Annotated in this window: 43 protein-coding genes and 1 pseudogene (1 of these 44 cut by a window edge); 17 read left to right on the forward strand and 27 right to left on the reverse strand. The window is 62.0% G+C overall.

Annotation, left to right across the window (positions count from 1 at the left end):
• Positions 1 to 1355: the 3' portion of an NAD(P)H-hydrate dehydratase gene (locus FHT70_RS17135; protein WP_183703292.1), read on the forward strand. 118 nt of this gene lie to the left of the window's left edge; only the last 1355 of its 1473 coding nucleotides appear in the window; its start codon lies off the left edge, out of view; it ends in the stop codon at positions 1353 to 1355.
• Between the two features lie 21 nt (positions 1356 to 1376).
• On the opposite strand, the gene FHT70_RS17140 is transcribed toward FHT70_RS17135, so the two are convergent.
• The 3 genes from FHT70_RS17140 to uvrA are packed head-to-tail and all read right to left on the reverse strand — an operon-like array spanning position 1377 to position 5587.
• The gene (locus FHT70_RS17140) at positions 1377 to 2183 is read right to left on the reverse strand and encodes a DUF72 domain-containing protein (protein ID WP_183703294.1); all 807 of its coding nucleotides are present in this window, start codon (positions 2181 to 2183) and stop codon (positions 1377 to 1379) included.
• Between the two features lie 24 nt (positions 2184 to 2207).
• Positions 2208 to 2669 (reverse strand): GNAT family N-acetyltransferase, encoded by a 462-nt coding sequence (locus FHT70_RS17145; protein ID WP_183703297.1) that lies wholly within the window; start codon positions 2667 to 2669, stop codon positions 2208 to 2210.
• Positions 2666 to 5587 (reverse strand): excinuclease ABC subunit UvrA, encoded by a 2922-nt coding sequence (gene uvrA, locus FHT70_RS17150; RefSeq protein ID WP_183703299.1) that lies wholly within the window; start codon positions 5585 to 5587, stop codon positions 2666 to 2668. Before uvrA ends, FHT70_RS17145 begins: the two co-directional genes overlap by 4 nt.
• Positions 5588 to 5869: 282 nt before the next feature.
• On the opposite strand from uvrA, the gene FHT70_RS17155 reads away from it, so the two are divergent.
• Positions 5870 to 6379, forward strand: a complete 510-nt coding sequence (locus tag FHT70_RS17155; protein ID WP_183703302.1) for a single-stranded DNA-binding protein — start codon at positions 5870 to 5872, stop codon at positions 6377 to 6379.
• A 125-nt stretch (positions 6380 to 6504) separates the two neighbouring features.
• Here the strand turns inward: FHT70_RS17155 and FHT70_RS17160 are convergent, their stop codons facing one another.
• The gene (locus FHT70_RS17160; protein ID WP_183703305.1) at positions 6505 to 7152 is read right to left on the reverse strand and encodes a MarC family protein; all 648 of its coding nucleotides are present in this window, start codon (positions 7150 to 7152) and stop codon (positions 6505 to 6507) included.
• A 237-nt stretch (positions 7153 to 7389) separates the two neighbouring features.
• Between FHT70_RS17160 and gyrA the strand changes: the two genes are divergently transcribed.
• Positions 7390 to 10197 carry a DNA gyrase subunit A gene (gyrA, locus tag FHT70_RS17165; protein ID WP_183703308.1) on the forward strand — a complete coding sequence of 936 codons (2808 nt, stop codon included), beginning with the start codon at positions 7390 to 7392 and terminating at the stop codon, positions 10195 to 10197.
• A 182-nt stretch (positions 10198 to 10379) separates the two neighbouring features.
• On the opposite strand, the gene FHT70_RS30600 is transcribed toward gyrA, so the two are convergent.
• From FHT70_RS30600 to FHT70_RS17175, 3 genes and pseudogenes are all read right to left on the reverse strand, one after another.
• Positions 10380 to 10514, reverse strand: coding sequence for a hypothetical protein (locus FHT70_RS30600; protein WP_010056528.1), 135 nt, complete (start codon positions 10512 to 10514; stop codon positions 10380 to 10382).
• Positions 10515 to 10550: 36 nt separating this feature from the next.
• Positions 10551 to 10706, reverse strand: a complete 156-nt coding sequence (locus FHT70_RS17170; RefSeq protein ID WP_003539654.1) for a hypothetical protein — start codon at positions 10704 to 10706, stop codon at positions 10551 to 10553.
• A gap of 143 nt (positions 10707 to 10849) precedes the next feature.
• Positions 10850 to 11150: pseudogene (locus FHT70_RS17175) on the reverse strand (hypothetical protein).
• 90 nt (positions 11151 to 11240) lie between these two features.
• Here FHT70_RS17175 and coaD point away from each other — a divergent pair.
• The 5 genes from coaD (at position 11241) to tgt (ending at position 15176) form a co-directional block, all read left to right on the forward strand.
• Complete coding sequence (coaD, locus tag FHT70_RS17180; RefSeq protein ID WP_097601109.1) at positions 11241 to 11735, forward strand: pantetheine-phosphate adenylyltransferase; 495 nt, start codon at positions 11241 to 11243, stop codon at positions 11733 to 11735.
• A gap of 43 nt (positions 11736 to 11778) precedes the next feature.
• A complete protein-coding gene (locus FHT70_RS17185) occupies positions 11779 to 12351 on the forward strand; it encodes a peptidylprolyl isomerase (RefSeq protein WP_183703310.1) in 573 nt (190 codons plus the stop codon).
• 29 nt (positions 12352 to 12380) lie between these two features.
• Positions 12381 to 12890, forward strand: a complete 510-nt coding sequence (locus FHT70_RS17190) for a peptidylprolyl isomerase (protein WP_085778170.1) — start codon at positions 12381 to 12383, stop codon at positions 12888 to 12890.
• Between the two features lie 72 nt (positions 12891 to 12962).
• Positions 12963 to 14045: a tRNA preQ1(34) S-adenosylmethionine ribosyltransferase-isomerase QueA gene (gene queA, locus FHT70_RS17195; protein ID WP_183703313.1), complete on the forward strand. Its 1083-nt coding sequence runs from the start codon at positions 12963 to 12965 to the stop codon at positions 14043 to 14045.
• Positions 14046 to 15176 (forward strand): tRNA guanosine(34) transglycosylase Tgt, encoded by a 1131-nt coding sequence (tgt, locus tag FHT70_RS17200; RefSeq protein WP_097601106.1) that lies wholly within the window; start codon positions 14046 to 14048, stop codon positions 15174 to 15176.
• Positions 15177 to 15195: 19 nt separating this feature from the next.
• Here the strand turns inward: tgt and FHT70_RS17205 are convergent, their stop codons facing one another.
• The 5 genes from FHT70_RS17205 to FHT70_RS17225 form a co-directional block, all read right to left on the reverse strand.
• Positions 15196 to 15624 carry a DUF4864 domain-containing protein gene (locus tag FHT70_RS17205; RefSeq protein ID WP_085778173.1) on the reverse strand — a complete coding sequence of 143 codons (429 nt, stop codon included), beginning with the start codon at positions 15622 to 15624 and terminating at the stop codon, positions 15196 to 15198.
• Between the two features lie 82 nt (positions 15625 to 15706).
• A complete protein-coding gene (fabF, locus tag FHT70_RS17210; protein ID WP_183703316.1) occupies positions 15707 to 16972 on the reverse strand; it encodes a beta-ketoacyl-ACP synthase II in 1266 nt (421 codons plus the stop codon).
• Between the two features lie 13 nt (positions 16973 to 16985).
• Positions 16986 to 17492, reverse strand: a complete 507-nt coding sequence (locus FHT70_RS17215) for a helix-turn-helix domain-containing protein (RefSeq protein WP_183703319.1) — start codon at positions 17490 to 17492, stop codon at positions 16986 to 16988.
• 41 nt (positions 17493 to 17533) lie between these two features.
• Entirely contained in the window at positions 17534 to 17827 is a 294-nt protein-coding gene (locus FHT70_RS17220; RefSeq protein WP_183703322.1) for a hypothetical protein, read from the reverse strand.
• An 82-nt stretch (positions 17828 to 17909) separates the two neighbouring features.
• Positions 17910 to 18098 (reverse strand): hypothetical protein, encoded by a 189-nt coding sequence (locus FHT70_RS17225; protein WP_183703324.1) that lies wholly within the window; start codon positions 18096 to 18098, stop codon positions 17910 to 17912.
• Between the two features lie 211 nt (positions 18099 to 18309).
• Here FHT70_RS17225 and FHT70_RS17230 point away from each other — a divergent pair, with 211 nt between their 5' ends.
• From FHT70_RS17230 to FHT70_RS17255, 6 genes are all read left to right on the forward strand, one after another.
• Positions 18310 to 18705 (forward strand): hypothetical protein, encoded by a 396-nt coding sequence (locus FHT70_RS17230; RefSeq protein ID WP_097601101.1) that lies wholly within the window; start codon positions 18310 to 18312, stop codon positions 18703 to 18705.
• Positions 18706 to 18893: 188 nt separating this feature from the next.
• Positions 18894 to 19724, forward strand: a complete 831-nt coding sequence (locus FHT70_RS17235; RefSeq protein ID WP_183703327.1) for a metallophosphoesterase — start codon at positions 18894 to 18896, stop codon at positions 19722 to 19724.
• Entirely contained in the window at positions 19721 to 20902 is a 1182-nt protein-coding gene (locus FHT70_RS17240) for an ABC transporter ATP-binding protein (protein WP_183703329.1), read from the forward strand. Before FHT70_RS17235 ends, FHT70_RS17240 begins: the two co-directional genes overlap by 4 nt.
• Positions 20895 to 21818 carry a sugar ABC transporter permease gene (locus FHT70_RS17245; RefSeq protein ID WP_183703332.1) on the forward strand — a complete coding sequence of 308 codons (924 nt, stop codon included), beginning with the start codon at positions 20895 to 20897 and terminating at the stop codon, positions 21816 to 21818. Before FHT70_RS17240 ends, FHT70_RS17245 begins: the two co-directional genes overlap by 8 nt.
• On the forward strand, positions 21815 to 22648 hold the full coding sequence (locus FHT70_RS17250; RefSeq protein ID WP_183703335.1) for a carbohydrate ABC transporter permease: 834 nt from the start codon (positions 21815 to 21817) through the stop codon (positions 22646 to 22648). The genes FHT70_RS17245 and FHT70_RS17250 overlap by 4 nt, the downstream gene beginning before the upstream one ends.
• A gap of 26 nt (positions 22649 to 22674) precedes the next feature.
• On the forward strand, positions 22675 to 23940 hold the full coding sequence (locus FHT70_RS17255; protein WP_183703338.1) for an ABC transporter substrate-binding protein: 1266 nt from the start codon (positions 22675 to 22677) through the stop codon (positions 23938 to 23940).
• A 74-nt stretch (positions 23941 to 24014) separates the two neighbouring features.
• Here the strand turns inward: FHT70_RS17255 and FHT70_RS17260 are convergent, their stop codons facing one another.
• From FHT70_RS17260 to FHT70_RS17275, 4 genes are all read right to left on the reverse strand, one after another.
• A complete protein-coding gene (locus FHT70_RS17260; RefSeq protein WP_183703341.1) occupies positions 24015 to 24983 on the reverse strand; it encodes a substrate-binding domain-containing protein in 969 nt (322 codons plus the stop codon).
• A 99-nt stretch (positions 24984 to 25082) separates the two neighbouring features.
• A complete protein-coding gene (locus FHT70_RS17265) occupies positions 25083 to 25763 on the reverse strand; it encodes a GNAT family N-acetyltransferase (RefSeq protein WP_183703385.1) in 681 nt (226 codons plus the stop codon).
• A complete protein-coding gene (locus FHT70_RS17270) occupies positions 25763 to 26281 on the reverse strand; it encodes a MarR family transcriptional regulator (RefSeq protein ID WP_183703344.1) in 519 nt (172 codons plus the stop codon). Before FHT70_RS17270 ends, FHT70_RS17265 begins: the two co-directional genes overlap by 1 nt.
• A 121-nt stretch (positions 26282 to 26402) precedes the next feature.
• Positions 26403 to 27572, reverse strand: coding sequence for an MFS transporter (locus tag FHT70_RS17275; RefSeq protein ID WP_183703347.1), 1170 nt, complete (start codon positions 27570 to 27572; stop codon positions 26403 to 26405).
• Between the two features lie 144 nt (positions 27573 to 27716).
• On the opposite strand from FHT70_RS17275, the gene FHT70_RS17280 reads away from it, so the two are divergent.
• Complete coding sequence (locus FHT70_RS17280; RefSeq protein ID WP_183703350.1) at positions 27717 to 29222, forward strand: winged helix-turn-helix domain-containing tetratricopeptide repeat protein; 1506 nt, start codon at positions 27717 to 27719, stop codon at positions 29220 to 29222.
• A 141-nt stretch (positions 29223 to 29363) separates the two neighbouring features.
• Positions 29364 to 29732: a hypothetical protein gene (locus FHT70_RS17285; RefSeq protein WP_183703353.1), complete on the forward strand. Its 369-nt coding sequence runs from the start codon at positions 29364 to 29366 to the stop codon at positions 29730 to 29732.
• Positions 29733 to 29763: 31 nt separating this feature from the next.
• Here FHT70_RS17285 and FHT70_RS17290 read toward each other — a convergent pair whose 3' ends face one another.
• The 8 genes from FHT70_RS17290 to FHT70_RS17325 form a co-directional block, all read right to left on the reverse strand.
• Complete coding sequence (locus tag FHT70_RS17290) at positions 29764 to 30225, reverse strand: DUF411 domain-containing protein (RefSeq protein ID WP_183703356.1); 462 nt, start codon at positions 30223 to 30225, stop codon at positions 29764 to 29766.
• 53 nt (positions 30226 to 30278) lie between these two features.
• Positions 30279 to 30566, reverse strand: a complete 288-nt coding sequence (locus tag FHT70_RS17295; RefSeq protein WP_183703359.1) for a copper-binding protein — start codon at positions 30564 to 30566, stop codon at positions 30279 to 30281.
• Between the two features lie 23 nt (positions 30567 to 30589).
• Complete coding sequence (locus FHT70_RS17300) at positions 30590 to 31069, reverse strand: plastocyanin/azurin family copper-binding protein (protein WP_183703362.1); 480 nt, start codon at positions 31067 to 31069, stop codon at positions 30590 to 30592.
• Between the two features lie 35 nt (positions 31070 to 31104).
• Positions 31105 to 32451, reverse strand: a complete 1347-nt coding sequence (locus tag FHT70_RS17305; protein WP_183703365.1) for a copper oxidase — start codon at positions 32449 to 32451, stop codon at positions 31105 to 31107.
• A gap of 14 nt (positions 32452 to 32465) precedes the next feature.
• Entirely contained in the window at positions 32466 to 33929 is a 1464-nt protein-coding gene (locus tag FHT70_RS17310) for a TolC family protein (RefSeq protein ID WP_183703367.1), read from the reverse strand.
• Positions 33926 to 34153, reverse strand: coding sequence for a hypothetical protein (locus FHT70_RS17315; protein ID WP_183703370.1), 228 nt, complete (start codon positions 34151 to 34153; stop codon positions 33926 to 33928). Before FHT70_RS17315 ends, FHT70_RS17310 begins: the two co-directional genes overlap by 4 nt.
• Positions 34154 to 34243: 90 nt before the next feature.
• On the reverse strand, positions 34244 to 34639 hold the full coding sequence (locus tag FHT70_RS17320; RefSeq protein WP_085780068.1) for a hypothetical protein: 396 nt from the start codon (positions 34637 to 34639) through the stop codon (positions 34244 to 34246).
• Between the two features lie 115 nt (positions 34640 to 34754).
• On the reverse strand, positions 34755 to 35258 hold the full coding sequence (locus tag FHT70_RS17325; RefSeq protein WP_183703374.1) for a cytochrome b/b6 domain-containing protein: 504 nt from the start codon (positions 35256 to 35258) through the stop codon (positions 34755 to 34757).
• Positions 35259 to 35417: 159 nt separating this feature from the next.
• Here FHT70_RS17325 and FHT70_RS17330 point away from each other — a divergent pair, with 159 nt between their 5' ends.
• The gene (locus FHT70_RS17330; protein WP_097601086.1) at positions 35418 to 35972 is read left to right on the forward strand and encodes a cytochrome c; all 555 of its coding nucleotides are present in this window, start codon (positions 35418 to 35420) and stop codon (positions 35970 to 35972) included.
• A 12-nt stretch (positions 35973 to 35984) separates the two neighbouring features.
• Here FHT70_RS17330 and FHT70_RS17335 read toward each other — a convergent pair whose 3' ends face one another.
• The 3 genes from FHT70_RS17335 to FHT70_RS17345 form a co-directional block, all read right to left on the reverse strand.
• Positions 35985 to 36665 (reverse strand): peroxiredoxin-like family protein, encoded by a 681-nt coding sequence (locus tag FHT70_RS17335; protein WP_085778194.1) that lies wholly within the window; start codon positions 36663 to 36665, stop codon positions 35985 to 35987.
• A 74-nt stretch (positions 36666 to 36739) separates the two neighbouring features.
• Complete coding sequence (locus tag FHT70_RS17340) at positions 36740 to 39985, reverse strand: adenylate/guanylate cyclase domain-containing protein (RefSeq protein ID WP_183703387.1); 3246 nt, start codon at positions 39983 to 39985, stop codon at positions 36740 to 36742.
• A 124-nt stretch (positions 39986 to 40109) separates the two neighbouring features.
• A complete protein-coding gene (locus tag FHT70_RS17345; protein ID WP_183703377.1) occupies positions 40110 to 42368 on the reverse strand; it encodes a bifunctional diguanylate cyclase/phosphodiesterase in 2259 nt (752 codons plus the stop codon).
• Positions 42369 to 42695: the final 327 nt, after the last annotated feature.

Genomic DNA, 42695 nt, shown 5'->3' on the forward strand with positions numbered 1-42695 from the left:
CCGCGGCTGCCGCGCTCAGGCTTCATCCTGGGGCGATGCGTTTCGTCGTGATCTGCGGCCCCGGTAACAACGGGGGCGACGCCTATGTCGCGGCAAGGCATCTGCTGGAGAGCGGAGCGACCGTGGCGCTTTTTCATCTCGGCGATCCCGCAAAGCTGAAAGGCGATGCCGCCCGCGCTCGTGCCGGCTGCCCATTGCAGGGACAGGAGCTCGGCCTCTACCGGCCGGAAGCCGGCGACGTCGTCATCGACGGTCTGTTCGGAGCAGGGCTCGGGCGCGCGGTGCCGGCCGATGTGGCCGCCTTGACCGAGCGTGTCGCCGAGGCCGGTATTGCAGTGCTCGCCATCGATTTGCCCTCCGGCGTCGATGGCCGCACCGGCAAGGTGCTGGGTGCTGCCTTCCAGGCTCGCAACACCATTACCTTCATGACCCGCAAGCCCGGCCATCTCCTGATGCCGGGCCGGGAGCTTTGCGGCGAGTTGGAGGTCTTCGGCATCGGCATTCCCGCCCGGATCATCCGGGCTGAGGCGGGCGGCGCCATCGCCGAGAACACACCTGACGCTTGGAAGGCCGTGCTGCCGGCCGAGCGGCTGGAAACCCATAAATACAAGCGCGGTCATCTCGTCGTTTTTTCAGGCGAGGCCGACAAGAGCGGGGCTGCCCGTATGTCGGCGGTCTCCGGCCTGAAGGCCGGCGCCGGCTTGGTAACGATCGCCGCACCCGGCGCAGCGATGGCCGCCAATGCCGCGCATCTCACGGCGGTCATGTTGCATGCAGTCGATGACGAGGCAGACCTTGCGGAGTGGCTGTCCGACAAGCGGCTGCAGACCTTCGTCCTCGGTCCTGGCTTCGGCATCGGGGCAAGGGCACGCGATTTCGTCGCTGCGCTTGCCGATCGCCGGCTCGTGCTCGACGCCGACGGCATCTCGTCGTTCAAGGACGATCCGCAACAGCTTTTCGCCCTGTTTCGCGGCGAGCCGCGTCTGGTGCTGACGCCGCACGAAGGCGAATTTTCGCGGCTCTTTCCCGATATCGGCGAGGACGACGCACTGGGGAAGGTGGACAAGGCGGTTGCCGCTGCCCGCCGCGCCAATGCCGCGATCGTCTATAAGGGCGCCGACACCGTCATCGCCTCGCCGGACGGGCGCGCGCTCATCAACACCAATGCGCCTGTCTGGCTTGCCACCGCAGGTTCCGGCGATGTCCTTGCCGGCATCATCGGCGGACTGCTCGCCCAGGGCCTGCCGACTTTCGAGGCTGCGGCCGCCGGCGTGTGGCTGCATGGAGAGGCTGGCCAGCGCGCCGGCAAGGGGCTGACGGCGGAAGAGCTCGCGGCCGAGGTGTTGCCACTTTAGCCCGGACTAAGTCTCAACCGCCTATTTCGCCAGCAACTGCTGCAGGGCGATCGCCCCGTGCGGCGCATTGACCTTGCCCTCGTGGATTATGAAGGCGAAGACGTCGCGGGGCGCGGCCTTGACCTGGCGGTTCCCGTCGATCAGCGGCAGATCGTCCGGGACCTTGCCCTCGGCCCAGGTCTCGAGCCGCTTAGCCCAGGCCTTCAAATCCTTATCGGGATAGCAGGTCGGGATATCATCCGATCCCTTCTGCAGCCTGGCATAGACGAAATCAGCCGTCACATCGGCGATCATCGGATAGTCGAAATGTTCGGCACAAACCGGCGCCACGCCATATCTAGCAAGCAGAGCAACGAATTCCGGCACCTTGAAGGAATCGTGCCGCACCTCGACGACGTGACGGAGCGCCAACCCATCCTGCTTTGCCGGCAGCAGCTTCAGGAAGGCCTCGAAATCTTCCGGATCGAACTTTTTCGTCGGGGCGAATTGCCAGAGCAGCGGCCCGAGATGATCGCCGAGCTCGCTGATTCCAGAGGTGAGGAAGCGCTCCATCGATTCACCGGCTTCCGCAAGCACCCGCCGATTGGTGACGAAACGCGTCGCCTTGAGCGAAAAGATGAATCCCTCGGGCACATCGGCTGCCCATTTGGCAAAAACCGCCGGCTTCTGCGTGCTGTAATAGGTGCCGTTGACCTCGATGACCTTCAACTGGCGGCTGGCATAATGCAGCTCGTCCTTCTGTTTCAGGTCGGCGGGAAAGAAATGCCCGCGCCAGGGCTCGAAGGTCCAGCCGCCGATGCCGGTGCGGATAGTGCCGGATTTCGTCATGTCGTCCTCCCGGTTCGCAGCCGTTCAGGCTGCATCCATCTTTTTCGCCATATCGACGAGCGTCCATCCTGGCCGATAACGGCTCGGCCGCCGACCCGTTTCCTGAAATCCGAAGGCGCGATAAAGCGCGATATTTCGCTCCATCCGCGCATTGGTGTAGAGGCGTATCTCCGGAATGTCCCATTCCCGCGCCTTGCCCTCCAGCCAGCGCAACATCGAGAGCCCATGTCCGGCGCCCTGAAAGGTCGGCGAGACCGCGATGCTGAACAGCATGAGGTAATCGGAATGCTGCTCTGCGACCACGAGGCCGGCCGTTTCGCCGCCGATCTCGCGCAGCCAGACCTCGCCGCGGTCGATCCGCGGCGCGTAATCCTCCGTCACCGGGATCGGTGGAGCGCCGAAGAGTTCGGTATAGGGACGATAGGCGGCTGCCGTCAGCGTCGCGATCGTTTCCAGATCATCAGGCGACGCCAGCCTCATCGTCATTCCGCCGCAACCGCCTTCTTCGCAGGTCGCCGCTCCAGCAATTCTTTCAGGAAATGGCCGGTATAGGAGCGCTGTTCCCTGACAATTGCCTCGGGCGTGCCGACAGCCACGATTTCACCGCCGCCATCACCGCCCTCGGGGCCGAAATCGAGCACCCAGTCGGCCGTCTTGATGACTTCGAGATTGTGCTCGATCACCACCACCGAATTGCCCTGGTTGACGAGCTCGTGCAGCATTTCGAGCAGCTTGGCGACGTCATGGAAATGCAGGCCCGTCGTCGGTTCATCGAGAATATAGAGCGTGCGTCCGGTCGAACGTTTCGACAGCTCCTTGGCGAGCTTGACGCGCTGTGCTTCGCCGCCCGAGAGCGTATTGGCCTGCTGGCCGACCTTGATGTAACCGAGGCCGACATCCTTCAGCGATTGCAGTTTGTCGCGCACGGCGGGTACTGCCGCAAAGAAATCGACGCCTTCTTCCACCGTCATGTCGAGCACGTCGGCGATCGACTTCTGCTTGAAGGTGACGTCGAGCGTCTCTCTGTTATAGCGCTTGCCATGGCAGACGTCGCAGGTGACGTAGACATCGGGCAGGAAGTGCATCTCGATCTTGATGACGCCGTCGCCCTGGCAGGCCTCGCAGCGCCCGCCCTTGACGTTGAAGGAGAAGCGGCCTGGCTGGTAGCCGCGCGCCTTGGCTTCCGGCAGACCGGCGAACCAGTCGCGGATCGGCGTGAAGGCGCCGGTATAGGTCGCGGGGTTCGAGCGCGGCGTGCGGCCGATCGGCGACTGGTCGATGTCGATCACCTTGTCGATATGCTCGAAACCGTCGATGCGGTCGTGGTCGGCCGGGATTTCGCGCGCGCCCATGACGCGGCGCGCCGCCGATTTATAGAGCGTCTCGATCAGGAAGGTGGACTTGCCGCCGCCGGAGACTCCGGTCACAGCCGTGAAGACGCCAAGCGGAATGGATGCCGTGACATTCTTCAGATTGTTACCGCGCGCGCCAATCACCTTGATTTCGCGGCCCTTCTTCGGCTTGCGGCGTTCCTCGGGAACGGGAACCCCCAGTTCGCCGGAGAGATATTTGCCGGTCAGCGACTTCGGATTGTCCATGATATCCTGCGGCGTGCCATGGGCGATGACCTGGCCGCCATGTATGCCGGCGGCCGGACCGATGTCGACCACGTCATCGGCCGTGAGGATCGCATCCTCGTCATGCTCGACGACGATGACGGTGTTGCCGATATCGCGCAGGTGCTTCAACGTATCCAGCAGCCGGGCGTTGTCGCGCTGATGCAGTCCGATGGATGGTTCGTCGAGTACGTAGAGCACACCCGTCAGGCCCGAGCCGATCTGCGAGGCGAGGCGAATGCGCTGGCTCTCGCCGCCTGACAGCGTGCCGGAATTGCGTGACAGGCTTAGATATTCCAGGCCTACATCGTTCAAAAAGCGCAAGCGGTCGCGGATTTCCTTGAGGATCCGGACGGCAATCTCGTTCTGCTTGGCATTGAATGTCGCCGGCAGCGCCTCGAACCAGTCGCGCGCGATGCGGATCGACATTTCGGTCACTTCGCCGATATGCAGCTTATTGATCTTCACCGCCAGCGCTTCCGGCTTCAGCCGATAGCCATTGCAGGCAGGGCAGGGGGCGGCCGACATGAAGCGCTCGATATCCTCGCGCGCCCAGGCGGAATCGGTTTCCTTCCAGCGCCGCTCGAGATTGGTGACGATGCCCTCGAAATTTTTGTGCGTCGTATAGGAGCGGGCGCCGTCGGCGTAGTGGAACTCGATCTTGTCGTCGGTGCCGTTGAGAATGACGTCCTTGGCCTCGTCGGAAAGGTCGTTCCAGCGGGTGCCGAGCTTGAAGCCGTAATGTTTGCCGAGCGCTTCCAGCGTCTGATTGTAGTAAGGCGAAGTCGATTTGGCCCAGGGCGCGATCGCCCCGTCGCGCAGCGTCCGCTCCGGTTCGGGTACGATCAGGTCGGGATCGATCTTCTGTTGGGCGCCGAGACCGTCGCAGGTCGGGCAGGCGCCGAAGGGATTGTTGAAGGAGAAGAGCCTGGGTTCGATTTCCGGGATGGTGAAGCCCGAGACCGGGCAGGCGAATTTTTCCGAAAACAGCACGCGCTCATGCGTCTCGTTCAGCGACTTGTTGGCCGAACCGCCGGCGGAAGTCTCCTCCGGCGGCAGCGGCTTGTCGGCGAATTCGGCGATCGCCAGCCCGTCGGCGAGTTTCAGGCAGGTTTCGAGGCTGTCGGCGAGGCGCGCCGACACATCCGGGCGCACGACGATACGGTCGACCACCACGTCGATGTCGTGCTTGTATTTCTTGTCGAGAACAGGCGCCTCGGCGATCTCGTAAAACTGGCCGTCAACCTTGACGCGCTGGAAGCCCTTCTTCATCAGCTCCGCCAGTTCCTTCTTGTATTCGCCCTTGCGGCCGCGCACGAGCGGCGCGAGAATGTAAAGGCGCGTGCCCTCGCCGAAAGCGAGAATGCGGTCGACCATCTGGCTGACGGTCTGGCTCTCGATCGGCAGGCCGGTCGCCGGCGAATAGGGAACGCCGACGCGGGCAAAGAGCAGGCGCATGTAGTCGTAGATCTCGGTGACGGTGCCGACCGTCGAGCGCGGGTTGCGCGAGGTGGTCTTCTGCTCGATAGAAATGGCAGGCGACAGCCCGTCGATCTGGTCGACATCGGGCTTCTGCATCATTTCGAGGAATTGCCGGGCATAGGCCGACAGACTCTCGACATAGCGCCGCTGGCCCTCGGCATAGATCGTGTCGAAGGCGAGCGAGGATTTGCCCGAGCCCGAAAGACCGGTCATGACGATCAGCTTGTTGCGCGGCAGATCGAGATCGATGCTCTTCAGATTGTGCTCGCGCGCGCCGCGGATGGAGATCGTCGTCAGTTCGCTCATCGTCTCTGCTTTGGTTTTCTGGATAACAGCCCTTATTTAGTGATGCCGGCGGGCGAGTCGAGGCTGAATATCCTGGATGACTCAAGGTTTTCGATTCTGTTGACAGGATCATACGGATAAACTAGAACAAATAAAGAACAAAATTCCTGATGAACGCATGCGGCTTTCTGATGGGATAAACTGTGGATTAAACACCGTTCGCGCGCATCTGCGGTTCGCTATGGTTTAAGGTGCGCTGATCGATTAACGCCGCCGGGCAGGGCGGCAGGCAGGGTGAGAAGCATGGCTGGTAGCGTGAACAAGGTAATTCTGGTTGGAAACGTGGGTGCAGACCCCGAAATCCGCCGCACTCAGGATGGCCGGCCGATCGCCAACCTCCGTATCGCGACCTCGGAAACGTGGCGCGACCGCAATTCGGGTGAGCGCCGCGAGAAGACCGAATGGCACACTGTGGTCGTCTTCAACGAAGGCCTCTGCAAAGTCGTCGAGCAATATGTGAAGAAAGGCGCCAAGCTCTATGTCGAGGGCCAGCTGCAGACCCGCAAGTGGCAGGACCAGCAGGGCCAGGACCGCTACTCGACTGAGGTCGTGCTGCAGGGCTTCAACTCGACGCTGACGATGCTCGACGGCCGCGGCGATGGCGGCGGCGCGAGCTCCGGCTTTGGCGGCGGCCGCGGCAGCAGCAACAATGATTATGGCGACGACTACGGCGCCCCGTCATCCTCCTCGCCGAGCCGCGGCGGTGGTGGCGGCAATTTCTCGCGCGATCTCGACGACGACATCCCGTTTTGATCGGCCGCCTGTTCTAGCTTTCTGAGAGCATCCGAGAGCATGATGTCCGGGCCGGCGTCATGCTCTTTTTCTTTGATGTCACGGCAGTTGATCTCGTCGGGTCACCGCGAACATGTGCTGCCATTTCAATGCGGTGTCGCGCTGATGAGATTGAGCGCGGCTTTCGCGCCGTCGACGACGAACTGCACCGCAAGGGCTGCGAGGATGACGCCGAGCAGGCGGGTGAGGATCGCCCGACCGGTGACGCCGAGAAAGCGGTCGAGCCTTTCAGCAATCAGCAGCATGAGGAAGGTCAGCAGCAGAATGGCGGCGATGACGCCGATCAGTTGGGCCTTTTCGACCGAAGTCGCCAGTGTGCCGGAAAGCAGAATGGTCGCCGAGATCGCGCCGGGGCCGGCGATCAGCGGCAGGGCGAGGGGAAAGACGGCGATATTCTCGATATGATCCTTGGTGATCGCCACCTCGGTCGTCTTCTCCTTGCGGTCCTGCCGCTTCTCGAACACCATCTCGAAGGCGATCCAGAAGAGCAGGAGCCCGCCGGCGAGGCGGAAGGCGCCGATTGAGATCCCGAGGACGCCGAGCACGCCTGCGCCAAACAGGGCGAAGACGGCAAGGATGATAAAGGCAATGGTCGAGCCGCGCAGCGCCACCTGCCGGCGCTCGGTCCGGCTCATGCCGATCGTCAGCCCCAGGAAGAGCGGTGCGAGCCCCGGGGGGTCGATGGTGACGATGAGCGTGGTAAAGGCGTTGATCAACTGGTCGGCGCTTGCCATCGTCTCTCCGGAAGCCCATATGGGTGCGTGGTTTTCTACGATTGTGAAGCGGCGATTTCGATTTGGCAAATATGCTGCGGCGGCCCGCGGCGGATTTGTCCGGTCCGGCCGCACAAGTCCGGTGCTTTACCCTTTTTCGGCCGCAAAAGCCTGTTCAAAACGCGCTCAGAAAATGGCGCGGGAACAGGCTTTCCGCTATAAATCTTCAAGTGATTCTAGAAGAGATCGTGATCTGTTTTGACTGAGCAAACACCCCCCGGCGGCGGGAAGCTCCCGCCAGGCATCGAGCCCATCTCCATCATGGAGGAAATGCAGCGGTCGTATCTCGATTACGCCATGAGCGTCATCGTCAGCCGCGCGTTGCCCGACGTGCGCGACGGCCTGAAGCCCGTGCACAGGCGCATCCTTTACGGCATGTCCGAGCTCGGCATCGACTGGAACAAGAAATACGTCAAATGCGCCCGCGTTACCGGCGACGTGATGGGTAAATACCATCCGCACGGCAACGCCGCGATTTACGACGCGCTTGCCCGCATGGCGCAGCCCTGGTCGCTGCGCCTGCCACTGATCGACGGTCAGGGCAACTTCGGCTCGGTCGACGGCGATCCGCCGGCGGCCGAACGATACACCGAGTGCCGCCTGGAGAAGGCTGCCCATTCGCTGCTCGACGATCTCGACAAGGAAACCGTCGACTTCCGCGACAACTATGACGGCACGCTCTCCGAGCCGGTCGTCGTTCCCGCCAAGTTCCCGAACCTGCTCGTTAACGGCGCCGGCGGCATCGCTGTCGGCATGGCCACCAATATTCCGCCGCACAACCTGTCCGAAGTCATCGACGGCTGCATTGCGCTGATCAACGATCCGGCGATCGAGCTGCCGGAACTGATGCAGATCATTCCCGGCCCCGACTTCCCGACGGGCGCCAAGATCCTCGGCCGCGCCGGCATCCGCTCGGCTTACGAGACCGGACGCGGTTCCGTCATCATGCGCGGCGTCGCCACCATCGAGCCGATGCGCGGCGACCGCGAGCAGATCATCATCACCGAAATTCCATACCAGGTGAACAAGGCGACGATGATCGAGAAGATGGCCGAGCTCGTGCGCGAAAAGCGCATCGAAGGCATCTCGGACCTGCGCGACGAATCCGACCGCCAGGGCTATCGCGTCGTCATCGAGCTGAAGCGCGACGCCAATGCCGAGGTCATCCTCAACCAGCTCTACCGCTATACGCCATTGCAGACCTCCTTCGGCTGCAACATGGTGGCGCTGAACGGCGGCAAGCCGGAGCAGCTGACGCTGCTCGACATGCTGCGTGCCTTCGTCTCCTTCCGCGAAGAAGTCGTTAGCCGGAGAACGAAATTCCTGCTACGAAAGGCGCGCGAGCGCGCCCACGTGTTGGTCGGTCTCGCAATCGCCGTTGCCAATATCGATGAAGTCATCCGCGTCATCCGACAGGCGCCCGATCCGCAGTCGGCCCGCGAAGAGCTGATGACGCGTCGCTGGCCGGCCGAAGATGTCGAAAGCCTGATCCGCCTGATCGACGATCCTCGCCATCGCATCAACGACGACCTGACCTACAACCTCTCCGAAGAGCAGGCGCGGGCCATCCTCGAGCTGCGCCTTGCCCGTCTGACAGCACTTGGTCGCGACGAAATCGGTGATGAACTCAATAAGATAGGCGAGGAGATCCGGGACTACCTGGATATTCTTTCCTCGCGCGTGCGCATCCAGACGATCGTCAAGGACGAACTATCAGCCGTCCGCGACGAGTTCGGCACGCCGCGCCGCACCGAGATCGTCGATGGCGGCCTCGAAATGGACGACGAGGATCTGATCGCCCGCGAAGACATGGTCGTCACCGTCTCGCATCTCGGCTACATCAAGCGCGTGCCGCTGACCACCTACCGGGCCCAGCGCCGCGGCGGCAAGGGCCGCTCCGGCATGACCACCCGCGACGAGGATTTCGTTAGTCGGCTATTCGTCGTCAATACCCATACGCCGGTTCTGTTCTTCTCGTCGCGCGGAATCGTCTACAAGGAGAAGGTCTGGCGCCTGCCGATCGGCACTCCGACCTCGCGCGGCAAAGCGCTGATCAACATGCTGCCGCTCGAACCCGGCGAACGCATCACCACCATCCTGCCTTTGCCGGAGGACGAGGCGAGCTGGGATAATCTCGACGTCATGTTCTCGACGACACGCGGCACGGTTCGCCGCAACAAGCTGTCGGACTTCGTCCAGGTCAACCGCAACGGCAAGATCGCCATGAAGCTCGAGGAGGAGGGCGATGAAATCCTCTCCGTCGAGACCTGCACTGATCGGGATGACGTTCTCCTGACCACGGCGCTTGGCCAGTGCATCCGCTTCTCCGTCGACGACGTTCGTGTCTTTGCCGGCCGCAACTCGATCGGCGTGCGCGGCATCAATCTCGGCGACGGCGACCGCATCATCTCGATGACGATCGTCGGCCATGTTGATGCCGAGCCATGGGAACGTGCCGCCTACCTCAAGCGCTCCGCCGCCGAACGCCGGGCGATAGGCGTTGATGAAGAGGACATCGCTCTCGTTGGCGAAGAAGTTACAGAAGAGGGGCAGCTTTCCGACGAGCGTTATGAAGAGCTCAGGGCACGCGAGCAATTCGTGCTCACCGTTTCCGAAAAGGGCTTCGGCAAGCGCTCTTCCTCCTACGACTTCCGCATCTCCGGCCGCGGCGGCAAGGGCATCCGCGCCACCGATACGTCGAAAACCGGAGAGATCGGCGAGCTGGTGGCGGCCTTCCCGGTTGATGACGGCGATCAGATCATGCTGGTCTCCGACGGCGGCCAGCTGATCCGAGTGCCGGTCGGCGGCATCCGCATCGCCAGCCGCGCCACAAAGGGCGTCACCATCTTCTCGACGGCCAAGGACGAGAAGGTCGTCTCGGTCGAGCGCATCAGCGAGCCGGAGGATGATGAGACGGAAGGGGCGGTCGACGCGGCCGAAGGTACCGCTGGCGCCGATGAAACACCTGTCGCCGATGGCGATCCGGGCGGTGCTGCCGAGGAATGATCGAATGAACTGGGCGGCTTCAAGCCGCCCTTTTTCTGTTAGAGCGTTGCTTCCAAGCTGAAGCACTCTGTTGGCTCAAGCCGGCTCATTGCCCAAGAAAAAAGCCGGACGCTGATTGCATCCGGCTTTGAAAAGCCCAGGCGGCGAAAGGGTGCCGCTCATGGGAGGGGAAGAGAGGAATGTCAGAACGCGCTATGCTTTTCGTTCAGCGCCTTCACCTCTTCGCCTTCGCGCCGCAGCGCTGATATCGTCGAGGCCACAGACACGATGAACATGACGCTGATGAGGGCGGTTAGCACTGTCAAGATCGTGAACATAGGCATTCCTTTCCTGGGGAGTTGCGTACTCGCTCCTCAGTACTGGCCCAGTACGGCCGTGCGGGCCGAGGCATAGGGGCCATAAACCTTGGAGGTATCGACCTTCTGATCATAAAGAGCGACAGTTGCGGTGAGCATGCCCGTGACCATAACCATCCAGAGCACGTTAATCATCGTAATCTTGCCGGGCATTATTAGTCCTTCCTGCCGCGCTTTGACGCATTTCTGTGTCGGTTGAGTGAACGCATCCGTTTAAGAATGGTTCCGTCGGATGTTGAGGGGGTGTTTAGCAATGGCGGTCTGAAGCCTCCTTGAATGTCTCGTTCATCTGGCGTTCAGATTCGAAGACCGTTTCTCCTGGCGCAGCCGGCCTTCATTCCGCGCAGCCGGCCTTGAGCACGCACGATCGCCGCATGTTCGGCAAGCTCCGGCCGCACCCAGTTCACCTCGTGGCGATCGGCGAAATAGCCATAGGCCAGCTCGGCGGCGAGGGAGAAAGTGACGGCAAACGCGACGAGCACGATCAGCATGGATCCAGGTCTTTCGGGGCGCGCCGGCTGACGGAATGGCATCGGCTGCATTGATGATCCGAGTTAAGCAGATCCCGTCTGAAACGGCCTTGAATGGCATGTTCATCCGCTGTTCAGCCGTGCGGCGCGGCCCGGTAAATCACTTGCGACAAGTCTGCATCCGTGACAAAAGGCGTCAAACGAATGGCCGGGCCAGATGACGACAGCTTTTTATCCTGGGTCCTTCGACCCGATCACCAACGGACATGTGGATGTTCTGGTCCAGGCGCTGAACGTCGCCGAAAAAGTCATCGTCGCGATCGGCATCCATCCCGGCAAGGCGCCGCTCTTTTCGTTCGAAGAGAGAGCCGAGCTGATCCGCCTGTCGCTGGCCGAAGTCTTGCCCGGCAAGACCGGCAACATCACCGTCGTTGCCTTCGACAATCTGGTCGTCGACGCCGCCCGTGCCCATGGCGCCACGCTTCTGATCCGCGGCCTCCGCGATGGCACGGACCTTGATTATGAAATGCAGATGGCCGGCATGAACCGAACGATGGCGCCCGATATCCAGACCATCTTTTTGCCGGCCGGCACGGCGTCGCGGCCCATTACCGCCACATTGGTCCGCCAGATCGCCGCAATGGGCGGCGATGTCAGCGCTTTCGTCCCGGCCGCAGTCCTGCAAGCCCTCACATCCAAGCGCCCAAACTAGCAAGCGCAAAAGCCTAGGCGGATAACGCCGCAACGGAGCTCACATGAAACTCTTCTATCTCGCATTTGCCGGCGTGCTGTATCTCGCCTCCTTCGCGGGGGATGCGTTGGCCCAGTCGGCCGATCATTATCTCACCATTCAGCTGAAGAACGGCCCGGTGGTGATCCAGCTGATGCCGGATGTAGCGCCGAAACATGTCGCCCAGATCGAGGCGCTTGCCAAGAAGGGCGAATATGACAACGTCGCCTTCCACCGCGTCATCGACGGCTTCATGGCCCAGACCGGCGACGTCAAATACGGCAACATGGAGAAGGGCTTCGATGCCAGCCTCGCCGGCACCGGCTCCTCCGACATGCCCGATATCCCGGCTGAGTTCTCCAAGACACCGTTCGTGCGCGGCACCGTCGGCATGGCCCGCTCGCAGGATCCGAATTCCGCCAATTCGCAGTTCTTCATCATGTTTGCCGACGGTTCCTTCCTCAACGGCCAGTACACCGTTGTCGGCAAGGTCGTGTCCGGCATGGAGAACGTAGACAAAATCAAGCGCGGCGAAGGCCAGAATGGCGAAGTCAGCAATCCCGACCGGATGATCAAGGTCACCCTGGGCAAGAAGTAGGTTACGAGAGAAAGAAAGAGGAGAAGACAATGGCCGAGATCAAGGATCCCGAAAACACCGTTATCCTGGAAACCACCAAGGGCAAAGTAGTCATTCAGCTGCTGCCGCAGGTCGCCCCGGAGCACGTCGTCCGCATCAAGGAACTCGCCCGCGAGAAGGCCTATGACGGCGTCGTTTTCCACCGCGTCATCCAGGATTTCATGGCTCAGACGGGCGATGTCGAATATGGCAAGAAGGGTTCGGAAACCTTCAATCCCGGCCGCGCCGGCATGGGCGGCTCCGCCAAGCCGGACCTGAAGGCGGAGTTCTCGGCGACGCCGCATGTGCGCGGCACCTGCTCGATGGCGCGTTCGCAGAACCCGAACTCGGCCAATTCGCAGTTCTTCATCTGCTTCACCGACGCTCCGTGGCTGAACAAGCAGTATTCCGTCTGGGGCCAGGTGATCGAAGGCATGGACAATGTTGATAAGATCAAGCGCGGCGAGCCCGTCTCCGATCCGGACTCGATCGTTTCCATGCGGGTTGCCGCCGACGTCTGATTGTGATTTCTGCTGAAACCCGCCCTTGCGCGAGAGCGCGGGGCGGGTTTCGCTTTGCCTGAAAGTACACTTATGCGCGTTGATCTTTTCGATTTCGATCTGCCCGAGGAGCGCATCGCCCTGCGGCCCGCCGAGCCGCGCGACAGCGCACGCCTGCTCGTCGTGGATGCAAAAGCGGCAATCGCACTGTCGGACCATCGCGTTTCGGATCTGCCGTCATTTCTGCGCGCCGGCGACGCGCTCGTCTTCAACGACACGAAGGTCATCCCCGCCCAGCTCGAGGGCATCCGCCATCGCGACGGCGCCGGCGGTCAGCAGGTCTCGGCCACGCTGCACATGCGCGTCGGTCCCAGCCGTTGGAAAGCATTCGCCAAACCGGGCAAGCGCATCAAGGAAGGCGATCGCATCGCCTTCGGCCACAGCGGCGAGAGCTGCATGATCGGCTCGCTCGATGCGACGGTGGAGGAAAAAGGCGAAGCGGGCGAAGTGACGCTCGCCTTCGATCTTTCCGGTCCGGTGCTCGACGAGGCGATCGCCGCCGTCGGCCATATTCCGCTGCCGCCCTATATCGCCGCCAAGCGCCCCGAGGACGAGCGCGACCGGGCCGACTACCAGACGATCTATGCCCGCGAGGAAGGCGCCGTTGCAGCCCCCACCGCCGGCCTGCATTTCACGCCTGGCCTGTTCGAAGCGCTCGACAGGGCCGGCATCGAACGTCATTTCGTCACGCTGCATGTCGGCGCCGGCACTTTCCTGCCTGTTAAGGCTGATGATACCGACGATCACAAAATGCATCTCGAAAGCGGCTATGTCAGCGCCGATGTCGCCGCGCGCTTGAATGCCGTGCGGGAAAGAGGCGGGCGTATCGTCTGCGTCGGTACCACCTCGCTGCGGCTGATCGAGAGCGCCGCCGGGGAAAGCGGAGAGATCAAACCCTGGGCCGGCGCCACTGGGATCTTCATCACCCCCGGTTACCGTTTTAAGGCGGTCGACATGCTGATGACCAATTTCCACCTGCCGCGCTCAACGCTGTTCATGTTGGTCTCGGCCTTCGGAGGCTTCGAAACCATGCATGCCGCCTATGAACACGCGATTTCCACTGGCTACCGCTTCTACTCCTACGGCGACGCGAGCCTTCTTTTCCGGAAAGACTAGATGACAGAGAACTTCCAATTCACGCTCGAGAAGACCGATGCCGGTGCCCGTCTCGGTGAGATTTCCATGCCGCGCGGCGCGATCCGCACGCCGGCCTTCATGCCGGTCGGTACAGTCGGCACCGTCAAGGCCATGTATCTCGATCAGGTGCGGGAGACCGGCGCGGACATCATCCTCGGCAATACCTATCACTTGATGCTCCGCCCCACAGCGGAGCGCGTCGCCCGCCTCGGCGGCCTGCACAAGCTGATCCGCTGGGAACATCCCATCCTGACGGATTCAGGCGGCTTCCAGGTCATGTCGCTCTCCGGCCTGCGCAAGCTCGACGAGCAGGGTGTCACGTTCAAGTCGCATGTCGACGGCAGCCTGCATCATATGTCGCCGGAGCGCTCGATCGAGATCCAAGGGCTGCTCGGCTCCGACATCCAGATGCAGCTCGACGAATGCGTGGCGCTGCCGGCCGAACCGAAGGAGATCGAGCGCGCCATGGAAATGTCGCTGCGCTGGGCCGAGCGCTGCAAGGTGGCCTTCGGCGAGCAGCCGGGCAAGGCGATGTTCGGCATCGTTCAGGGCGGCGATATTCCGGCCCTGCGCATCCGTTCGGCCGAGGAACTCACCAAGCTCGACCTCAAGGGCTACGCCGTTGGCGGTCTCGCGGTCGGCGAGCCGCAGGACGTGATGCTGAACATGCTGAGAGAGACGCTTCCGGTCCTGCCCGTGGAAAAGCCGCGTTACTTGATGGGCGTCGGCACGCCTGACGATATCCTCAAATCCGTCGCCCGTGGCATCGACATGTTCGACTGCGTCATGCCGACCCGCTCCGGACGCCATGGCCTGGCCTTCACCCGCCGCGGCAAGGTCAATATCCGCAATGCCCGCCATGCCGAGGATATGCGCCCGCTCGACGAACAATCCAGTTGTCCGGCTTCGCGCGATTATTCGCGCGCCTATCTCCACCATCTCGTCCGCGCCAACGAAGCCCTCGGCGGCATGCTGCTCTCCTGGCACAATCTCGCTTATTATCAGGAACTGATGCAGGGCATCCGCAAGGCGATCGCCGAAGGCCGCTTCGCCGATTTCATGGCGGAAACGATGGAGGAATGGGCGAGGGGTGATCTCGAGCCCGTTTGATCGGCCGAACGCAGTTTGATCAAATTCCTTTGCTGTCCGCATCCGGCATGATCTGAACGCCGTTGATCCGGTAGCTGCCGTCGGGCTGGCGCGTGACCTGGTAGATCGCCGTCCAGTCCTTGCCATCGCGTCCTGAGATCAGAACTTCGTGGTAGATCAGCGCGCCGTTATCGATCGAGCGGCTGCGGCCGAAGGCGTAATTGCCGGGATGATAGACCGGTTCGTAGCTCTTCTTCACCATGGCGAAGAACAGGTTCTTGTCGGGGTACATCGCCTTGATGCCGGGGGCGGCGAAGGAATAGGCGGTTTCGGCATCGTCCTTGAGGAAGGCTTTGATCTGTTCCTCGATCATCGTTCGCGTGGTGTCGATCGGATCTTCGGCATGGGCCGAGAGAGGAGAGAGGGCGGACGCGGCACACAGAATGAGAACTGCGAGAAAGGCGCGCATGGATTGATCTCCGGCTCCATCGGGGAGCGAGCCCCCGATAGAGCGGAAGTGTAAGCGAATTTCAGCACAAGGAAAACGGACTTTACGACCAGCGCCGGAAGAGGGCGCTGGCATTGACGCCGCCGAAGCCGAAGCCGTTGGTGATGGCATAGTCCATGGCAAGCGGCCGCGCCGTCTTGCCGACGATGTCGATGCCGTCGGCGGCCGGATCGGCTTCGTTGAGGTTGCGGGTCGGCGGCGCGATCTGGTCGCGCAGCGCAAGAATGGTGAAGATTGCTTCCAACCCGCCCGCCGCGCCGAGCAAATGGCCTGTCGCCGACTTCGTCGCGCTGACGGCAATGGCGCCATTGCGGCCGAAGACCGTCCCGATCGCGGCGATCTCGCCTCTGTCACCGACCGGTGTCGACGTCGCGTGCGCGTTGAGGTGCCTGACCTCGGAGGCCGGAATCTTCGCCTGCCTGAGTGCCGCCACCATCGCCCGGCGCGCGCCGTCGCCATCTTCGGGACCTGCGGTCATGTGGTAGGCATCCGCCGCCGTGCCGTAGCCGACGAGTTCGGCAAGTGGTGTCGCCCCGCGGGCCAGCGCGTGGTTGAGCGTTTCGATGACCAGGATGCCGGCGCCTTCGCCCATGACGAAACCGTCGCGTGCCGTGTCGAAGGGCCGCGAAGCCAGTTCCGGCGTCTCGTTGAAGCCGGTGGACAGCGCACGCGCGGCGGCAAAGCCGCCGAGGCTAACCTTGTCGATGCAGGCCTCGGCACCGCCGCAGATCGCCACATCGGCTTCGCCGGAGCGGATCAGCCGCGCCGCATCACCGATCGCCTGAACGCTGGCGGCACAGGCCGTCACCGGCGCGCCGAGCGGCCCCTTGAAACCATAGCGGATGCTGACTTGGCCGGCGGCGAGGTTGACGAGGAAGGAGGGCACGGTAAAGGGTGATAGCCGCCGAACGCCCCGCCTCTCGCCGATCCGCACCGCTTCGGCGATTGCAGGAAAGCCGCCGACGCCCGAAGCGATGATCGTTGCGGTGCGTTCACGGCTGCCTTCGTCGGTCGGCATCCAGCCGGCCTGCTTCACCGCTTCCTCCGTCGCCGCCATCGCGAACTGGATGAAGCGATCCATCTTCTTCTGGTCTTTCGGCGTGATCGAGCGGTCGGGATCGAAGCCGGCCTGCGCGTCCTCGGCGATGCCGGGAACGACACCGCCTACCTTGGCCGAGAGCTCGCCGACAACATCGTCCGGCAGCACCCTGAGACCGGAGGCGCCGTCGACGAGACGTTTCCAGGCAGGTTCGACGCCGGTGCCGAGTGGCGAGACAAGTCCCATGCCGGTGACAACGATGCGATCCATGGTATTTTCCTCTCTATGCGTCGATACCGAGATACCAGGCGCGCATGCGGGCGATCCGCGCACGCACCTCGTCATCGGCGGCTGGTCCAGCGAGCAGGCTGGTGTTTTCGGGCGTTACTTCTTCGCCGGTCCGTGCGTCCACAAGCACCGTCTCGCGCACTTTGCCGGAAGCGGCGTCGCTGAGCAGAAAGGCGAGATCCTCTTCCGGAATGTGCCGGCTCCCCCAGGAAAACAGCGCCATTAACACCGGAAAGAAATCGCGGCCCTTCTCGGTCAGCACATATTCGTAGCGGGCAGGGCGCTGTTGGTAGAGCCGTCGTTCGAACAGGCCCTGGTCCGTCAGATGTTTTAGCCGCCGCGTCAGAATGTTCGGGGCCACGCCGAGACTTTTCTGAAACTGGTCGAAGCGCGACAGCCCCTGGAAGGCGTCGCGCACAATCAGGATGCTCCACCAGTCGCCGACGCTGTCGAGCGCGCGCGCCGCCGGGCATTTGAATTGGCCGAAACTAGTCCGCTGCATGGCAGATGTCACTACAGGAGTGACTATCATCATGCAAGCTACTATCTGGCGCTGCCTTCGAAAAAGCGGGCGAGCAAGATGCCGGTGACCAGCATGCCGGCCGCGGCGAAAATCGTATCGCCCGGAGTGCCGATATAAAGCGGCCCAATATTGGCAAAGAGCAGGAAGGCGATGAGGAAGTTGGCCCAGCCCCATATGACATTCACCGTCGGCGAACTTGGATTGGCGAATGGGGTGCGGAAGGGCCGGCCGCTGACGCCGTTGACGAAATGCGGGATGCCGTTGGCCAGAAAGGCCGCGGCGATGAAATGGGCGATGTAGGCGATCCAGGGCAAAGGCTTCTCCTGACCTGCGCGAGTGGCGTCAAAGGAGAATGTGGCCGGGATCATCCGGCCGGCAAGAGGAGGTTATGGCTGCTTAGACGAAGCCGAGCGGCAGTTTTTCCAGTTTTCTGTCGGCGCCGTAATCGCGTTCATGCGGCGAGCGACGGCGGTCGTCGCGGCGCGATGAAAGGTCGATGCGGTTTTCGGCGAAGATTCCGTCGGGATAGGTGCCGGTATCATGGCAATCGGCGTCGATCTTTGGCGCAAGGATTTTCAGTATCATCGAGGTTCCTCCACGGCGCAGCAACAACACTCGGAAAGGCCGCATGGTTCCAATGATAAGTGCCGAATTATTAATAAATTAACCATAAATGCCGGCCGAGTTTATCAGCGGATCTAAACCCTCGGCGCGCCACGCATCGCGTTGAAGTGGCGTTGTCGTGGAACTCCTGATGCTGATCGCCGTTGGTTTGGCATGAACACAGGAGGTTCCCATGCAGTTGATCGATACGCGCGTGACACAGTCCGGCAACTTCTTCACGGTGGAATTTCTGGGCGAGGGAGGAGAGTCGATTGCCGTCAAAATCGACAATTCTCATGGCGAACTAGACAGTTCGACGGCGCTCGACCACGCCAAGGTGATGATGGTTCAGCTGACGGCCTTTCCCGGCCGCAACCCGGACGGCAGCATCAACCGGTATGATGCCTTGAGCAACGGCAACTTCGACGAAGGCAGCAAGGGTCTCATCGGCCAGCCGAGCGCGCGTTCCACCCACGACAGCGAAACGCTGGAAGAGGAGCTGAACGAAGGTCTCGAAGACACCTTCCCCGCAAGCGACCCCGTTTCGGCGACGGTATCGTCCATCCCCGCGAACGCGCCGCGGCACTGATCCCCACCCAATCAGCAGATGGGCCGGCTCCCAGTTCGGGAGGCGGCCTGCGGCTGTGTGACAGATTGATGTCAAAACTGAAAAACAGCTGAAAACCGCAGATGTCTGATTGACATGGGAGCCCTCTAGAGAGGCCCCGAGAAGGGAGCGTCCGGGAGACGCTTCCGAGGTTCTCGGAGACGCGCCCCATGAAAATCCTTCAGATCACCGACACGCATTTCAGCCCCGGCAAGCCGCATTTCAACGGCAACTGGGCACCGCTCTTGAGCTGGATCGAAGAGACCGACGCCGATCTGATCGTCCATACCGGTGATCTCACCGTCGACGGCGCCGACAAGGACGAGGACATCATCTTCTCGATGGATCTCATGCGCCAGGTATCGATCCCGATGCTGATCGTTCCCGGCAATCATGATGTCGGGCACCTCAAGGGTTCGGACCAGCCCGTCAATGCCGAGCGGCTCGCCCGCTGGCGCAGCCTTGCCGGTGACGATCGCTGGCTGGAGGATGCGGCCGGCTGGCGCTTCGTCGGATTGAATTCGCTGCTTCTCGGCCATGAAGATGATGAGGAGGAGGCGCAGTTCGAGTGGCTTGCCAAGGCGCTCGAAGATAGGGCAGGGCGGCGCGTGGCGCTGTTCGCGCATAAGCCGCTGTTCGTCGATGCGCCCGATGAAGGCGATACCGGCTACTGGAGCGTTCGCCCGGCTCAGCGCCGGCGGCTTTATGATCTGATATCGGCCCATGACGTGGCGCTGTTTGCCAGCGGCCACCTTCACTGGGCCTGGCAGGGTCGTGTCGACAATACCCAGCTGACCTGGGGCCCTTCGGCTGCCTTTATCATCGATAAGATGGAACGGCAAATGCCGGGCGAGCGCCTGATCGGCGCCGTCGTCCACGAGTTCGATACGTCGGTCGCAAGCGCGATCGTCGCCGTGCCCGGCATGACAGCGCATGTGCTCGACGACGTCGTCCACGAGGTCTATCCCCAGGCGGTCAAGCAGCGGGAACCGGTGGAATGAGCGCGCTTTCGCTTCGCGGCATCACCAAGTCTTTTGCTGGCAACCAGATCCTCAATGGCGTCAGCCTCGATGTCGGCGCCGGCGAATTCATCGCGCTGGTGGGGCCCTCCGGCTGCGGCAAGAGCACGCTCCTGCGCGTGCTTGCCGGCCTTGACCACGCCGACCGGGGCGAGATCTTGATCGGCGGGAAAGATATGTCCGGCGTGGCAGCCGCCGACCGCAACATCGCGATGGTTTTTCAATCCTACGCCCTTTATCCGCATCTGACGGCCTTTGAAAACATCGCCGTGCCCTTGGCGATGCGCCGGCTGTCGACGACGCAGCGGCTGCCCTTCATAGGCTCGTTGATGCCGGGCCAGCGCGCCACCTGCGCGGCAATCGCCCGCGACGTTGGGGAAATGGCGACATCACTCAAGATCGAACACTTGCTCGACCGCAAGCCCGGTCAGATGTCCGGCGGCCAGCGTCAGCGTGTGGCGCTCGCTCGCGCCATGGTGCGCCGGCCGAGCGTCTTCCTGATGGACGAGCCGCTGTCCAACCTCGACGCCAACCTGCGCGTTCATGCCCGTGGCGAGATCGTCGACCTTCATCGCCGCGCCGGTGTGCCGACGCTCTACGTCACCCATGATCAGGCGGAAGCGCTGTCGATGGCGGATCGCGTCGCTGTGATGATGGGCGGCCGGTTGCTGCAGATTGCAAGCCCTGAGGTCATCTATGACGATCCCGCCCATATCGAGGTCGCCCGCTTCATCGGCCAGCCGCGCATCAATCAATTGCCGGCGGAAGCCGAAGACGGTGTGATTTCCTTTGGCGACCTGCGGCTGACGCTGAAAAAGCCGCCTGCCGGCAAGATGTCGGTCACGCTCGCCATTCGCCCCGAGTTCGTCTCTCTCGACCGCAACCGCCAGGACGGGCTTGCCGCCCGGATCGAGCGCATCGAGTTCCTGGGATCGGAGGTCATCCTCTATTGCCGCCTCGATGCGATCGGAGAGACCGTAATCGCCAAGGTTCAGCCGCCGGAAGCTGCAGGCCTCGCCGCCGGCGATCCGGTCGGGCTGCGGCTTGCTACGGGCCGGACGATGGCCTTCGCCGAGAACGGCAGCCGGCTGGCTGCTCGAGCGGAGGCCGGCAGTGGGCTCGCCGCAGGCGATATCGCGCGGGAGAGGGCGCATGGCTAGCGTCGTTTCCGTGGGCGTAGTTGGCGATCCCGCCGTTGCGCATCGGCGCAGCGAGGCCCGCATCGCCTGGATGCTGGTGCTGCCGGCGATCGTTCTCCTTTTCCTCTTCGTGCTTTTGCCGGTCGCGGCTGTCATCTTCCTCGGCTTTACCGACTTCGAACTCGGTTACGGCAAGTTCCGCTTCGTCGGCTTCGAGAATTACGCGCATCTGATCACCGACCGTACTTTCCGCAAGTCGCTGTGGAATACGACGGTCTATACGGCAATCGTCGCGCCCGTCTCAATCCTTCTCGGCCTCGGTATCGCCATGCTGATCGAGAGCGAAACGGCGGCGCGCAGCTTCTTCCGCACCGCTTATTTCCTGCCGGTCGCCTCACTGATCGTCGCTATGGCAACTGTCTGGCAATATATGTTTCATCCGACGATCGGACCCATCAACGCACTTCTTGCATTGGCGGGATTGCCCGGTCCGAACTGGCTGGGCAGCACCGGCACGGTGCTTTACAGCCTCTCGATCATCGGCGTCTGGCAGTCGGCCGGCTTCAACATGGTGCTGTTCCTGGCCGGGCTCACCGCGATCCCGCGCGAGCTTTATGCGGCAGCCGAAGTGGATGGCGCCAGATCCGCCCTCGATCGCTTTCTGCTCGTCACCTGGCCGATGCTCGGACCGACCACGCTCTTCGTCATCACGATCAGCATCACCAACGCTGTGAAGGTCTTCGAGACGGTCAAGACGCTGACGGAAGGCGGCCCGAACAAGGCGTCGGAGGTGCTGATCTTTACGATCTACCAGGAAGGTTTCGTCTACCTGCGCGTCGGCTACGCCTCGGCGATGACCGTCGTCTTTCTCCTGATCCTCGTGGTGCTGATGTTCCTGCAGTACCGCATCCTCGATCGGCGGGTGCATTACACATGACGGGCGCTTTTTCTCTCGGCCGGATCATCCGCCTGACGCTGCTTTCGCTCGGCGCGATCATTTTCCTCTCGCCCTATGTCTTCATGATTTCGGCGGCGGGCAAGGCCCAGAGCGATATTTTCACCTCGTCGCTGTCGCTGATCCCGGCGCATCTCACCTATGCGGAGAACTTTGCCAAGGCGCTGATCCGGGTGCCGATGGCGCGGCTCCTGTGGAACGGCGTCGTCGTCTGTGGGCTGATCTTCTTCTTCCAGGTGCTGGTGGCGATCCCTTGCGCCTATGCCATGGCGAAGCTGCGCTTCGGCGCCGCCCGGGCCATGATGGTGCTGGTCATGCTCGGCCTGTTGGTGCCGATCCATGCGACTGCCTTGCCGCTCTATGTCGCCTTCGGCCGCGCCTCGCTGCTGAACGGCTACGCCGCCCTTGTTGCGCCCTTCACCATTTCGGTCTTCGCGATCTTCATGTTCCTGCAGTTCTTCCGCGCCATGCCGGATGATCTCATCCATGCCGCGCGTCTCGACGGCATGTCGGAACTTGGCATCGTTTCCCGCGTCATCGTGCCGAATGCCTGGCCGGCCGTTACTGCCTTCGCCATCTTCTCGGTCGTCGCGCATTGGAACGATCTCTACTGGCCGCTGGTCGTCATCAGCAAGCAGGACTACGCCACGCCGCCACTCGGGCTGATGTATTTCCGCGCCGCCGAGGCCGGCGACGATTACGGCGCGCTGATGGCCGCGACCCTCATCATTACCCTTCCCCTCGTTGCCGCCTTCCTGCTTGCGCAGAAGCGTTTCGTCGAGGGTATCACCATGACCGGTCTCAAAGGCTGACCGGCTTCAACCCAGGAGAACGAGCGATGAAACATATCACCCAGCTTCTCGCCGCAGCGGCCATATCCTTGGCAATCGCGCTTCCCGCGCATGCCGAGATGACGCTGACGGTTCATTACCCGATGCCGGGCTTCTTCAAGGACGTGATGGACACGATCTCGAAGAAGTTCATGGCAGAAAACCCCGATATCAAGATCCAGTTCGCCAGCCCTTCGGCAACCTATGAAGAAGGCATCCAGACTATCCTTCGTCAGGTCGGCACCAGCGAAATGCCCGATATCACCTTCATAGGCCTCAACCGCCTGCGCATGCTCGACGAACGCGACGTCGCCGTCGATCTCGGTCCGCTCGTTCAGAAGGACGGCAACATGGCCGAGCAGGGCTTCTCCGACACCATCCTCAAGCTTGCCCAGGTCAAGGGCAAGCAGGTCGGTCTCGCTTTCGCCACCTCCAATCCGATCATGTATTACAATGCCGATCTCGTGAAGGCGGCCGGCGGCGATCCGGACAATCCGCCGAAGACCTGGGATGAGGTCATCGCGCTCGGCGGCAAGATCAAGGCGCGCGGCAATGGTGTCGACGGTATCGATTTCCGCTGGCAGGGCGACGACTGGATGTTTTCCGCGCTGCTCTTCGGCGCCGGCGGCAAGATGCTGAGCGATGACGAAAGCAAGGTCGCCTTCAACGGTCCGGAAGGCCAGAAGGCCGTCGAGGTCCTGCATCGCCTGGTCACCGAAGGCGGCATGCCTGTCTTCACCAAGCCTGCCGGTGAACAGGCTTTTGCCGCCGGCAAGGTCGGTTTCGAATTCCAGACGACGGGCGCCTTGCGCAACACGATCAAGAATGTCGGTAACAAGTTCGATCTGCGCACCGCCAAGATCCCGCTGATCGATCCGGTGAACGGCCGTCTTCCCACAGGGGGTAACGCCGTTGTCATCCTGACGCATGACGCTGCCAAGCAGGACGCCGCCTGGAAGTTCGCCAAATTCGCTGCCGGCCCCTACGGCGCCTCGGTCGTCGTGCCGGGCACTGGTTATGTCCCGAACAACGAGCTTGCCGCCAAGTCGCCCGAATATCTCGGCGATTTCTACAAGCAGAACCCGTTGTTCCAGGCTGGCCTCAGCCAGATGCCGGTGATGATCCCTTGGTATGCCTTCCCCGGCTCCAACGGGGTCAAGGTCACGCAGACGATCGTCGACAACCTCTCGCGCATCGTCGACCAGTCCGCTGAACCGAAGGAAGCGCTTGACGATGCTGCCGCCGATGTCGAGGGCATGCTGCCGCGCAGCTGATCGCCTTCCTTGTCAGACACAGGGCAGGGGGCGACCGCGTCAAACACGCGGTGGCCTTTTCCTTGCTAAGCGCTTCAGATGGCGCGCACCGTGCCGCCACGGCGAAGCTTATAGGCGACATCGAGATGGCGGGCAGGGGCGGCATTCTCCGCCATATCGAGAAGCAGCGAGGCGGCCGTCGCCCCCATGCTGGCATCCGGCATCTCGACCGTCGTCAGCGGCGGATCGATCAGCCGGCCGATGGCGATGCCGTCGAAACCGGCGACCGAAACATCGCCGGGTACCGACAGCCCCTCGCGTTTCAGCGCGCCGATAACGCCGAGGGCAAGGAGATCATTGGACGCGATGATCGCCGTCGGCGAAAGCGAATTCATCGCCGTGCTGAGATCGAGCTGGTCGTAGCCGCCGACGAAGGAGATCTGGATCGCATCATGCGGCGTCAGGCCGTTCTCGGCCATGGCGTCGAGATAGCCCTGATAGCGAAGGCGAGCGCGGTCGGAGGCTGCGAAATTGCCGGAGAGAAACAGTATGTGCCGATGTCCCATGCCTATCAGGAAGGCCGTGATCTCGCGGCCGGCACTGCGATTGTCGGCGGTGACGGCCGCCGGAAACCGCGCCGTCGGCAGATTGTTGAGAAGCACTGTCGGCGGCAGCCTCGCAAGCAGCGCTTCGCTCGTTGTCGGGTCGCAGACGGTAAGGATCAAACCGGTCGGCCGGTCGTTCAGCAGTGCGGCGACGGCATCGGCCTCGCGAGCCAGATCGTAATTCGATTGGGCGATCAATACGCCGTGGCCGGCGACGAGCATGCGGTTCTGAATGCTCGACAGCGATGAGGCAAAGACCGGATTGGTGATGCTTGGAATTAAAACGCCGACCACCGGCCTGCGTCCGAGCCGGCCGGCGAAGTGATAGCCGAGTTCCGCGGCAGCCCGGCGCACCTTGCGCACCATCAGATCGCTGGCTGGCCCGTTGCGGTTGAGAACTCTGCTCGCGGTCGCCAGCGAACATCCTGCCCTGAAAGCGACCTGCTGCAATGTCGCCATCGAAAGCGCCTCGCATCAATCCAATTCGTTGCGGGCGCTTTAACGGGTTTCGATGACAGTGATCTGACACTGCGCTGCGACGATCGCGCAGGGCAGCGATTAGGGGCGACGTTTGACCACGCGCATGTTCATTTCCGACCGAACCACGAAGCCTTGGGCCTTGTAGAGCGCAATGGCCGATGTGTTCGCTGCATAGGCATGCAGATAGGCCACGTCGCCGCTGGATGCGATTTCGCCGGCAACGAAGCGGAATAGCAAGGTGCCGAGGCCGCGTCCTTGGAAAGCGGGATCGGTGCAAAGCCCGCTGAGCTCGATAAAGCCCGGCTGTCGCATGCGCTGACCGGCCATCGCCACCAAACGACCCTCATGCCTTATCCCCCAGAAGCGGCCAAGGCTCTGGGCGCGCAAGGTGAACGGGCCTGGTTTGGTCAAGATTGCCAAGTCAAGCATATCGGCGGCATCAGCCTCCGTCAGCGGCTGGATGCGGGAGTCGGAAATTGTCTTGTGAGGCCGCTCGGCAACCATCTGGGTCACCGATGCTTCCATGATTATGGCAAGACCCGGCGGAACCGCGATTGGTCCAGCCTCGACGAGAAACATGCGCTCCTCCCGCGACGGCAGCTTCTCCAGGGCATCGAGGCTTTCCGGCGTGTCGTCGGCAGAGGCGGCGAAGGGGGCGATGGAGGGCGGGTATCGCCGCGCGTATTTGCCGCCTTCGGCGAGATCGGCATGCGCGGTCTGCAGAGCGCTCCAGATCGGCCGGTCGAGCACATGTTTCATCATCCTTCCTCCTCTTGGGCGTCTGAGAGGACGCGCGGTGCGGCAGCGGTGCGCCGGCGTTTGAGCGGCACCTCCGCAAGCCCGTCCTCGATGGCGGCGAGCTGTTCGAGGATCGGTCCGTCGAGATCGGCGCAGAGATCCGCGACGGCAGCCGCGACGCGCGGCCAGATCGTCGCCTTCGAATAATTGACAAGCTCCTGCCCCTTGTCGGTCAGCGACACCAGTCTGCGGCGCTGATCGTCCGGTGCCGGCCGCATGTCGACGAAGCCGAGTTCGAGAAGCTGGCCGATCGTCCGGGTCGTGCCGGGTTGGGTGATGCCCACCGACTGGGCGAGCTCGCCGATCGTCAGCGGCCCGGTCCGGTCGATGGCCGCCAGGAACGGATACTGACCGGCTTGAATGCCGAGCGCGGCCTCGTCGATGATGTGCTGGGTATCGGCCTGCAATCGTTCGCCGATGCGCCGCAGCCGGCTGCCCAGACATAGAAAGCCGAGCGTTCGGACCACATCTTCGACCATGCCCATCCCGCCATTTCGATTAATTGTTATATAACACTTTATATATTGCGGGAATGCGCCTATTCAAGGGCAGGGGGATAAACGGAATCGGATCGCAGAAAAATAACGCGTATTCAGAGTATTACCGCGTCATCCTCAGATCTAAGACGAGGAGTATCGAGAGGACAGTGCTGAGCAGTCCGAGTGATAGTGTGAGCCCGTGATGCCCGATCAGCTGCATTGCCGATCCGGCAGCTGGTGAGGCCGCCATGCCGCCAATGCCCCATGTGAAGGCGAAGGCCGCGTTACCGGCGATCAGGGTCCGGCCGGTGAAACGCTCGCCGAGCTGGATCAGTGACGTGGTGTAAAGCCCGAACGAGACGCCGCCCCAGACGAATACCAGCGGCCAGATGAGCCATGTGGTAAAAAGCGGCGCCAGCAGCAGGCAGCCGGTGAGGCAAGCCAGGACGCAGAATAACATCGTCCGCGTCGCACCGAACCGTTCGGCCGCGCGCCCGAGCAGGACCTGCAGCATCGCATTGCCGGCGACGAAACAGGTGATGAGCGAAGCAATGCGCGCCTCGGCGCTGCCGAGGGCTGCGCCATAGACCGCGAACAGCGAAAGCAGGATCTGCTCGAAGGCGGCTGCCGCGAAAACCGCAAAGAGCAGCAGCGGCGCCAATGCGAAGAAGCCACCGACCGACATTGCCTCGCCTTCGCGAGGCATGTCAGGCAGGCGGGAAGCAACGGCAAGCACGATCAGGCCGCAGGCAAGAAAGGCCGTAACGCCGATGATGAAGGGCGGCCAACTTTCCGTGCCGACGACGCCGAGGGATAGCGGGCCGATGGCGAAACCAGCCGAAACGATCGATGAATAGAGGCCCATGATCCGGCCACGGCGCGCCGCCGGCGTGATCGAGATCAGCCAGGTTTCGCTGATGACGTAGAGAGGATTGGCAAAGAAGCCGAGCAGGAAGCGCAGCGGCATCCAGACCCAGGCGTGCTGGATCCAGCCAATCGCAACCAGGATGAGGGCGGCCAGGATCGAACAGAGGATAGCAAGCCGCGCCCCGCCGACGCGTCGCGAAAGCGCCGGAATGACGGGCGCCGATAAGATGAAACCCAGCGGCGTCATCGCTGCCGACAGGCCGATGAGCCCTGACGTCAGCCCCTGCCGTTCCAGGATAAAGCTCAGCAGCGGATAGGTCAGTCCCTGCGCCACGGCAAACACCGTGACCGTCGCAATGATGCCCGCCATCGCGGCCCGTGGGAGCTGATCCTCTTGCGGTGATGTCGTGCTTGCACTCGTCATGCTGAGATCCTCGTCAGTCGGTATGGTCTGAAGGGCGCAGCCTGGCCTGAAAGAGGATGAAATCCTGCGGAATAAGGGGAGCGGCGTAATTAAGCCTCGCCAAAACGTTCTCAAAAACTTCCAAACGGACTATAGATCCGCTTCATGCAGGGATCGCGCTTTGCCTTTGGTCCATTCGTGCTTGATCCGGATGCGGGAACGCTCCTTCGGAACGATGATCCCGTTGCCGTTAGCCACCGCGGGCTGAAGCTGCTTGCGGCGCTTGTCGGGCGAGCCGGCGACATCGTCGCCAAGGCCGAGCTGATGGACGCGGCCTGGCCAGGCATCGCGGTCGAGGAAGGCAACCTCACCGTCCAGATCGCGCAGCTGCGCAAGCTGCTCGGCCCGTCCACCGGCGGCGGCGAATGGATTGCAACGGTTCCGCGCGTTGGCTATCGCTTCACGGGAGCCGTGCATCGACTGAGCGGCATGAAGCGAAAGACCTTGCTGCTGCCTGACAAGCCGTCGATTGCTGTCCTGCCCTTTCTGAATATCGGCAGCGACCCAGAGCAGGAATCCTTCGTGGACGGGCTGACCGAAGACCTGATCACCGACCTCTCCAGAATGCCCGGCCTGTTCGTCATCGCCCGCAACTCGGCCTTCGCTTACAAGGGCAGGGCGATGGACGTGCGAGAGATCGCCGAGGAGCTCGGCGTGCGCTATCTGCTGGAGGGCAGCGCAAGACGCGCTGCCGGGCGCGTGCGCATCAACGCCAAGCTGATCGACGCGGTCAGCGGCGATCACCTCTGGGCGGAACGTTTCGATCGCAGCCTGGACGATATCTTCGCTCTTCAGGACGAGGTGACGGGCAGGATCGTCGAGGCGCTGCTCGGCAGGCTCCGAGCACTGCCGCCGCGCAATCGGCCGAAGAACATCGAGGCTTACGATCTCTGCGTGCGGGCGCGCAAGATGATGGACGATGCCCCGCAGGCGGCTGAGGAAGCGCATCTGATGCTGACACGCGCAATCTCCCTCGACCCGGACTATGCCGAGGCCTATCGCTGGCTTGCCGTGAACCACTGGATGGGATGGGTCCATAGCGGCGGACCGACGGAATCGAACCGCGGCATTGCTTTGCAACTGGCACGCAAGGCGGTTGCGATCGACCCCAATGATGCCGGCTGCCGCTGGGTCCTCGCCTATCTGCTTGCCTATGAACGCAATTTCGCCGAGGCGGATGCGCAATTCGCCAAGGCAATCGAACTCGATCCGAACGAAGCAGACACCTTTGCCGCATTATCCGACATCACGATCCTCGCCGGGCGGATTGAGGAAGGCCTCGAGCATGTTCGCAAGGCGTTCCGGCTGAATCCCTTTCCGGCGGGCTGGTATTATCTGGCGCTCGGCCAGGCGCAATATGCAGCCGGGCAATATGAGGCCGCTGTCGAGACGCTGCACCATCACGAAACCTATCGCACAAGCTCCCGTCGTTTCCTGGCGGCAAGTCTGGCACAGCTCGGACGGCTCGACGAGGCGCGGGCGGAGACCGCACTCTTCCTCGTCGCCAACCCGGATTTTTCGACAGCTCACTGGGCGATGACGGAGCCCTTCCGCGATCCCGCGACGCTTCAGCATTTCGTCGACGGCTTCCGCAAGGCCGGACTTCCCTGACGCAATGCTCGAGAGATTTCGAGCGTGTGCTCGGCAGATGGAGTTCGACGCACGAGCCATGCCAATCGGATGCTCCGCAATTGGTCGCGGAGCCTCCAAGCATATGATAGGATCGTGACGCATTCTCCGTGGGAGGGGTAAATGCGCCGATTCCTTCTGTCCTGGATTCTCATCGCACAGTCCGCATCGATGTCGGCAGCTTCCGAGCTTGCGGTCTTCCATACAACTTCGTTCGGCGGCAGCCGGTCGGTCACCCTCAGTCTGGCGGAGAGCGCAGTCTCCCACGATTCTGCCTTTGATTTCGATGTCGTCATTACCCTGTCGGAATTCGACGGTGCTGGGGCCGTGCTCTATCGCGACGGGGGACAGCACAAGGCGAGCGTGCGCTGCGTTTCGCCCGCGACGGTGCGGATCAATTCCGCCGACTATGGGGTCTACGTTTCGGCGCGGCCGGGCGCCGACTGGAAGCACGATCTCTGGGCGGCGCTCTGCAAAGCTCCGGTCTCCTGATCGGCGGCTCACTGATCAATTGGTCGAAGTCTCAGCCCTTTCGGGAGCCGACCTCCATGAACAGGTATGGCGCGCCGGACCCCGTGGGGATCGCGTAGACGTCGTAGGAGGCCTGCGGATCGTCGCCCATTCCCAACGAGCCGGGCGGCATCCCCGGCACGGCGAGCCCTCGGAGCGGCGGCCGCTCCCGCAGCAGCCGCTGCAGGGCCTCCAGTGGCACGTGTCCCTCGATATAGTATTCATCGACGACGGCGGTGTGGCAGCCCTCCAGGTCGGCAGGCACGCCCAGCCGCGCCTTGACCGAGGCAAGGTCGTCGGTGTCGCGGGCATCGACGGATAATCCCGCAGCGGCCATCGCTTTCGACCATTCATGACAGCAACCGCAATTCGGATCCTTGTAGACCGTCATCTTCGCCGGCGCGGCGGCGAGGACCGATCCGCCAGGAAACGCCAGCGCGGACGCCGCCACGGCGATGAAGCTTCTTCTGTACATCGTCCACTCCTCGATGTCCTGCCGCCCGGACGGGTCCGGGCGGCAGGAGCCGGCTATTTTACGTCGGTAACGGTGAGCTTGCCATTCACGCGTTCGGCAACGAACTCGATGTTCGAGCCTGCCTTCAGCTTTTCCAGCAGAGCCGGGTCTTCGACGCGGAACACCATCGTCATCGCCGGCATGTCGAGGTTTTTCAGGTCCTCGTGCTTGATGGTGACCTTCTGCGCTTTTGCGTCCACCTTGTTGACGACGCCCTTGGTGAATTCCTGGGCGAAGGCGCCGAACGCGGCGCTGACGGAGATGAGGGCGGCGACGCCCATGTTGATCATTGCGGATTTCATGCTCATGGCTCCTTTATCGAGGGTTACTTGCCGGCGACGCTGACGTCGCCGTGCATGCCGGCTTCATAGTGGCCGGGGATCAGGCAGGCGAACTTGAACTCGCCATCGGTCGTGAACTTCCAGACGATCTCGCCGGATTGACCGGCGGGAAGGCGGATCGAATTGGCGTCCGCATGTTCCATTTCCGGGAACTTCTCCATTACCTTCTTATGCTCCAGGATATTGTCTTCCTGATCGAGCACGAATTCGTGGTCGACGGTTCCGGCGTTCTTGATCTCGATCTTGACCGTCTGCCCCTTACGGACGTTGAAGACCGCCGGCGTGAACAACATTTTCCCGTCGTCGGTTTCCTTCATTGTGATGCGGATCGTCTGCGTCGCTTTAGCCTTGTCGCCAGGCTCTCCGACCGCCATTTTCTCGCCGTGACCACCGGCATGGTTGCCCGAGGCGAAGGCGGGAGTTGCGAGCGCTGCGAGCGCCAGTGCCAGTACACAGTTCTTCATGCGTGAATCCTTCTTTTGAAGTGGGAGATTGAGCCTCAGCCGTTTGTCGGCTTCGGCGTGATTTGCGTCTTCGCGTCCTTGGCCTTGGTCGTGTCCGGCAGCTCGCCGGTCCACTCCCAGGCCTGCGTCCCGGGCGGGTTCTCGTACCAGCCCGGATCCGAGTAATCGTCCGCTTCGATGCCTTCGCGGACCTTCACGACCGAGAACATGCCGCCCATCTCGATCGGGCCATGCGGCCCCCAGCCGGTCATCATCGGGACGGTGTTCTCGGGAATGGGCATTTCCATTTCGCCCATGTCGGCCATGCCTTTGGTGCCCATGGGCATGTAGTCCGGCTGAAGCTTCCTGATCTTCTCGGCAACCTTCGACTTATCAGTGCCGATGAAGGTCGGGATGTCATGGCCCATGGCGTTCATCGTGTGGTGCGATTTGTGGCAGTGGATCGCCCAGTCGCCGAGATACTTGGCGTCGAACTCGTAGGCGCGCATGGCGCCGACCGGCACGTCGACGCTCACCTCCGGCCACCGCGCTTCAGGTCGCACCCAGCCGCCATCGGTGCATGTCACCTCGAAGTCATAGCCATGCATATGTATCGGATGGTTCGTCATCGTTAGGTTACCGACCCGCACCCGCACCCTGTCGTTCCTTGAAACGACGAGCGGACTGATGTCCGGAAACACGCGGCTGTTCCAGCACCACATGTTGAAATCGGTCATTTCCATGACACGCGGCACATAGGAGCCGGGATCGATGTCGTAGGCGTTGAGCAGGAAGACGAAGTCGCGGTCGACCCGCATGAATGTCGGGTCCTTGGGATGGACGACGAAGAAGCCCATCATGCCCATCGCCATCTGCACCATCTCGTCGGAGTGCGGGTGGTACATGAAAGTGCCTGATTTCACGAGGTCGAACTCGTAGACATAGGTCTTGCCAACCGGGATGTGCGGCTGCGTCAGCCCGCCGATGCCGTCCATGCCCGACGGCAGGATCATGCCGTGCCAGTGGATCGTCGTGTGTTCCGGCAGCTTATTGGTGACGAAGATGCGCACCCGGTCGCCTTCGACCGCCTCGATCGTCGGACCCGGAGACTGGCCGTTATAGCCCCAGAGATAAGCGGTCATGCCGTCGGCCATCTCGCGTTCCACCGGCTCGGCGACGAGGTGGAACTCCTTGACGCCGTTGTTCATCCGATGGGGCAGGGTCCAGCCGTTGAGGGTGACGACCGGCTGATAGTCCGGGCCGGAAGTCGGGTGCAGAGGCGGCTGCATGTCCGCCGATTCCATTGTCGGGGCGTCGGGCAGCCCCATCGCCGAGGTTTTCGTCCATGTGCCCGCCGCCAGCAGCGCTGCGCTCGCACCGAACAATTGTCGTCTGTTGAACATGGTGGGTTCCTTTCTCAATGGCCGCCGCCGCTGCTGCCCGAGGCAGCGGCGACTTCGGTCTCTGCCGACGCGTTGGTCGCGCCGCCGCCGTAGATCGCAGGCGCGAGGTTGGCTTCGGCGAGCCAGAAATCGCGCTTGGCGTTGACGGAGAGCAGAATGGAGTTGATCTTGTCGCGCGTGTCGGTGAGCAGCTCGAAGGTGTTGGTGATCATGCCGTTGTAGGTCAGCAGGGATTCTTCCTCGACCTTGGTGCGCAACGGCACGACATTGTTGCGGTAGTGCCGCGCGATGTCGTAGTTCGAGCGGTACGCCTCGTATGCGGAGCGTGCTTCCGAACGGACGTTGACGGCCTTCTCCGCGAGCTGGTTTGCCGCGCGCATATAGGCCAGCTCGGCCTTGCGCATCCGCGCCTTGCCGGTGTCGAAGATCGGGATCGCGAACTCCAGCTCGACTTGGCCTGTGGTTCTGGTGGTCTTCTCCTCGTCCTCGATTTCCCGTTCCGTTTCGAAACCCGTCAGGATTTCGAGATCGGTTACATAACGCGTCGCTTCGGTGAGCCTGTACGATCTTGCGGTTGCCTCCAGCTCGAGCTTCGCGACCTGAAGATCGATGCGGTTCCTCAGAGCCTCGGCCTCGATCGTATCGCGTCTGACGACGGCCTTGGGCAGCGGCGGCAGGCTGTTCGGAATCCGGTAGTCCAGGTCGGCCCCCCAGAGACCCATCAACCGTGTGAGTTCCTCCTTTGCAAGGCGAGCTGCGAGGCGCGCCTTTGCAGTCTCCCCGGCGAGCTCGGCGACGAACACATGTTCACGCGCCTGGGCGCCCTTGGTCATCGCACCGGTCTCGCCAAGTTTCTCCGCAAGTTCGGAGGCGGCGTCCGCCGTCGCCTGGGCGCGCTGCAGCTGCGCGACATTTTCCCAGGCGGCCACCGCACCGATCCAGGCGCGCCGCGTCTCGGCGGCAACCTGTAGCGTTTTTACGGCAGCGGTCAGTTGCTCCCGGCGGAAGCGGGTGTCGGCGATCGCCACGTCACGATTCCTCGTCGCAAGCGCCAGGATGTTCGTCGTGATCATCCCCTCGATGGTCTTGAAGGCCTCCAATCCCGGCGTGGCGATGCCTGTCGCGCCGATCGAGACTATCGGGTTGACGAACATCGTCGACTGCCAGGCATCGGCCGCACTGTCGCCGAGATCGGCGTAGGCAGCCTGAAGGCCCTTGTTGTTGAGCAGGGCGATCTGAACCGCCGTCTCGATATCGAGGGTTTTCCGTCGCGCGAGCAGATTTTTGACCTCCGCAGTGACAGAGCGCGCCTGATTCTGGTTCTGGATCCAAACCGTTTGCTTTGCCGTCGCTATCGCGGTCTTGTCGGCAACAGAAGCGAACCCTGCTTGCTTGCTGGAATATTCAGCGCCCGTGACGCAACCGCTCAGCACCAACGGGAACGCCAGCACGGACGTCAATTTTCGGAGGCCGATCATGAGGCGTCTCCTTTCGCGGGAGACTGCAGATCGTTTTGTCTACGCCACGGCTTCGGATCGACGGGCTGCCTGGCGACAAAGCCCGAGACCGGTGACCGATATGCGGCCGGGTGCGGCGACGGCTGTTCGACCGTGGCGGAAGACGCCACCACGTCGGGAGGAAGCGTGGATGTGCAGCCGCCGACGACAAGCGGCAGCCCCACCACAAAAAGCGAGGGTTTCATTATGAAATTTCCGAATGAGAGATAGCTACGGGCGCTCGCCCGGAGTCAGGCGGCGACCGAATGGACCCAATCGAGCGGGCGCGTCTCTATTCAGATATTCGGAGGGCGGTGGAGCGGCGGCTGTTCGCCGAAGGTCGTGCGGTCGTCCACGAACTGCCGGATCGAGGTTACGACTGGCCCACCGACGTCGGGGCTTTCACAAATGATGCCGAGCCCGCCGCAGAAATCCTTGCAGCATTCCTGCTTGACGAGCTTCGCACCTCCATCGTCATCGGGCATGTCGATGCGCGAATGGTCGTGATGGCCCGCCTCCGCCACGTCGTGGCCTTCATGGGACTGCATCATCTCTGCGGCGGCCACTTGCGGTTCGGGGAACGGTGAGCCATGCATCGCCGCGCTGGCGTTCGCCAACGAGTACCCCGCCAGTGATACGACGATCACCAGCCGCATCATCACGAGCAACGTGCTCACTGTGATTCGGTACATCTTGCCCATTCCCGAAGAGCTACAGGTAATGCAGCCCGTTTTCAATCGCGGACCTAGCAATTGCCGACATTCGAGTCCTTAATATGACGCATCCAGCGGGGTTGAAGCTGGCCACTTAGATGTTTTTTGCCGGCCGCTTCCGGTGCGGCAGCAGCATCCGGTCGACCGTCTCGTCACGGGCGACCAGTGTGTGCCAGGCCGCTGCGGCCAGATGCAACGCCACCATCGCCAGGATGATCTTCGACCCCAGAACGTGGTAGGGTGCGATTCCAAACCAAAAATAGCTGGCGACGGCGCCCATGCATGCCTGGCCGATGATTGTGGCGTAGAAGGCGTGATGAAGCGCCGTGGCGATCCATCCGGTCCATGTGCCGGGCGCGGTGGGCTCGGGCGGTTGAAATATGCGAAGTGCGAGCCGCACACCCATCAGCAGGCCGATGGCAATCCCCGCGTAGTTATGGAGCTGATGCTGGACGACATCCCACGCGGATGGCGTCATCCCCACGTGGACTGCATGATGAATTCTCTCGATGCTGCCGCCAGTCAGATACTGCACCGGCACCATGAAGGCGACCAGCCAGTGAAGCCCTATCTGAGCGAGCGAATAGCCACTTTTCATTGATCCACTCCAATCGAAGCCGCAGATTATTCGGCAGCGGTTAACGCTTCCGCATCGGCCCATTGCCGAGAACCTCGGGGAGGGTGTCCGCCCTGTTGTTGCCCAGATGAGAAGGGATATGCGTAGAGGCGGCATCACGCCGGTTTGGGAAGCAGCTCTATGAGACGGACCTTTTTCATGGCGACTTTTGGACTGCTCCCTGGCGTGGGAGCCGCTCTCTTGACGACAGTCCCGTCGCCGGCCGCCGAGGATGTCGTGGCGCTTCGACAGGCGGACATGAAGGCCATGGCCGCGGCGGCAAAGACAATTTCCGGCATGTTCAAGGATCCGGCAAGCTATAAGGCAGCCGAGTTCCGATGGGCAGCAGACACCATCCGCGACAGATCCGGCGTCGTTCTTTCCGAACACTTCGCATCCGAGGTGGCCAGCCCACAATCAAAGGCCATGCCGAACATTCTTGAGGAGCGCGAGCGATTCGACCGCATCGCAAACGACCTGCGCGACTATGCCGTCGCGCTCGACGTCGCCGCCCAGAATAATCCGGGACCGATGCCCGCCGGCATGCGCATGAAGCCTGGGGAGGCCATGGGTGGCGGCCCCCTCGGCACTCACGTTCGAAGCGAGCAGGAGCTGTCGGCAATGCCGGCGGAGCACGCCTTTCACCTCATGCTGCAGACCTGCACGACCTGCCACGCCCGCTTCAGGGCGCAATAAGCACAACAGGTGTCACACAGCCATATTCGAAGCCGCCGACATTACATCGCGGGGGGCGGGACCGCCGAACAAGTTGCGGCCACCTTCCTCGACTTCCGTGAAACACCAGCGCACGACGCCATCCCGATCGAGCAGGAATTCGCCAACAAGCTGGCCATGGCCAGTGGCGATCATTCGCGTGTCGTCCTCAGTGAATTCATAACCGTCGGCCTTGTCGAGATATTCCATCGCCGCCATCACATCCATGGGCTCTGGCAGCTCGCCCGGCATGTCGACCTGCATTGACGACATTGTGCTCATGCTGACCTTGTACGGCCATTCGTTCTCGGATTCGGTGAACTCGATATTCGGCAAGCCGAAAGCTCTGTGCGATACCCGTTCGGGGTCGGAGGCCGCGAGCAAATTGGGAAGCGGGTGGTAGCGGAAATAGAGGCGCGCTCGCTCGATCGGAGTATTGACGACCGTGAGGCTATCGATGCCTTTTTCCTGCAGCGCATCGGTGAGTTCGGCCATGGCGGCGATTTGCCGGCGGCAGAAGGGGCAGTGCAGGCCGCGAAACAAGCCGACGAGCACCGGCTTCTGACCGCGAAAATCATCGATGGCGATCTTGCCATGGCGGGTGATCGCATCCAACACCACGTTGGGCGCGCGATCCCCAGGCTGTAATGGTTTATCGGCGTGGTTCTCCTGCATTGTTAGTTCCTCCCTTTATGTCTCTGAATCGCTTTGGCGAATTGATGCAGAGCGACGAGTGAGATGCGAAGCCTTCAGTCGAGAAACGGCAAGACGACGAATGTGCCGGGGTCAAGCTTGTGGCGGATGCACACATCCTGCGCCAGCGCGAAATACCGTTCCGCTTCATCCATGTCGTCGTGTTCAAGGCTCAGTGTCGCCAAGCCATCATAACACGGAAAGAGCAGTTGCGGCTCGTCAATTTCCTTCGCAACCTCAAGGGCTTCCTCGTAATACTTACGAGCTAGGTTCGGCTGCCCATGGCATTGGTGTATCTGCCCGAGTACGATCAGCGGTACGGACAGATGGTCGCGCTGATCGAGCGCCCGGTCGATTTCGACCGCCTTCTCCGCCGCCGGCACGCCCTCGGCTCCACAGCGATCGGTGAAGGTGCAGCAGGAGACCGCGAGATTGGCGAGAAGACGCGCCTGGAAGCCGAGATCGCCGATGCGGGTGGCGACCTCCAATCCGCGTCGGCAGATCCTGATGGCGTTGGCCGGATCGACGATCGTGTAGAGAACGCCGAGGTTGGAATAGGCGCGGCAGGCGGCGCTTTGCAGATCGGCCTTTTCGGCGACCGAGAGGCTGCGCTCCACTTCCTGCACGGCATCACGGCGGCGTCCGAGACGCGCGAGTGCTGCACCTTTGGTGTTCAGCGCCTCTGCCATCGCCCGCGCTGCCTCCCGTCCGGCCTCGGTCGTTCCATCGATCGGCAGTGTTTGCAAGCATTGCAGCGCCTGTGTCGCCCATTCGGCAGCAGCAGCCTGGTCGCCGGTGCGGAAGGCGAGGTGGCCGCGTTCTTGCAGGAGATGGGCATGTTCGACCGGCGCATCGATCGGCGCGATCATCGTTTCGGCTTCGGCACAATGGGCCTCCGCCTGATCGCGGCGTCCCGCATCGAGATGCAGGCGGCTGATCTTGCGCAAGATCCTCGCAGCGGCGATCCGATCATCTTTCGCGCGGTGGATCGCGAGTGCTCGCTGATAATGGTTCAGGGCGGCCTCACGCCGGCCGGCAGGACCGCAGAGATCGCCAAGGCGCTCCAACAGTGCCAATTGCTCCGGCGGCGCCTCCTGCTCGTCGGCGAAGGCAGCAAGAGCCTGTCGGTAAAGACGCATGGCATCGTCATTGGCGTATATCTTGCGCGCCATATCGCCGGCCGCCATGAGATAGCTGGCCCCCTTGGCCTTTTCGGTGGTCAGGCTGAAATGATGGCCGAGCTGCGCCAGATGCTCTGCTCGATCCGGCGCCACGCCATATTGGCGTTCCAGCGCCCGGCCGATCCGTCGGTGAAGCTCCATGCGGCGTTGCAGCAGCAGATTGTGGTAGATGACATCGTGCATCAAGGTCTGGCTGAAGCGATAGCCCGGCGCTGTCTCGGCGTCCGGTCCACGCAACTCCTCGATGATGTTGGCATCGCAGAGATAATCCAGCGCTGCATCGATGCCGGCCGGATCGGTCGCGACGGTGCGGAGCAGGGCGGTATCGAACTTCGGGCCGACGACGGCAGCCTCCTGCGCCAGACGTCTGATCTCCTGCGGTAACCTGTCGACGCGGGCAAGCAACAGGGCTTGCAAATTGACCGGTATATCGACATCCGCGTCTTCGGCTGCGACATGCCAGCGCTGCCCCTCATTGTGCAGCGCGCCCATGTCGATCAGGCCGCGCAGGATTTCTTCGATAAACAGCGGATTGCCGCCGGCGCGCTCGAGGATGCGCTTGCGCATTGGCGCCGGCAACTTGCCGTGACCCTCGCCAAAAAAGGCGGCAAGCAGCTTCTGCCCATCGGCAGCGAAGAGGGGGCCGAGACGCTGAACAGTGACGCTGACGCGATCGGAGTTCAGCGGATCCGTCTGCGACGTCGGCCGGTAAATCGCAAGCAGCATCAATCGGCTGCGCTCCAGCCGGTCCATCATGAAACGCAGCACTTCCAGTGAGGCGGCATCCGCCCAGTGGAGATCCTCGATCACAAGCAGGAGAGGGCCTTGTGCCAGCCGCCGCTCGAAGATGGTTCGGACCGCATAGAAGATCTGGCGACGCAATTGTTCCGGTTCGATGTGCCGGAGCGCGCCATCGGGATCGCCGAGGCCGAGAACATGGAAAAAGAGCGGCAAAAGCGCCGCGACGTCGTCAGGCCCGAGATCGAGGGCACGGAATCCCGTTGTCAGCAGTTGCCGTGTCCTGTCGGGATCGTCCCGCTCGCCGATTCCATAGGCGCTCCGCACGACCGCGGCGAGCGTGCCGTACGATTGTTCGCCGAGGGGAGAGCAGGTGGCTCTGCGGATAGCAAGCCCAGGAAAACGGTCCGTGTTGCCGGCGATCCCGACGAATTCGCTGGCCAGACGCGATTTGCCGATGCCCGCTTCGCCGATCAGGCGGACAAGCTGCGCGGCGCCGCCACAGGCAAGATCGAGGCAGGTCAACAGGCGCGACAATTCCGCGTCCCGTCCGACCATCGGCGCCTGAAGGCCGAAACTTTCGAGCCCGCGTGCCGTATGCGGCGCTTCCAGCAGTCCGGTCAGCCGATGCACGAGGACGTTTCCAACCTTACCGCGCAGGGTTTGCGCGCCGAGGCTGTCGAAGGCAAAGGCGTGGCGGGTGAGACGGTAGGTCAGCGGACCAACGAGAATATCGTTTTCACCGGCCATGGATTGCAACCGTTGTGCGGTGTTCACAGTGTCGCCGGTCACGGAATAGGATTTTGTACTGGCGGCGCCGAAGCCGCCAGTGACCACAGGGCCGCTATTGATGCCAATATGCAAGCGCAGCGGCACGCCCGCACGCGACTGCCAGCGCTTGCCGACCGCAGCGGCCCGATCGATCATATCAAGTGCGGCGCCAAGCGCCCGCACCGGATCGTCTTCATGGGCGACCGGCGCCCCGAACAGCGCCAGCAGTGCATCGCCGACAAATTTGTCGACGAAGCCGCCATAGGCTTCCACCGCCCGGGTCATCTCTTCGAACAATTCGTTCTGCAGCACCCGCATGATTTCGGGGTCGATCTGCTCGCTCAACGTCGTGAAGCCGCAGAGATCGGCAAAGAGCACCGTCACCGGCCGACGGTCGGCATCGCCATCGGATTCAGCCGGTGCCGTCTCGATGGCTGGCTTCGCGGCCGGCTGGGCTTTGCCTGAGATCGACGCGCCGCATTTCGGGCAAAAGGCAAAATCAGGCTGACATGGATAACCGCAGGCCGCGCAGGAGAGGGGTTGCCTTGCGCCGCATCGCGGACAGAAAGCAAAACCGCTCTGAATGTCGAAACCGCAGCCGGCGCATTCCATCGCAGGCATCTCACGAAAACCCTATATGCGACAGCGACATCGGCCGCTGCCGGCGGGCTTCTCAATGGGGATAAGAATGAACCTGCTTACGAAGACCCGCAAGCACAAACAGCCGACGGCCAACCTAGCGGCCTGCCTTTGCGGTTCCTCTATGCGGCTGATGGCAAAATTCGATCAGCTGCTCCGAGGTCATTGGCCGCGCCAGAGCGTACCCTTGCAGCAGATGGCAGCCGAGATCTTTCAGGATCTTCGCGTGCTCCATTGTCTCCACGCCTTCGGCAACGATGTCGATGTTCTGTGATCGGCCGATTTCGATGATTGAGGAGACCAGACGGCGTTGAGAAGGAGAGGCGAGGATCGGCTTGACAATCTCTCGATCGATCTTGAGCCTTCGGGGTTCAAATCGAAGCAAGCTGACGATACTGGCATGTTCTGTGCCGAAATCGTCGATTTCTATTTCTATGCCGAGCGCCTTGATGGCTGGAATCACCTCATTGAGAGCAGGCTGAAGCTCATCGAAGGAGATTGTTTCAAGCAGCTCGAAACACAGGCGGCCCCTCACTGCGGGAAGGGCCGAAAGCTCGGCAAGCAGATTTGCCTGCGCCAGTCGGCGCGCGGATATATTGACCGAGACCCGGGGGATTTGCAGTCCCAAGCCGTCCCATCTCGTCAGCTCGAAGAGTGCTTTTTGCAGGATCAGTCTATCCATGTCGCCGCTACGCCCGAGCCGTTCCGCAGCATCAAGAAACTCGGTGGGGCCGAGCAGACCTCTTCGCGGATGATCCCAGCGGGCGAGGGCTTCGACGCCTGCGACCGCCAATGTGGTTGCGTCGAACTGCGGCTGGAAGAACGCGACGAACTCGTCGCGTTCGAGCGCTTGGTTGAATTCATCCGCCAGTTCTTTCGAATGGACTGCGGCGCTTCGAAGCTCTTCGGTGAAGATTGCCGCGCGACCGCGACCCGCCTTCTTCGCCTCGTAGAGCGCCAGATCGGCATTCAGGAGCAACTGGCCGAGGTCCTGCCGAGAAGGTACAGCCTCCCAGGCGACGCCGACGCTTGCTCCGACCACATAGGCTGCTCCATCGATAGAAATGTTGCGCTGAAGCGCGTCGACAATCTGCTTGGCCAATTCGGTTGCTTTAGGCTCAGGATTGGCGCTCCAGCTGGCGAAAATGAACTCGTCTCCACCGATGCGAGCTGCGACGTCGTTCGGACCGGCCAAATCGGCGAGCCGCAAAGCCGTGGCCTGGAGGACGATGTCACCGCCGGCATGGCCCTTCGTGTCGTTGATCTCTTTAAACCGGTCAAGGTCGATATGGATGAGGATCAGGCGATCGTGCGGAGCCGGCCGCGGCGGCTGCGAGATCATCTGGTCGACGAATCGTCGATTGGGAAGTCCCGTCAGTGCGTCGTGCAGTGACAGGTATTCCAGGCGCTGCCGCGCGCGAACGAGCTTCTTCTTGTGCAGGCGAAGTTTTTCGATGGTTCTTTGGCGCGATCTGGTCAGAAAGCCGACCCAGACGATGGGGGCAACGACACAGAAGGCCAATAAACTTGCATAGAACTCGAAGGCGCCGATCCCGTTATTTTGGCCCCATCCATGCTTCGGACGCGCGGCGAGGGTCCATCGGCCGTAGGTCATATCCACGTTCGCGACGACCGGCTTTCTTTGAAAGGTCTCCAGGTCACCGAGAAACACTTGTTTGGGCGATTCCGGCTCCGGTTCGGTGCTGATGGCAATCTCAAGATCGGTCGAACGAAGACCGCTATCTCCATAAAGCTTCGGAATATCTATGATTCCGGAAAGAAGGCCCCAAAATATCTGGCTATTTCCGTCGGTGATATAGACAGGACACCTGACCACGAAAGCCATTCCGCCTTGGACAAGCTCCACCGGGCCAGTCAAGACGATGTTGTGGGTGTTGCGCGCCAGCATCGCGGCAGCCCGTTGCTTCTCGTTCTTCCGGTAGTCGAGCCCGATGGCTCTTTCATTTCCTTTTTCCGGATAGACCCAGCTGACCACCATGTCAGGCGCCGCCGCGAAGCTTCGCAATTGTGAATCAGGCTGCAGGATCCGTGCTGCAAGTTTGGAAAATCCGTTCTGACCCATTGCCGGATCGACGGAGATAGCCGCCGCCAGCCCTTGTAACAGTTTCACATTGCTATTCAGATTCGTCTGCAGCCGAGATGATATCGTGGCAAGCTCACCGGCGACAATCGAACGTTCATCGGCGAGAGCGCGCTCCAGCCGCCAATTCGTTGCCACCCAAACGACGATAGCTGCAATAATGGCCGCAAATACCGCTGGCGCGAAGGCGCTCACATGGCCGGTTAGGTAGCCCGCGCGGCTGCGCGCTATCTCTGGGTTTTTTCGAAACTTCATCAGCTCGCCGGTGTGGTGGTAAGAGCGTATCCTTGCACAGTTTCTTTAAGGCAACGCTAAACCGACCAATACGGTTCGAATATCGTCCGTCCGGATGCATGGATACCTAGATTTTTGCAGGGCCCACACCGCGCATCGCAATCAGTCCCATCCGCAATCTCCCAGCTCATCAAAACCCGGGGAGAGTGACATTCTTACTTTGCAGAAACAGGACACTTTAACTTTGAACCCACCCGGTGGAGAAGCTAACCCAAGTGCATCATGCCTGTTTTGCAGGATAGGGGATCACCCATCTTCGCGCAAATGCGCCATAAATACCTCGGTCGG

Source organism: Rhizobium sp. BK049, from assembly GCF_014193135.1.
GTDB lineage: Bacteria > Pseudomonadota > Alphaproteobacteria > Rhizobiales > Rhizobiaceae > Rhizobium.

What these genes read in the sequence shown, in the direction of transcription:
- FHT70_RS17345 (WP_183703377.1), bottom strand. Translation starts at nt 42,368, where the DNA reads ATGAAGTTTCGAAAAAACCCAGAGATAGCGCGCAGCCGCGCGGGCTAC.
- FHT70_RS17305 (WP_183703365.1), bottom strand. Translation starts at nt 32,451, where the DNA reads ATGTTCAACAGACGACAATTGTTCGGTGCGAGCGCAGCGCTGCTGGCG.
- FHT70_RS17300 (WP_183703362.1), bottom strand. Translation starts at nt 31,069, where the DNA reads ATGAAGAACTGTGTACTGGCACTGGCGCTCGCAGCGCTCGCAACTCCC.
- FHT70_RS17240 (WP_183703329.1), top strand. Translation starts at nt 19,721, where the DNA reads ATGAGCGCGCTTTCGCTTCGCGGCATCACCAAGTCTTTTGCTGGCAAC.
- FHT70_RS17260 (WP_183703341.1), bottom strand. Translation starts at nt 24,983, where the DNA reads ATGGCGACATTGCAGCAGGTCGCTTTCAGGGCAGGATGTTCGCTGGCG.
- uvrA (WP_183703299.1), bottom strand. Translation starts at nt 5,587, where the DNA reads ATGAGCGAACTGACGACGATCTCCATCCGCGGCGCGCGCGAGCACAAT.
- FHT70_RS17280 (WP_183703350.1), top strand. Translation starts at nt 27,717, where the DNA reads ATGCAGGGATCGCGCTTTGCCTTTGGTCCATTCGTGCTTGATCCGGAT.
- FHT70_RS17215 (WP_183703319.1), bottom strand. Translation starts at nt 17,492, where the DNA reads ATGCAGCGGACTAGTTTCGGCCAATTCAAATGCCCGGCGGCGCGCGCG.
- FHT70_RS17145 (WP_183703297.1), bottom strand. Translation starts at nt 2,669, where the DNA reads ATGACGATGAGGCTGGCGTCGCCTGATGATCTGGAAACGATCGCGACG.
- FHT70_RS17190 (WP_085778170.1), top strand. Translation starts at nt 12,381, where the DNA reads ATGGCCGAGATCAAGGATCCCGAAAACACCGTTATCCTGGAAACCACC.
- FHT70_RS17275 (WP_183703347.1), bottom strand. Translation starts at nt 27,572, where the DNA reads ATGACGAGTGCAAGCACGACATCACCGCAAGAGGATCAGCTCCCACGG.
- FHT70_RS17245 (WP_183703332.1), top strand. Translation starts at nt 20,895, where the DNA reads ATGGCTAGCGTCGTTTCCGTGGGCGTAGTTGGCGATCCCGCCGTTGCG.
- fabF (WP_183703316.1), bottom strand. Translation starts at nt 16,972, where the DNA reads ATGGATCGCATCGTTGTCACCGGCATGGGACTTGTCTCGCCACTCGGC.
- queA (WP_183703313.1), top strand. Translation starts at nt 12,963, where the DNA reads ATGCGCGTTGATCTTTTCGATTTCGATCTGCCCGAGGAGCGCATCGCC.
- FHT70_RS17320 (WP_085780068.1), bottom strand. Translation starts at nt 34,639, where the DNA reads ATGTACCGAATCACAGTGAGCACGTTGCTCGTGATGATGCGGCTGGTG.
- FHT70_RS17140 (WP_183703294.1), bottom strand. Translation starts at nt 2,183, where the DNA reads ATGACGAAATCCGGCACTATCCGCACCGGCATCGGCGGCTGGACCTTC.
- coaD (WP_097601109.1), top strand. Translation starts at nt 11,241, where the DNA reads ATGACGACAGCTTTTTATCCTGGGTCCTTCGACCCGATCACCAACGGA.
- FHT70_RS17295 (WP_183703359.1), bottom strand. Translation starts at nt 30,566, where the DNA reads ATGAAATCCGCAATGATCAACATGGGCGTCGCCGCCCTCATCTCCGTC.
- FHT70_RS17340 (WP_183703387.1), bottom strand. Translation starts at nt 39,985, where the DNA reads ATGGAATGCGCCGGCTGCGGTTTCGACATTCAGAGCGGTTTTGCTTTC.
- FHT70_RS17250 (WP_183703335.1), top strand. Translation starts at nt 21,815, where the DNA reads ATGACGGGCGCTTTTTCTCTCGGCCGGATCATCCGCCTGACGCTGCTT.
- FHT70_RS17230 (WP_097601101.1), top strand. Translation starts at nt 18,310, where the DNA reads ATGCAGTTGATCGATACGCGCGTGACACAGTCCGGCAACTTCTTCACG.
- FHT70_RS17225 (WP_183703324.1), bottom strand. Translation starts at nt 18,098, where the DNA reads ATGATACTGAAAATCCTTGCGCCAAAGATCGACGCCGATTGCCATGAT.
- FHT70_RS17290 (WP_183703356.1), bottom strand. Translation starts at nt 30,225, where the DNA reads ATGTACAGAAGAAGCTTCATCGCCGTGGCGGCGTCCGCGCTGGCGTTT.
- FHT70_RS17315 (WP_183703370.1), bottom strand. Translation starts at nt 34,153, where the DNA reads ATGAAACCCTCGCTTTTTGTGGTGGGGCTGCCGCTTGTCGTCGGCGGC.
- FHT70_RS17160 (WP_183703305.1), bottom strand. Translation starts at nt 7,152, where the DNA reads ATGGCAAGCGCCGACCAGTTGATCAACGCCTTTACCACGCTCATCGTC.
- FHT70_RS17155 (WP_183703302.1), top strand. Translation starts at nt 5,870, where the DNA reads ATGGCTGGTAGCGTGAACAAGGTAATTCTGGTTGGAAACGTGGGTGCA.
- FHT70_RS17170 (WP_003539654.1), bottom strand. Translation starts at nt 10,706, where the DNA reads ATGCCCGGCAAGATTACGATGATTAACGTGCTCTGGATGGTTATGGTC.
- FHT70_RS30600 (WP_010056528.1), bottom strand. Translation starts at nt 10,514, where the DNA reads ATGTTCACGATCTTGACAGTGCTAACCGCCCTCATCAGCGTCATGTTC.
- FHT70_RS17265 (WP_183703385.1), bottom strand. Translation starts at nt 25,763, where the DNA reads ATGAAACATGTGCTCGACCGGCCGATCTGGAGCGCTCTGCAGACCGCG.
- FHT70_RS17205 (WP_085778173.1), bottom strand. Translation starts at nt 15,624, where the DNA reads ATGCGCGCCTTTCTCGCAGTTCTCATTCTGTGTGCCGCGTCCGCCCTC.
- FHT70_RS17255 (WP_183703338.1), top strand. Translation starts at nt 22,675, where the DNA reads ATGAAACATATCACCCAGCTTCTCGCCGCAGCGGCCATATCCTTGGCA.
- FHT70_RS17330 (WP_097601086.1), top strand. Translation starts at nt 35,418, where the DNA reads ATGAGACGGACCTTTTTCATGGCGACTTTTGGACTGCTCCCTGGCGTG.
- FHT70_RS17270 (WP_183703344.1), bottom strand. Translation starts at nt 26,281, where the DNA reads ATGGTCGAAGATGTGGTCCGAACGCTCGGCTTTCTATGTCTGGGCAGC.
- FHT70_RS17235 (WP_183703327.1), top strand. Translation starts at nt 18,894, where the DNA reads ATGAAAATCCTTCAGATCACCGACACGCATTTCAGCCCCGGCAAGCCG.
- FHT70_RS17325 (WP_183703374.1), bottom strand. Translation starts at nt 35,258, where the DNA reads ATGAAAAGTGGCTATTCGCTCGCTCAGATAGGGCTTCACTGGCTGGTC.
- FHT70_RS17185 (WP_183703310.1), top strand. Translation starts at nt 11,779, where the DNA reads ATGAAACTCTTCTATCTCGCATTTGCCGGCGTGCTGTATCTCGCCTCC.
- FHT70_RS17335 (WP_085778194.1), bottom strand. Translation starts at nt 36,665, where the DNA reads ATGCAGGAGAACCACGCCGATAAACCATTACAGCCTGGGGATCGCGCG.
- FHT70_RS17310 (WP_183703367.1), bottom strand. Translation starts at nt 33,929, where the DNA reads ATGATCGGCCTCCGAAAATTGACGTCCGTGCTGGCGTTCCCGTTGGTG.
- tgt (WP_097601106.1), top strand. Translation starts at nt 14,046, where the DNA reads ATGACAGAGAACTTCCAATTCACGCTCGAGAAGACCGATGCCGGTGCC.
- FHT70_RS17285 (WP_183703353.1), top strand. Translation starts at nt 29,364, where the DNA reads ATGCGCCGATTCCTTCTGTCCTGGATTCTCATCGCACAGTCCGCATCG.